Origin of the sequence: Anaeroplasma sp. (assembly GCF_034179385.1) — a bacterium.
Taxonomy (GTDB): Bacteria; Bacillota_I; Bacilli_A; order Acholeplasmatales; family Anaeroplasmataceae; genus Anaeroplasma.
Genome location: NZ_JAXFPY010000119.1, coordinates 1 through 57671, shown reverse-complemented (window position 1 = coordinate 57671; position 57671 = coordinate 1). Strand labels below are relative to the sequence as shown.

Genomic DNA, 57671 nt, shown 5'->3' with positions numbered 1-57671 from the left:
ATAATTGCTTGGTAAAAAAACCAAGCTTTTATTTTAAAAAATTAATATACTTTCCATGAATCCTTATGGTATAATGGATATGAAAGGTATGGTGAAAATTATGGTAAAATATATTGGCGTTAATGATAGAAAAATAGACTTATTTGAAGGTCAATTTGTAGTTCCAGAAGGAATTAGCTATAATAGCTATTTAATTTTAGATGAAAAAATTGCAATTATGGATACAGTGGATATTCATTTTAAGGATGAATTCCTAGCAAAGCTTAAGGATGCACTAGAGGGTCGTATGCCGGATTATTTAGTTGTAGATCATATGGAGCCTGACCATTCGGCATCCATAAAGGCTTTAGTTGAAGAATATCCGAATATAGAGGTTATTGGTAATCAAGCAACATTTAAGATGATTCATCAATTCTTCCCAGGCTTTACCTTCAAGCAAAAGCTTGTGAAAGAAGGAGATGTAGTATCCTTAGGTAAGCATTCCTTAAAATTTGTTTTTGCACCAATGGTACATTGGCCAGAGGTAATGATGAGCTATGATGCCTATGATGAGTGCTTATATAGTGCGGATGCATTTGGTAAATTTGGTGCCTTAGATTTTGATGACCCAGAGGGATGGGCATGTGAGGCAAGAAGATATTACTTTGGTATCGTTGGTAAATTCGGTGTACCGGTACAAAATCTACTTAAGAAGCTTGCGGGCACTCCACTTAAGGTGATTCGTCCACTACATGGACCAGTATTAGATTCGAATTTAGATTATTATATTCATTTATATGATATTTGGAGTAAGTATGAGCCTGAGGCAGATGCAGTTACGATTTGCTATACCTCTGTATATGGTAATACTAAGGAGGCTGCAGAGCTTTTAGCTTCGAATTTAACTAAGGAATATGATATTTTTGACCTTGCAAGAGATGATTTCCATGAGGCAATCGAGGGGGCATTTGAAAACAAATATTTAGTTTTAGCTACAACTACCTACTGTAGTGATATTTTCCCAAAGATGCTTGATTTCTTACATGCACTTAAGGAAAGAGGATATCAAAATAGAACCATTGCCATCATTGAAAATGGCTCGTGGTCACCACAGGTAAAGAAGCTTATTTTAGAATTCATTACCTTGAATTTTAAGAATATCGTATTAATTCCAAGAACCGTTACAATCAGAAGTGCACTAACAGAAGAAAATAGACAAGAAATTGTTGAATTAGCTAAGGAATTAAATAAGTAATAAAAATGGATTTAAGAAAATATAAATTATATATTTTAGACTATGATGGCTGTCTAATTGATTCTATGCCTATGTGGAGGGATTCTGCATCAAGCTATATAAGATATCTAGGATATACTCCTAAGGAGGATTTAGATGAAAGAATTCCTATATTTACAGACCTTTATTGTGCAGAGCTTATAAAGGAAGAATATCATTTGCCTATGACGATAGACGAGATTATGAAGGGTATAGATGAATATGTAGATTATATGTATCCTAAGGTTCCCTTAAAGAAGGGCTCCTTAGATGTTTTATCTAAACTTAAATCCTTAAATAAGATTATTGTCGTATTATCCGCATCAGGAGATCATATCCTAAATTTATCTATGAAAGCCTTAGGCATAAAGGAATATTTTCATGATGTCATATCGGTTTATAACCATGAAACTCTATCTAAGGGTAATGGTAGTGCAATGGAATATGTAAGATTAAAATATAATATCTCTAAGGAAGATATTTTAATGATTGATGATTCCTTGTCAAATGTTATAGGTGCAAAGGAATATGGCATAGATTGCATATCCATCTATGATGAACATAGTTCAAAAAATAAGGAAGAAATGTTAAAAAACAATTCCATAGCCTATATGAAGATGGAGGAGCTTGCGAAAGTGTTATAGGGGATTTCAAAATCCCCTTTTTCTTTTTCTTTCATAGTGAATTCTTGAAAGAAGTATTATATAATATATATAATAGAACATTTTTGAAGGAGGGATCTTTATGCAAATCATTCATACTGCTGACTTGCACTTAGATTCAAGGCTTGAAACAAATTTAGATCCAGTAAAAGCAAAGGAAAGAAAGCGTGAGCTTTTACTATCCTTTGATAATTTAATTAATTATGCAAAGAACAATAATGTTGAAGCTATATTAATTTCTGGAGATTTATTTGACAGACCTAAAATTTCAGCAAAAACAAGAGAATATATTTTAGGAATCATCGAAGACGCACCTATGATTCAATTTTTATTCATCTATGGGAATCATGATTTTAATATGTTCCAAGAGCATCCTATGGGATTACCATCGAATCTTCATATTTTTAAAGACAAGTGGGAAACCATATCCTTTAAAAATGTGGATATAACAGGTATTAGTGGTGAGGGCATTTCACCTGCACTATATGATAATTTATGCTTAAATAGAAGTAAAAAGAATATTGTAATGCTTCATGGAGATATTACAAATCTCAATTCGATTCCACTATCTATGCTAAAGGAAAGAAATATCGATTATTTAGCTTTAGGCCACTTACATAAATACCAAAGGGGTAAGTTAGATGATAGAGGTATTTGGGTATATCCTGGATGCCTTGAGGGTAGAGGCTTTGATGAGGAAGGCCCAAAGGGATTTGTGTTACTCGATATTACAGATTCTTCTATTGAATCTAAATTTATTCCTTTCTCCAAAAGAATATTACATGATATAAAGGTGGATATTACGAATTGTGATTCCTGGGTTGAAATTAGAAGAAATGTAACCTTAAAGCTTACAGATATCCCACAATCTGATATGATTCGAATACGATTAGTTGGTGAATATGATTTATCCTTAATTAAGCAAAATGAGCTTTTAGAGCGATCCTTAAATCAGCAATATTATTTTGCTAGAGTATCGGATGAATCTAGACTTAGAATTAATCCTAAGGAATATGAAAATGATATTTCTCTTAAGGGTGAATTCATAAGAAATGTGCTAGCATCTAAGTTATCGGAAGATGATAAAAATAGAATAATTGAATATGGTATTAAAGCCTTAATGAAGGAGGAAATCTAATATGAAGCTCATTAGTTTATATATAGATAACTTCGGTAAGCTTTCCGATTACTCCTTTGATTTTTCTAAGACCTTAAATTCCTTATATGAGGAAAATGGCTGGGGAAAAACAACTTTAACTGTATTTATTAAATCTATGCTATATGGATTAAATAAAACAGAAAGAACTCTATATTCTCCATGGAAGAATGTATCAAGCTTTGGTGGATATTTGATTTTAGAGGCCAGTGGTAGAAATTACCGTATTGAAAGGCAATTCTCAACCTCAAAATCCACTCTAGATACGATTCGAGTATACGATTTACAAAGTGGATTTCCTATCGATAAATTTGGTTCTAACATTGGTGAGGCTATTCTGAATTTAAATGAAGCTTCCTTTGAAAGAAGTGTATTTATTCCGCAAAAGGATTTAAACGAAGGCTTCAATTCCGATATTGAAGCAAAGCTTGCCAATTTAATTGGTGGTACCGATGATTCTCAATCCTTTGAGGAGGCCATTGAAATCCTATCAAAAAAGGCTAAGGAATTAAAGCTTAATTCGAAAAAGGGTCTTATTGTAGATAAGAAGATGGAGCTTGCTCAAATCGAAGATGAAATTGAGGAAGTCAATAAGAGAATGGAAGGATTACCAATCCTTCAAAATCAAATTTCCCAAATTAATGAGGAAATTCACATCTTAAATGATGAAAAGAAGAATATCAATAATCGTATTTTAAACTTTACGAAGAGCCAGGATAAAAGAGCTAAGCTTGAGGTAGTTGCAAAATATGAAGAGGATATTAAATATACAAAGAAGCTTTTAGAAGAAAACAATTTCGTATTTAACGGTCATGATGTTACCCAAGAAGAGGTTTTAGAATATAGAAGTAAAAACAAAGAATTACAAAGCTTAAGAACACAATATGAGGTTAAAAAGAGCAATAATAGAGCCTCAATGAAAATCGAAAAGCTTGAAAAGGATTTAAATCTAACGGAAATTCCTGATGAGGAAACCCTAGATCATATCACAGATCAAATCATGAAGTATAACAATATTAAAAGTGTTATACAGGCTCATGATACAAGCGTTAAGGAAAGAAAAAAGCCAAAGCTTGGTATTGCATTAACCGTTGTTTCATCCGTTTTAATTATTGTAGGTGTTGCCTTATTTATTGTTGGATTTTTCATGGGAAAAGAGAGTCAGCAGGGCTTCTCTATTGCAGGTATTGCAATTTCCATCTTGGCTATTTTAGGTTATATTGGCGCACTTGCCGCCTTCTTAGTGAATAATAGCCAAAATAATGCTCTTGCGGTAGGTGGACAGGTAAAATCTTACGATTATGAAAAGATTCATCTTGAGGAGGAATTAAGAGAATTCTTCGCAAGATATCATTTATATTCATCGAATTTCACAAACAATATGTTCATTGTTCGTGCGAACATCCAAAGATATAAGGATGCTCAGGATGATTTTAATGATATTTCAAGAGAGAATAAGGATTTAGAAAATAAAATTAAAGAGCTCGAAAATGCAATTCAGCATTTCTTAGGTCAATTTAATTCTTCAGCTACAGCACTAACAACAGAAGAAAAAATTGGTGAGCTCAATACCCATCTAAGAAAGAAAAAGGAAATTGAGGATCAGCTTTCTGAAAAGGAATCCTTACTTAAGACCTTTATTTCCATGAACCAGCTGGATGTTATTGATGATGCAAACTTCTCTATCGAAGAGGAAAATCAAAAGATTGCAGATATTGATTTAAAGATTGATGAATTAAATAGTGAAAAGACAACCCTACTTAATAAATGTGCAGAATACGAAAATGAAATCGCAATGCTTGATGAATATAATTCCGAAAGAGAAAACGTTGAAATTGATATTCGCATTATGGAAGAGGAATATAGATTATTAAATCTATCTATGGATTATTTAACACATTCTCAGAATTGCTTACTTGAAAAATATGTTAAGCCAATGAAGGATTCTGTAAATAAATACATCTCTTTATTACTTAAGGATACAGAGGATTACAGTATTGATGTAAACTTCAATTTCCAATTTATGACAGAGGGTGGATTAAAGGGGATTGATTCTTATTCTAGAGGATACCAAAATATCATTTCCTTATGCATGAGACTTGCCTTAATTGACTGCTTGTATCCACAGGAAAAGCCATTTATCATTCTAGATGATCCATTTGTCAACTTTGATGATGAAAAGCTAGAATTATGTAAAGCCTTAATCAGAACGATTTCCAAGCAATATCAAATCGTTTATTTTGCTTGTCATAAATCAAGAGAAATTCATGTAAAGGCTGAGGATAAAAAGACTATTCCTGATGCCGTTACAAGGCCAATCTTCCAAAAGCCTACTCCAATTCGTGCATCTGTGAAGGAGATGCTTGGAGAGGGTGTATTAAAGGATGAGCCTAAAAAGCCAATTAATGCAGAGCGTCCAAAGAGATTATCTATAGAAGATGAGCTACTTGAGGATTTAACTAGAGTAAAACCACAGGATGTAAGACCAGCTCAGGTAAGAAAGATTGATGCGACAACCATCAAAAAGGATGTCCAACAGGCAACTCCTAAGACGCAAAAGACTATCGTGATTAAAAGACAAGAACCTGAATCTGATGAGCCAAAGGTTAAGCCAAGAACCATAAAAATAAATAAGTAGGTTTGTATGATATTAGATGGTGATATTTTAACCTATTTTGATGAAATGGGTATTGACGTAGAAGAAAGTGTATATGAGGATACATTTTCCTTCATTTTTAAGATTTCTTATGGTTCCTTTGATTTAGATGCGTCCTTCACAATTCATAGATCTATGAATTTATTATCCTTTATGGTCGTTATGGAAAACCCTGAGGTTATAGAATCTATACCCCAAGCTTTAAATGCCTTAAATGCGAATTCCACAATTTTAAAGGCATATTATGACAGGTTAGACGATTCCGTATTTATTAAAGCCTCTACCTTCGTAACAGAGGATAATGTCATTACCTGTATCGATTATATTCTTACCTCAATTAAGGAATTAGATTATGAATATATAGAAAATCTATATAATTCTATCTATAAGGAGGATTATGATACCTCCTTTGATCTAGAGTTTGAAAAAGCACATAAGGATACCTCTATTGAAGAGGATATGGCTGAGCTTATGAGTCTTTTAAGGAAGAAGCGATAAGAAGAACCACTTGGGTGGTTCTTTTCTTAGTGTAATAAATAGCAGAATATATAATATTTTTTGAAGAGGTTATACATATGAAGAATTATACAAAAATTGAAGAAAAATATATTGAAGAAATAAGCTCAAATGTAACCCTATATGAGCATAAGAAAAGTGGTGCAAGAGTATGCACGATTAAAAATGAGGATAACAATAAGGTATTTTCTATTGCCTTTAGAACACCTCCAATAAATAACACAGGCTTAACTCACATTCTTGAGCATTCTGTTTTATGTGGTTCAAAGAAATTCCCTGTGAAGGATCCATTTGTTGAGCTTATAAAAAGCTCATTAAACACATTTATCAATGCCTTTACCTTTGAGGATAAAACAATGTATCCTGTTGCAAGCCAAAATGATAAGGATTTCCATAATTTGATGGATGTATACATGGATGCTGTATTCTTTCCTAGAATCTATGATCATGAGGAAATATTCAAGCAAGAAGGATGGCATTATCATTTAGAGAATATAGAAGATCCTATTACCATTAACGGTGTTGTATATAATGAAATGAAGGGTGCCTTTAGTGACCCTACTCAGGTTTTATATTCCCAAATTGAAGAAGCCCTATTCCCAGATACAGCATATCATTTTGTATCTGGTGGAGACCCAAAATATATCCCTGAATTATCTTACAGTCAGTTTAAGGATTTCCATTCGAAATTCTATCATCCATCCAATTCCTATATTATGATTTATGGTAATTCTGATATGGAAGAAAGAATGGAGTGGCTAGATAGCGAATATTTATCCAAATTTAATAAGATTGATTTTGATACAAGATTGCAATTCCAGCAGCCATTTGATATGCCTAAAAAGCTTGTTTCCTATTATCCCGTAGATAAGGGGACGGATTTATCCAATAAGACCTATTTAAGCTATAATGTTGTTTTCCCTACAACTTTTGACACAAAGCTTATGATTGCTACCTCTATTCTTTTAACTGCATTATTTGATGTACCAGGTGCACCACTTAAGCAAGCCTTGCTGGATGCAAAAATTGGTGTAGATGTATCTTCCTTATTTGACGATGGAGTATTACAGCCTATCCTATCCATTATTGCAGAAAATGCAAATGCATGTGATTTAGATAAATTTGTATCTATTATCGATAGTGAGCTTCAAAAGATACTATCGAATGGATTAGATAAGGAATCCTTAATTGCCTTATTAAATCACGCTGAATTTGCCCAAAGAGAGCGTAATTTCTCCCCAAGAAGCCCACAAGGCTTAGATATCATGATTACGATGATGGGAAGCTTCCTATATGATGATAAGGACCCATTTTCTAAGATTTCTGTATTAAAATATTATAAGGAATTAAAGGAAGATATAAACAAAGGCTATTTTGAGGAAATCATTCAAAAATATCTTTTAAAGAATAACCATAAGGCTTATGTTGCATTAGTTCCAAGTGAGACAGTAAATGATGAAAAGAATCTTGAACTTGAATGCAAGCTTAAGGCTTATAAGGAATCCTTAAGTGAAGATGAACTTTTAGAATTAGTAAAATCTACGAAGGCTTTAGCAGAATACCAAAATAAAGAGGATTCTTTAGAAGCGCTTAATACTCTACCTAAATTATCCTTAGAGGATATTAATCCAAAACCAGAGGCTTATAAGCTTGAGGTAATGGATTCTAAATATAAAGTATTATTTAGTGAATATCCAACAAATGAAATATCTTATGTAAGCTATTATTTTAATATCTCTCACATGAGAAGTGATGAATTAAAATACATAGCCTTATATGCGGATTTATTTAAGCAATTATCTACATCTAAGATGCATTATAAGGATATTAATCAATTCATTCAAAATTCCTTAGGTAGCGTTGTTGCCCAAGTAATGCCTCTTAAGCATTATGAAACCAAAGAAGCATTATTATATTTTTCCATTGGCTTTAGTGCACAAACAAAGAATATCAAGGATGCCTTCAGCTTAGTTTCTGATTTAATGTTTGATGTTAAATTTGATGACGAGAAGAGATTATTTGAATATCTATCTATGCTAAAAAGCAATTTAGAGAATTCCATTATATCAAGAGGCCATGTTATGGCTATGCAAAGAGCCTTATCCTATATTGATGAGAATTCCTATCAAAAGGATATTGTAGGTGGAATCTCTTATGTTGATTTTATTTCGGATTTGGTTTCTAATTTTGAAAATAAGAAGAAGGAAATCATTGAAAATCTATATAGAGTAGAGGATAAGGTCTTCTCTAAAGAAAATCTTATTGTTGGATATACTGGTTCTTTTGAGGATTATAAAACTATACTTCCATATCTTGATGAGACCTATATGAGCCTTAAGGATAGTATTTCTTATCCTAATGAAGTATTCAAGGAAAATGTCTTAAATGAGGCATTTACTGCACCTATCGATGTAAATTATGTTTCTAGAGTAGGTAAATTTAGTGGTAAATTTAATGCCGGTGTAAGTGTACTTCAAAATGCGATGAGTATGGATTATTTATGGATGGAAGTGAGAGTCCATGGTGGAGCCTATGGATGTATGATGAATATCGACCCATCCGGCCTCATTGGATTCACCTCTTATAGAGATCCAAATATTAAATCTACAAATGATGTATATCAAAATGCAGATCAATTTGTTTTAAGCTTTCATCCATCTGATGAGGAATTATTAAAATTTAAAATTGGTACGATTGGTGGAATGGATGCAGTACTTCATAATAAGGCTAAGGCTCAAATTGCAAGAACGAATTATTTAAGAGGCTTGAGTGAAGAAGAAAGATGCAAGAATAGAAAAGAAGTATTATCCATAAAAAAGGATGATTTTAAGGAATTTGCAAGCTGGTTTAGAGAAGCTATGTCTTCTTATAATATTACCGTCATTGGTAATACGAATAAGATTAATGAAAATAAGGATATGTTTAAAACCATTCGGCCATTAAAGAAATAAGAGCAGAAATGCTCTTTTTCTTTATATAAAAAAGAAGCACAAATGTGCTTCCTATTTCACTTCAAGTATCCAATCTCTAGTATCTTCAATCTTACCGGATTGAATTCCTGTGATTTCATCATATAGCATTTGAGAAACCTTACCAATTTCTCCATTGTTTACTACATATTCCTTATCGTTGATGACGAATTTACCAATTGGAGAAATAACAGCTGCAGTACCAGTGCCCCAAGCCTCCTCAAGACGTCCCTCCTTTAGAGCCTCAAGTAATTCATCTACCGTAATACGTCTTTCTGTAACAGGGATGCCCTCATCCTTTAAAATCTGAATGCAGGATTTTCTTGTAATACCAGGAAGAATAGAACCAACTAATGCTGGAGTTACAACCTCACCATCAATTTTGAACATTACGTTCATGGAGCCAACCTCTTCGATGTATTTTCTTTCTACTGCATCAAGCCATAATACCTGAGAATAGCCCTTAAGCTCAGCCTTTTTACCTGCACGAGTAGAAGCAGCGTAGTTGCCACCACACTTTGTGTAGCCTGTACCACCCTTACCGGCAACTCTGACATCATCCTTCTCAATTAAAATAGAAACTGGATTTAATCCTTCCTTATAATAAGATCCAACTGGAGATAGAATTACCATGAAAATGGCATGATGTACACCATGTACACCTAAGGAATGGTCATCACCAATCATAAATGGACGTACATATAGGGATGTACCGGGATCCTGTGGAACCCAATCTCTATCTAAATCAACTAATGTGACAACTGCCTGTACAAAATCCTCAACAGGTAATTCGGGTAGGCATAATCTTTCTGCAGAGGAATTTAATCTCTTTGCGTTTTCATATGGACGGAATAATTGAATTTTACCATCCTTTGTATGATAAGCCTTCATACCTTCAAAAATTTCAGCACCATAGTGTAGTGCACTAGATGCAGGAGACATTGGGATCGGTCCATATGGAACGATTCTTGCATCATGCCATCCAATTCCCTCATCATAGTCCATCATAAACATATGATCTGTAAAATATTTACCAAAGCCTAATGCTCCTGTTGGCTTTGCCTTTGGAGTTTCAATCTTATTAATCTTAATATCTAACATAAATAATTTCTCCTTTTTTAAATACTTAAACTCATTATACGCCTATTTTCTATCTTTTTAAATATAATATTTTGAAATATAAAAAAATGATATATAATATTTGCGAGGTTTAAATGATATGGAAATTATATTTTATAACATTACAGCTTTAGTTATAGGCTGTTTATTAATTTATTATGGTTTATTTTGTTTAATTAAAAAGAATAAAAAGCTTTTTGGTGGGTTAACCCTAGGAGTTTCCGTCTTTTATATTGGATTTGGTATTTGGGGATTCTTTTTAGCTGAATATCAATTTTTAGTGATTTTAGCAATTCTAGCTTTTACTTTAATTGAAATTATATTCTTTGTATTATTTAACAAAAAAGAGCCAGTAAAAAGAAATGGAAACAAAGAGATTAAGCCTATAAAAAAGGAAGATTCCGATTATCTAGAGGAAGAAAAAAAGGAGAATGATTGTTAGTCATTCTCTTTTTCATTTTGCGTTAATTCATCAATTTCTTGACTATAATCCTTTTTAAATTTATCTAGGAATTTGGCTCCACCAAATCCACCTAAGGATAAGATTCCTCCAAAGAATACTTTCCTGAATCCTACCCATCCATTTTGGAAGAAATAAGAGAAGGTATTCTTAGATTCAGTATACTCTATCATATAAGGAATAGAAATAGCTAAGAAGGTAGCAACGGCGATAAATACGAGTGCACCTACGGTAATTTTAAGCCATTTCTTACTTGGGGCTTTAGATAAGAATAAACCTAGTGTTGCAAGAATAGGAATTAATGCAACGACACCAGTAAAATAATCATGTAAATTTATGGTTAATAGAATAGGTAGAATAAGACCTAAGCCAATACCAATTAAGACAAATAGAAGTGCTAAAACATATTTTATATTAAATCCAGTTGTCTTTTTATTTAGCTCTTGAAGCTTAGATAAATATTCATTCCTACATTCCTTATGTATTGGACAATAATGGCTACCAAATAATCCATACTCAGCTTCATGTTTACAAATTGGACATATATGCATTGGTAAATAGCCCATATTCTTTAAGCATTCGATGACATTATTTAATATTTCATTCATCAAATCGATTTTCTTAATTTTGTTTCCCTCAGGAAGCGTAACAATTAGGGTATCTCTCTTATTCCCTAAGGAGGCTTGTGCACAAGCATTACCTAATGCTTCCATTTGTAAGGCTTTAATGGCATCCTTTGTAATCTCTTTGTCTAAGGGAATATAAAAGGATGGTATATTCAATACCATATATTGCCAATCTCTTAAATAAATAGAATATCCTTCCTTGTTTAAAACATATACATTTTTTATTTTTTGAAAGCCAAGCATAGTGGCATAATCATCATATTTCATAATCTATACCTCAAGGTTATTATATCGAAAAAATAACAAATGAAAAGCTTTTTCTTTTATAGAAAGAAAAAAAGGCATTTACATGCCTTGTGATATTAAACTGGCCTGCCGGAAAGGATTCGAACCTTCGACCCACGGCTTAGAAGGCCGTTGCTCTATCCAGCTGAGCTACCAGCAGATGTATAATCGTTTAATATCTTACGTTTTCCGAACGCTCAATTATTATATAACAGGAATGAAATCATTTCAAGTGTTTTTTTAATTTATTTTATTGTTGTTTTCTATTCACTTTCATACCCTATTTGTGATAAAATATCATAGATGATAAGGAGGGGTTAATTATGACAGAACGTGACCATGTACAAGAACTAAAACGAATTTTATCTTCACCGACCTTATCCGATGAAGAAAAGAAGAGCGAATTATTGCAATATCATGAAAATGATATCGCTGATATGCTTGATGATTTAGATGATGCGGAAAGAAGCGAGCTACATAGAATCTTAGGCGATGAGATCTTCGGTGAGGTATTATTATATACAGAAGATATCGAAGATCAAATTACATCTATGGAGCCAGCAGAGGCTGCTGATGTCATTGAAAAGATGGATGCCGATGATGCTATCGATATTCTAGAAGAACTAGATGAGGATGACCGTAAGGAAATCGTTGATTTAATGGAGCCTGAGGCAAAAGAGGATATCCAGGATATCTTAAAATATGATGATGACCAAATTGGTTCTAAGATGACCAATAACTATGTAAGCATCTTAGTTACAAATTCCGTTAAAACTGCAATGAAGAGAGTCGTTGCAGAGGCTGCAGATAACGATAATGTATCCAACATTTATGTTGTTGATATTCAGGATAAATTAGTTGGAGTTATTGAGCTACGTGATTTAATTGTTGCAAGAGAGGGTATTGATTTAGGTACAATCGTAAAGCAAAACTATCCAACCTTTAAAGCAACGGATAAGGTTGAGGATTGCTTAGTTGAAATGAGAGAATATGCCTTACCGTCCTACCCAATTCTAGACGAAAATGGAAAATTAATTGGTGCAATCACCCACGATGACGTTCAAGAGGCAATGGATGAAGAAATGGGTGAGGATTACGCTAAACTCGGAGGTTTAACTCAAGAAGAGGATTTAGATGAATCTCCATTCCAATCGGTAAAGAAGCGTATCCCATGGCTTGCAGTATTACTTATTCTAGACTTACTAATTTCATTTTCAATGACTAGTTTTGAAAATGTAGTTGCCATACTTGCAATTATTGCATTCTTCCAAACTCTAGTATTAGATATGGCAGGTAATGCAGGTACACAATCCTTGTCCGTTACGATTCGTATGATTTCAACAAACGATGTAACAGGAAAAAAGATTGCGAAAACAATATTTAAGGAATTTTGCACAGGTATTTTAAATGGTGCCATTTTAGCAACCATTTCCTTTGGCTTTGTAATGCTTTACCTATTTATATTTAAAAAAGGTGTTGTAAGTGGAAGTGATTATAATGTTATAGAGGCGCTAACTGCATCTGGAATTGTAGGATTTTCCTTACTTATTGCGATGACAGTTTCATCCTTGGTTGGATCTATAATACCTATTATCTTTTATAAGATTAAGATTGACCCTGCGGTTGCATCAGGTCCATTCATTACAACGATAAACGATGTCACTGCATTATTAATTTATTATGGCTTAGCCGCATTATTATTCTTCCAGATACTTGGAGTAGGCGCTTAGGCTAAATTGGAGGATTTATGAATAAACAAGAATTTTTAGAGATGAAGGAAGAATTTGCTCTTATCATCTACAATTATGAAAAATTTTTAAAGGATTGTATCTTATTAGACTATAGATATAATGATCAATTCTTTGATTTGTTACAAAAGATTCGTTACTACGAAGTAGAAAATGGTCTTTTAGCAACATGCTTACAAAACAGAAGTCAAAATCCTGAATTTGATACAAATAAGGTTTTATCTGATTTTAAGGATGGTTATTCTAAGGAATTAGAAAATGCTGTTCAAAAGCATAAGGTTGCTCATAGTGTAGTTTCTCATTTGAATGATAATACTTTAGAAGAAAATAAGGAATTTGAAAAGATTTATCAAGATTTCATTAAAGAAAATCATCCTGTTGTAAAGGCCTTAGTAACAGATGAGGAAAAGGAACTATACGAAAAGCTTAAAATCTTCTATTATGAGAATAACTATAAGGGCTTTATGGAAGCTTACGAATTAAATAAGGATACCTTCAAGGAAGTAGAATATCCTGAGGATTTATTTGCAAAAATTAGCCAGTATTATTATGATATTCGTAAGAATATTGGTGCAGATTTTACAAAAAGACAAAAGGGCTATCCTTTCATAAAAAAGGGTGTATTCCAAGATGATATGACGATTGCAGAAGAGGATGCAAATCTAAAAACAAGCTACAATAAGCTTTTAGGTGATAACAAAAAGCTTCATCAGGATTATATAAAAATGTTTGGTTCTGATATTTCTTTAAATGAATTAGTTAAACAGGCATAGCCTGTTTTTCTTTCTAATGATTTTGGGTGATACTATGATATATGATAGACTCATTCTGTATAAAGATGACAAATATAAGGAATTTCAGTCAAAGCTTATACCAAATATAGATAAGGATACTATTATTGGTGTAAGAACACCAGATATAAAAAGAATAGTAAAGGATGTCTTTGGTACTAAGGATGTGAATAATTTCTTGCGTGATGTTCCTCATAAATACTATGAGGAAAATCTACTGCATATGCTTTTATTGTCTATGATTAAGGATTTCGATTTATGCATTCAGGAATTAAATTTCTTTTTGCCATATGTCGATTGCTGGCCCATATCCGATCAATTTAGTCCAAAGGTATTTCATAAGAATCATGATAAGCTTATTGATATCGTTAAAAACTGGATTCAAAGTGAGCACATTTATACCGCAAGATATGGCATGAGAATTTTAATGAACGAATACTTAGGCGATGATTTTAAAATAGAATATTTAGATCTAATCGCAAACAAAAAGGGTGATGATTATTACCTAAAAATGATGCAGGCATGGTATTTTGCGACAGCCTTAGCTAAAAAATATGAAGAGACTATTCCTTATTTTGAAAATCATTTATTAGATCCTATTGTTTTCAAAAAGGCCATTCAAAAGGCTTTAGAAAGCTATCGTGTATCGGAATTTCATAAAGAATACTTAAAATCCTTAAGAGGTTAATATGGAAGAATTATTTTTGAGTTTAAAAGATGAAGAATGGCCTTTGACAATAATTAATCATGATAGAACCATCGCAAGAGCAATTGTTATCGATGATGAAAAGAATTTCTATTTTGTAAGAGTAAATAGAGATGATGATTTTGGTAAAGCATCCTATATCGAAACCTCTGGTGGTGGAGTAGAGGATATGGAATCTATAGAAGCTGCTATCCATAGAGAATTAGAAGAAGAGATGGGGATATCTGTAGATATATTAGCTAAAATTGGTATTGTATCCGATTATTACAATTGCATTCATCGACATAATATAAATCATTATTTCCTATGTAAAATAAGAAAATTTGGGAATAATCATTTAACAGAAGATGAAAGGAATAAATACCATCTTTTGAGAGTATGCTTAAAATATAAAGATGCAGTTAAGGAATATGAAGATGGAAGAAAAACAAAAATAGGTAGATTAGTCTATAATAGGGAAATGCCCATTTTAAAAAGAGCCTATGATATTATTTTAGAGGGAGACTTTTAAAGTCTCTCTTTTCATATAAAAAAAAGAAGTATCCTATTTTAAGAATACTTCATCAACGGTCTTTAAAAAATTTAATCTAGGTAAATAGCCTTCCTTAATTAAATAGGCTCTTTCCTTAAAAACTTCATAAGGAATGGATTTTCTACCATCCTTTAAGGAATTATCCCAATATTCCTTACAAACCGGAAAGGGAAGTAGATAATATTCATTATAGACACTCCAATAAACAATTAAAAAGCCAATTCCACCATGATGAATTATTTTTTCTAAATGAGATATTTGGTGTGGGTGAATATTTGCAAGAGGGAAGGAGGTCTTATTATGATTTTCCTTTGCTTCAAAATCAATATATCTACCCTTATATATGCCATTATAATCCGTAGTGGATGGGGTTTTATAATAAGCCTCTGTAATGACTGCCTTACTTCTCATAGGGTACTCCACCTTAACAATTTGTACAGGAGTAGGCTTCTTATGAATTACTGCAAAATCATTATTTAAATAATATTCATTCGATTCATTAATTAATTCCTCTAAATCCATACCCAAATTCGCTTTTGCCATATTGGTTGTTTTAGATGAGGACTTTTGTTTGATTTGTCTTTCTGTAGTAGTTGTAATCCTTGTCTTTTTATTTGGAAAATTTAATGCCATTTTTATCACCAAATCCATTGTATCACAAAAAGTATTGGGTAAAAAGTGGCAACATTTGTGAAAAAACAGCGTTGTAAACGTTTCAATCGAAATATAGGAAACGTTTACCGTATTCAAATGATAAAAAGAGTGTTATATACTTGAGATAGTAGGAGGGATTAAAATGGCTACAAAGAAAACAACTTGTGCTGCCGCACAGGTAACAGTAAAGATTACAGTAAATGCAAATGCAGATAAGGTTTATGTAGTAGGTAATACAGAAAACCTTGGTTCTTGGGATGCTAAGAAAGCCGTAGCTTTAAAGGCTGTTGATGGCAAGTTCGAAGTTTCTAAGAAGTTCGATGCAAATGCTGTTGTTGAGTTCAAGGTTTTAGCTGCTAAGGATTGGGAAGCTGTTGAGAAGGGAATCTGGAACGAAGATCTAGAAAACCATACATTCACAGCTACTAAGGGCTTGGCTGTAGAAATTGGCGTTGACCACTTCGCTAAGTAATCTGAATCGAGACAAGATGAAGGGCACTTCGGTGCCTTTTGTTTTCGAATAATGCTATTGTTTAATCCAAAAAAACGATGTATAATAAAACCAATAAGATACGATTCTTAAAAATGAAGAATGGAGGAGCCCTAATTAACAAACAAAGGCAGTATTTTTTATTATGAGTAAGATTAATTTTATTGCTCTTGGTGGAGTTCAAGAGGATGGCAAAAATTTATATGTTATCGAAGTCAATAATATGATTTTTGTTATGGATTGTGGTATGAAATATCCAAACCAGGATTCCTATGGTGTGGATATTATTGTTAACGATTTAACCTATTTATCAGAAAATAAGGGTAGAATTCAAGGATTATTCCTATCTCATGCCCATATGGACCACATTGGAGGAGTAATCCATTTATTAAAGGAAAAGCCAGATTTAAGAATCTATGGCTCTAAATACACGATGGCAGTTTTAGGTGATATTTTGAAGGACGACAAAAATGTCGATTATTCTAAAGCCTCTTTAGAGGTGGTAACTTCAAAAACGGCACTTAAGTTTCAGGATGTCACAATTCGTTTCTTTGAGGTAAGCCACAATTTACCCGAAAGCTATGGTATAGCACTTAAGAGTGATGATGGATATATCATCTATACAAGTAATTACAATTTTGACCAGAATTCGCATATGGATTATGCGCATATGTTTCGATCTTTAGCTGTATTTGCAAAAGAAGGAGTATTAGCTTTATTAACAGAATCCTTAGGTGCGAATAATGAGCAATCCCGTGGTACAATTTTAGAGTTTAAAACAAGAATTAAAAATGTATTTAATCAAAGCAATGACCGCTTAATATTTTCCTTATTCTCAAGTGATATCTTAAGAATTCAGCAAATTTGTGACATTGCCATAGGCTATGGTAGAAAGATTGCCATCATCGGAAGAAAAACACAAAAAATGGTAGCACAGGCCATCGATTTGGGATATTTAAATATCCCAGAGGAGAACTTTGCTAATTTAAAATTCATCGATGAGAAGAATGGAATTACTAACGAGGATAAGAATTTAGTTATCCTAGTCACAGGGAATCGTCATGAACCATTCTTTATGCTACAAAGAATGGCAAAGGGTGTCGATCGTTTAATTCATTTAACGAAAAAAGATACAGTTATTGTTTTAACACCACCTACTCTAGGTACAGAAAAGATGGCATCCAAGACCTTAGATATCATTTATCATATTACATCTAGGGTATTAGAATTCAATTCAACCTTATTACCTCAAATTAATGCGAATAGAGAGGAAATAAAGGAAATGATTAATATTTTAGAACCAAAATATATCATTCCTGTCATCGGTGAATATCGTCATCAATATGCCTTAAGAATTGTTGCCGAATGTATTGGATATAAAGATAGTGAAATATTAATTCCAGATCAAGGAGATATCCTATCCTTCTCTGATGGAAAATACATTGGTGTTACAGGCGATGTGCCTGTTGCTGAGGTATTGATTGATGGTAAGGCATTTAAGGATGTTGGTGAGGTTGTTATGCGTGACCGTGAGCTTTTAGCTCAGGATGGTGTCATTTTAATTACAGCGAATATTAATCCAAGAACGAAAACAATCCTTTTAGGTCCTGAGGTAGTTACGAAAGGCTTTACCTATACAAAGGATAGTGAATCCTTAATTTCTAAAATTAAAGAATTATTCTATTTAGTTTCAGAAAAATATCTATGCTCTAGATTTATTAACTGGAGTGAATACAAAACAGGCTTAAAGAATGAAATTTCTCATTACATTTATAAGGAAACCAAGAGAAGTCCAATCATCATCCCTGTTTTAATTTCAACCGATTTAGATATGGTAAATAGAACAATAGAAGAAGAAAAAAACGAGAATTAATTTTCTCGTTTTTTATCTTCTAGCTTATCTAAAAATTCTAAATATTCCTTAATGGATCTTTCATAGGATGAGGTATCCTTAGGCTTGTAATATTTTTTACCAAGTAATGCATCAGGCATATATTGCTGATGACAATAATCATGATAATAATCATGAGGATATTTATATTCGTATTTTCCACTTTTTAATTCTTTGTTTAAAATATGTGGAGGTATTTTCATAGAAGAAAGCTTTTCTAAATCCTTTAGTGCATCATTTATCGCAAGATAGGTAGAATTTGATTTTGGGCTTGTCGCTAAATCGACAATAGCGAAGGCTAAGGGAAGCCTTGCTTCTGGTAATCCTAAGGATAATGCTGCTTCGCATGCAGCATATACTCTAGGCCCAACATTTGGGTTACCTAAGCCAATATCTTCATATGCACTACATAATAATCTTCTTGTAATAAAGACTAAATCTTCCGTTTGTAAAAGCCTTGCTAGATAGTGAAGTGCTGCATCTGGATCACTACCTCGAATGGATTTAATCATAGCACTTGCACAATCGTAATAGTATTCTCCCTCTTCATCCATTTGAAGAGCTTTTTTACCTATAAGATTTGAAACATTTTCTAAAGTTAAATCCTCAGTCTCTAACATATTCGCAATCTCAAGCATATTGAGTGCACTTCTTATTTCTGATGAGGATACGGTTGCGATATATTCTAGTATATCGGCACTCATTTCCTTTAATCCTTCATCCTTAATCGTCTTTTTAAGAAGTAAAATGACATCACTCTTTTTGATTTCATTCATTCTATAAATATGACATCTACTACGTACGGCAGGATTTATGCTTCTATATGGATTTTCTGTTGTAAGACCTATGATGGTTAATTGACCAGATTCAACATAGGGAAGTAAGAAGTCCTGTACATCCTTTTTCATTCTATGAATTTCATCGATAACACATATAGTAGATTCATAGAATTTCGTTGCGTCTGCAATTTCCTTGAGCTTTGCTTTTGAATCAATAGAAGCATTAAAGGAAAAGCTAGATAATGGATAATAGGATTCTATAATTTGGGCTATGGATGTTTTACCACAGCCTGCAGGGCCATATAAAATCATAGAAAATAAAGATTTATTTTCTAACATTTTTGTAATTACACCCTTTGGTCCAACCAAATGGTCTTGTCCAACAATATCATGAAATGATTTTGGGCGGATTCTATAAGCTAATGGTTTCATCCTTTTCACCTCTTGAATCATTTTATCATATTTATAAAAAATATGCCATAAATAGCCTTGAAAATGCTTTAAATTTTGGGTAAAAACTTTAAGAATATAAAATATTATGTTATAATATTATATATTTTTGAATTTGGAGGTAAAATTCAAATGAATTTAAAAGATACTATTGTTACTATTCCTGATTTCCCTAAAAAAGGAATTATGTTTAGAGATATTACAACTCTACTTGAAAATGGAGAAGCATTTGCATACACCACAGAGGAAATTGCAAAATTTGCAGAGGAGATTGGTGCAACCATAATCGTTGGGCCTGAGGCTAGAGGATTCTTATTTGGTGCACCTGTTGCAGCAAAGCTAAAGCTTGGTTTTGTACCTGTAAGAAAGCCTGGTAAGCTTCCTAGAGCTCAAATTACAGAAGAATATTCCTTAGAATATGGAACGAATACATTATGTATTCATGAGGATGCATTAAGTAAGGATGACAAGGTATTAATCGTAGATGATTTACTTGCTACAGGTGGTACTGCATTAGCTGCAGCACACCTATGTGAGAAGACAGGGGCAGAGGTTGTTGGATTAGCCTTTGTCATTGATTTAGTTGATTTGAAGGGTAAGGAGTTACTTAAGGATTATAAAGTAAAAACCTTAGTTGAATTTGAAGGAGAATAATCCATTATAAGCAAATGAAGGAGGTGGATTTATGGTTACAGCAACAACATATGAAGAGCTTGAAAAGATTTTTTCAAAATATATTCGTAAGCCTGAATCTAAAGCGTTAATAAGAAAAGCATGGAATGTTGCCGAAAGCCTACATAACGGGCAATTAAGAAAATCAGGTGAACCATATATCATCCATCCTTTAAATGTTGCTTGTATTTTAGCTGAACTACATGTAGGTCCTGCAACGATATGTGCGGGTTTATTACATGATGTAGTTGAGGATACTCAAGCAACAAAGGAAGGTATTGCAAGAGAATTTGGTGATGATGTAGCTGAAATTGTTGATGGTGTTACCAAGGTTGGACAAATTAAATTTGTAAGCCTTGAGCAAAAGCAAGTAGAAAATCATCAGCATATGCTTTTAGCTATGGCAAAGGATATAAGAGTAATTGTCGTAAAGCTTGCCGATCGATTACATAATATTCGTACACTCAATGCCTTACCACCAGAAAAGCAAAGAAGAATCGCAAGAGAAACTCTTGAGATTTATGCACCACTTGCGCATAAGATAGGTATGTTCCGTATAAAGGCAGAGCTTGAGGATACCTCCCTTAGATACGTAGATAATGAAATGTACAATAAGATTCTTACACAAATTAAAAATGATTCCTCCGCTCGTATGTCTAATGTAGATCATACGATTGATGAAATCAAAAGAATCTTAGGTGAAAATGGATTAACGGATTACCAAATCAAGGGTAGAATTAAGAATATTTATTCTATTTATAAGAAAATGGTAAACCAAAAGAAGGACTTTAAGGATATTTATGATATCTTAGCCATCCGTGTAATTGTAAAAACGGTTGGCGAATGCTATCAGGTATTAGGCTTAATTCATGCCAATTATACTCCAGTACCAAAGAGATTTAAGGATTATATTGCCGTACCAAAGCCAAATATGTATCAATCCTTACATACGACAGTAATTTCTAATGATGGATTTACCTTTGAGGTACAAATTCGTACAGAGGAAATGGACCGTATTGCAGAATATGGTATCGCCGCTCACTGGGCATATAAAGAAAATGCGGAATATTCTAAGGAGCGTGAGCAATTTGAAATTGCCCAAACCTTAAAATGGTATGGTGATCTACTTAAGTTTTCGGAAGAGGAAAATGCACAGAATGCATCTGCAGAGGAATACGTAGAAACTGTAAAAGAGGATTTACTTAATACTACCGTTTATGTTTATACTCCAACGGGTGAGGTTGTCGATTTACCTAAGGGTGCAACCCCACTAGATTTTGCATATAAGATTCATACGAATATTGGCAATAAAACCGTTGGTGCCATGGTAAATAATCATATTGTACCACTGGATTATGAGCTTAAAACGGGAGATATTATCTCGATTAAGACGAATAAGAATTCCTTTGGTCCATCAGAAAACTGGCTTAAAATTGCGAAAACAACACACGCAAGACATAAGATTAAGAGCTTCTTGAATAAGCAAAATCACGATATTTTGCTTGGACAAGGTAAGCAAATGGTCGATGAGGAATTTAAAAGCCAAAGAATTACAAATTACGATTTAGATAATGAATTTGCACTTAAATTCCAAAAGAATAATATTAGCTCTCTTGATGATATGTATTTAGAGGTTGCTAAGAATAATTTATCTGCAAAGACCGTCGTATCGAAATACTTAGGTTCGAGTGATCCATCAAAGCTAACGGAAGAAGCATTAAGCCGTCAGATTGAGCGTAGCCAAAGAATTTTAACAACGAATAGTGAAACTGGTGTTGTCGTCGAAGGTCTAACGAACCCACAGCTAAAGCTTGGTTCTTGCTGCAACCCAATCCCAGGAGATGAAATTTTAGGTTATGTCACTAAGGGTAATGGAATTGTTGTTCATAATTTATGCTGTAAAAATATTAACAGCTTCCAAAAGGAAAGATTAATTCCTTTAGCTTGGGCTACGAATATTGATAGAAAATATCCTGTTTCGATAAAGATTGAAGCGACAGCGAATATGAATCTACTTGTAGAAATTATGAATACAGTATCCGCATCTGGCATGTCCATTTTGGCCATTAACGCAAACCAAAATGCGAATTTAGAGGCCATAGTTAAGCTTAAGGTTATGACGGATAATTTATTATCCTTAGAGAAAATGATTGTTAACCTTAAGAAGATTAAATATATTTATAACATTGAAAGAGATAACCATTAATGAGAGTAGTAGTTCAAAGAGTTAAATATTCTTCCTGCACAATTGATGGAGTAGTTACTGGAAAATGTGATAAGGGCTTTATGTTACTTATTGGCTTTAAAACAACAGATACTCTAAGAGAACTTGAAAAATGTGCAAAAAAGGTTTCAGGATTAAGAATATTTGAAGACGAAAATGGAAAAATGAATCAATCACTTAAGGATGTTTCTGGTACAATTCTTGCTATAAGTCAGTTTACACTTTATGCAGATTGTAAGCATGGAAATCGTCCTGGATTTTCGGATGCTATGGAATTCCATAAAGCGAGTGAATATTACGATTTATTTGTAAAAATGCTTAGAGATATGGATTTCCATGTTGAAGTTGGTATCTTTGGAGCTGACATGAAAATTGAACTTTTGAATGATGGACCTGTAACTATATTATTAGATACAGATAATCTATAATAGGGGGAAATTATGACATCATATGTTTTTAACCAAGAAAGCTATTCTGATTTAAGTAGCTTAGCTAAAGCATATATTGATAATTTTGATTTAGGTATGGATGATATCTATACGAATACAAAGGAACTAATTCAATTCATTAAAAGTAGAATTAGTGATAAAGGAAAAGTTAAGAAATATATCAACATTTTAGCAGAAACAAAATATAAAAGTAACGCATTAACCTTTATGATCTTTGAAATGACGGATCATAAGGAAATTATAATTGCTGGAGTAAAAATGGATTTATTAACCTATTTACAGGCATTAAGGGAAAACCCAGATCCAGCAAATAATATTTTATTTGCCTTCTTAGAGGATGGAGGTATTACGAAAACCTTCCGTGCATCCGGTGCTGACCCAAAGCTATGTCAGCATTCTCGTGCGATTGAAAGAAATTTTAGAAATCCATTTACTTATAAATACTTAGTAGCCTACTATGGCTATGAAACAAAGGAATCCTTAGATGGTAAGGTTCGAATCATTGCCATTAATGGTGAGGAATGCTTTAGAAGATTTTCTAATCTTGCAAGAAGTGAAGCCTTCTTGATTTCCTTAGCGCATAAGGCAGGCTTTACCGATGTAATTGAGGCAGTAAATGATGAAAATCCAACCTTTGTTTCCCTAAAGCTTTTGAATAAGATAAAGGAAACAGATGAGGATTATTTAAGAAGAATCGTAGATGGCTCATTTTTCTTTTGGATGGTAGATAATTTTGATAAATATGATTATAAGCCAAAGGCTTTAAAAATTTACAAGAGATTTGTTGAAATCAAAAAGGAATATGATGGCTATAAGGATCAAATTGCTGCAAGAAAGATTTCTTCTATATCCTTTGATAATTATATTGGTATAGCGAAAAGATTATATGAGAATTATTTATATTTCATCACTGCATATAAGAATGATTTCATCTCTGTTAAAAAGAAATATGACAAAGAAAAATATGATTTAAATAAGCCTTATGCTAAAACCTATATCTGTCAGGATTATATGCAAGGAAAGGTTGTTAAGCTTTATACTTCACATGAGGAGATTGAACAAAAGGTTAATCCTTTAACTGGTGAGGTTATTGAAGAGGTAAGAAACGAAGATGCCTTGGATGATGTATCGAAGGATGCACCTGAATTCATTCTCCCTGAGGATAAGAAAAAGGAATATGATATCAAAAAGCAAAGAAAGAATTTACTTGGCCAATATGGCTTTGCGAATGCCTCTATTATCATGGGATTACTTATGGTAATTCCAATGCTTCTTATGGTTTTCGTATTTAAATTCTTATCTAACGGTAGTGGTAAGAAGGCTACTTTAGCAAACAATTTTGGTATTTTATTAAATTCCTATAGCCTATATATTGCCCTAGGTGTAGTTGTTCTACTTATCCTTGCTTCAGGCTTATCTATGATTACGAATAAGAAGAGCCAATATGCTTTAAAGAAATATGATAATTTAGTAAATAATATTAATCCAAAGGATTTCTATCCTGAGGAGAAAATATTATATCAGCAGGAAAAGGAAGCCTTAAAGAAGCAATCCTTTAAATCCTTCAATTTCCCTGCCTTCTTTATTCAAATTTATTTAGGTGTTTTAGTCGCTTTTCTATCCTTAGTTCTTATTGCATCATTATCTATTTTTATTCCATTCTTAGGAAACTATAGCAATAGAATTGGACAAGTGGAAGTTACAATTGTATTATCCTTTGGATTACTTTTAGGAATTATCTTTGGAATGCTATTTCAAAAAAAGAATAGTATTATGAGCATTTTATTTGCTTTTGTTGTACTTATTTTATGTACAACTCTAGTTATTGCTATGTAATGAGGTAAATTTATGAATGTATATATGGTGAGCCTCGGCTGTGCTAAAAACCAGGTAGACTCTGAAATGATTTTAGGAGCAATGAAGGATTCTATAACCTTAGTTTCATCTCCTATAGATGCAAATTTAATATTGATTAATACTTGTTGCTTTATAGAGCCTGCAAGAAAGGAAGCTATTGATACGATTCTTCAAATGGCAGATTATAAAAAGAATGGAGCTAAGCTTATTGTTTTAGGATGCCTACCGCAAAGATACAAGGATGAACTCATTAAGCTTTTGCCCGAGGTAGATCGCTTTGTAACCATTGATGAATATAGAAATATAGCTAAAATTATTGAAGGTGTAATAGAGTCCGATTATAAGATAAAGGGCGAATATTCTCCATTAAATCGTATATATTCCACTCCAAGCTATATGAGATATATTAAAATTTCAGAGGGCTGTCAAAACCATTGTGCCTTTTGTGCAATTCCTTTAATTCGTGGTACCTTAAGAAGTAGAACCATGGAATCCATTATAGAGGAAGTAAAAAAAGAGGTAGCAAGTGGTGTATATGAGATTAATTTAATTTCTCAGGATACGACGAAATATGGCTATGATTTATATGATAAGAAGCTTATGATTGTGCCACTCTTAGAGGAATTATGCAAAATTGAGGGTGATTTTAAGATTCGTTTATTATATTTATATCCAGATATTGTTACCGATGAGCTAATTGAATTTATTAAAACACATGACAAGGTTATGCCTTATTTTGATATTCCAATTCAGCATTCTGAGGACCATATTTTAAAGAAGATGGTAAGAAGAGGTATGAAGGATTACCTATTCAATCTATTTAAAAAGATTAAAACAGAAATACCTAATGCTATTCTTCGTACTACCTTAATTGTTGGATTCCCTTACGAGGAGGAAATAGATATTGATCATTTAATCGAATTTATGAATGAGGTTCAATTTGATCGTCTTGGTGCATTTACCTTCTCCTTAGAGGAGGGAACAGCTGCAGAAAAATATCCGAATGTTATTCCTTTTGATGTGAAACAAAAGCGTTATGAAAGAGTAATGGAGGCTCAATCTAAGATTGCTTTAGAAAAGAATAAGGCAATGATTGGCAAGGTTATAGAGGATGCCTTTATTATTGGTTATGATGAGGAATCCTTTATGTATGTTGCAAGAAGCTATCAATATGCCCCTGATGAGGTGGATGGTGCAATCTTTGTTGCAGCACATTATGAGCTTTCGCTTGGACAAAGGGTTAAGGTAAAAATTATGGATTGTGATGAATATACCTTAACCGGTGAGCAATGTGAATAATATATTTTTATTTGACATTGATGGTACATTATCGATTAATGGTATCATACCAGAGTCTGCAAAGGAAATTATAAAAAAAATTAGAGAAAAAGGTGATTTGGTATTACTTTCTACAGGTAGATGTAAATTCCAATTGAAACCTATTGAAGAAGTTATAACAACCGATGGAGCCATCATGAATAATGGTGGCTATATTGTTGTAAAGGATAAGGTAATTGCGAAGCATCCTATATCTAAGGATGCTATAAAAAGATTATTTGATATGGGATTTAAAACAACCCTATTAAATGAGAAATATTATGCAAGAATCGATTGTGATAAAATCTATAAGGAATTTTCAGATTATTTTAAGGTTCCAGAAGCAACCCTATATCCAAAGGATATATTAGAGGATGATATATATTCTTTGGGGGTATATAGCTATCATGCAGATACATTTCCAAAGGAATTATTTCCTGAAATCGATTTTGTGCGTGTTGCACCCTTAGGCTTTGATGCTATTGCCCACGGTATATCTAAGGGTAGTGCGGTATTAGATTTAAGAAAAATCTATAAGGATGCAAGAATTATCGCATTTGGCGATAATTATAATGATTTAGAAATGCTTAAGGAAGCGGATATATCGATTGTAGTACCTACTGCCCCAAAGGAAGTACAGGAGGTAGCTTCCTTTGTAACAAAAAATCCTTTAGAGGATGGAATCGCTTATGCGATTAAGGAGTTTTTAAAATATGAAGATTAATGTTGTATTATATCATCCAGAAATTCCACAAAATACAGGAAATATTATGAGAAGCTGTGTTGGATTTCATGCAAAGCTTCATTTAATTCGTCCACTAGGCTTTAAGCTTGATGAGGCAAGAATGAGAAGAGCGGCCTTAGATTATTTTGATTATTTGGAATATGAGGCATATGACGATTGGGATGATTTTAAAAGTAAAAATAAGGGTAAATTTTATTATTTAACTCGCTATGGTCATAAATCTCCCTCTACAATAAATTTTAAAGAGGATGCAAAGGATTCGGATATCTATTTAGTCTTTGGTGCGGAATCAACAGGAATTGCTTATGATATCCTAAAGGACAATTTAAAGGATTGCTATAGAATTCCTACAACAGATAAAATAAGAAGTTTAAATTTATCAAATTGCGCTGCCATTATGCTATTCTTAGCAAGCGAGGCAATCAATGATGAATCTATTGTTGTAACACATGAACCAGATACTATGAAGGGTGAAAACTTCATTGATGATTTAGATTTAAAGGAATTAGATATCGTTCATAGAGAATATGATCATAAAGGAGAATAATATGGTTTTAACAGGTGATAATTTTAAAGAATTCATTACGAGTGATTCTCTTACTTTAGTTGATTTTTGGGCACCATGGTGCGCTCCTTGTAGAATGCTTCTTCCAATTCTAGAGGAAATTGAAAATGAGAGTGATGTAAGTTTAGGAAAGGTAAATGTCGATGAAGAAGAGGCAATAGCCTTAGCCTTTGGAATTCAAAATATTCCAACCCTTATGGTATTTAAAAATGGTAAAATCTTAGGTAAAAAGGTGGGCTTCTTACCTAAAAAGGCAATTATGGATTGGTTAAATAGCTTAAAATAGAATGCGAAAATTCGCATTCTTTTTTTCTCAATTATTGCTTAATGCTTTCATATGATCTATGTGGTATTATATCTTTATGGATAAATTAGAAATACTTAAAAAATATTATGGCTATAGTAAATTAAAGAAGGAGCAAGCAACGATTATCGATGCTGTATTAAACAATAAGGATATTATAGGATTACTTCCAACAGGCTATGGTAAATCTGTTACATTCCAGATTCCTGCATTATTGCTCGATGGAATAACGATAGTAATTACACCTCTAATTGCATTAATGCAAGATCAGGTAAGGAATCTAAAGGATAAGATGATTCCTGCAGCATATATTAATTCCTTATTAGATAAAGAGGAAGTAGATAATGTCTATAAAAAGCTTAGAAGAGGAGATATTAAAATATTATATGTTTCAGCAGAAAGGCTAGAAACAAAAAGATTCTTAGATGAAATTATAAATATAGATATATCTATGATCGTTGCAGATGAAGCTCATACACTCCTTTGGAGTGAGGATTTTAGAAAAGCATTAGGACACATTCCTTCCTTCATTCATAAGCTTAAAAAAAGGCCTAAAATGATGGCCTTAACTGCAACGGCAACAAAAACAACAGTGGATAAAATAAAGGTATTACTTGAATTAAAAAATCCTATTTTAGTTGCCGGAGATTGTGATAGAAAAAATATATTCTATAAGATACAAAAGACGCATGATAAGGATAGAGAGTTATATTTTTATATTAAATCACATTTAAATCTTCATGGTATCATTTATTGCTTGACGATAAAGAATGTGTTACATGTATATGAATTCCTAAAGGAAAAGGGCTTTAAGGTAGGATACTATCATGGAGAGATGGAATCTATAGATAAGAAAAAAATACAAAATATGTATACGAATCATGAAATTGATATTATTGTATCCACCAATGCCTTTGGCATGGGAATAGATATACCAGATATAAGGTATGTCATAGAATATGACCTCCCCTCCTCCATCGAAGATTTTAGCCAGCAATCTGGTCGCGCATCAAGAGATGGTAAATATGCAGAAAGTATAGTTTTATTCAATTTAAAGGATATAGAAACTATAGAATATTTTATAGACCATATGGATAATAAAGAAAAGAGTAGCAAGGAGATGAAACAAATTAAAAAGGATAGATATCAAAAATTAGATTCTATGGTTAAATTATGTATTGGATCTAGTTGTATTCATAAGGCAGTATCTGAATATTTTGGGATACCACATAAGGGGAATTGTAATATGTGCTCCAATTGTGTTAAGAGCAAATATACTTGTTAATCATGCATTTTTGAATTTTCTTCCTTTTCTAAAATGTATTATAGAACAAATAACAAAAGAATATAAATTTCAAAAAAAGCTGTCATATTTTCAGATAGTTAACTGAAAAGTAATGACAGCTTTATATTATTCTATGCTTGTTCCTGGTGCTAAATCCATAAATAATGGAATAACAATAGGCTTTCTATCTGTTTTTAAATAGATTTCCTTTTCTAAGAATTCAGTTAGCTTTTGCTTTAGCATACCTAAAATGACTACATTCGAATTTGCCATTTCATCTAGTATGAATTTTTTTGCAGCTTCAACGAAAGCTTTGGTTAATGCTTCTGAATCCTTCATGTAAATAAAGCCTCTAGAAACTACCTGCGGTTCGATTGGAATAATCTTTTTCTTGGTGTCGATGGTAATAACTAAAGAGAACATACCATCCTCAGATAGCATTCTACGCTCTCTTATAATATCCTTTGAAATATCACCAATGCCTTCACCATCGATATATACATCACCTGCCGTAACATGGCCCGCATTTCTTGCAGAATGATCGTTAATTGCAAGTACATCACCATTTTCTAAAATGAAGGTATTGTTTGGATCAACACCACATTCAATAGCTAAATCGGCATGTACTCTTTGCATTCTGTATTCGCCATGAATTGGCATGAAATATTTCGGCTTTAATAAATTAAGCATAAGCTTAAGCTCAACTTGAGATGCATGTCCTGTAGTATGTGTATCGGTAATAGGAGAATGTGTAATTACATTTGCTCCTTTACGGAATAATTGGTTGATGGTTTTATTTACGCCCTCTTGATTTCCAGGTATTGGATTGGAAGAGAAGATGATCGTATCATTTGGCATTAGCTTTATGACTCTATGAGAGCCATTGGCAATTCTCGATAATGCGGCCAAAGGCTCCCCTTGAGATCCTGTACATAATAAGCATATTTCGGATGCTTTATAATGATCAATCTCTTCAGGAGCTATAATTGTACCCTTTGGTGCTTTAATATAACCTACCTGTTGTCCTACCTCTATGGTTTTTTCCATAGACCTACCAAAGACGGCAACCTTACGGTTTGTAAGTACACAGGCTTCAATGACCTGTTGTACTCTAAACATATTCGATGCGAAGGTTGCAACAATAATTCTATCTGTAACCTGCTTAAATAATTCTTTAATAGAAGAACCAATTTTCTTTTCGGATTCTGTAACACCTGGTCTTAAGGAATTCGTTGAATCGGATAATAAGCATAAAACACCCTCTTGGCCTAATAAGGCAAGCTTATCATATTCTGCAGCAGGACCAACGGGAGTCAAATCGATTTTGAAGTCTCCAGTATGTACAATGGTACCAAGATCTGTTTTGAAGCATATAGCAAAGGAATCTGGAATGGAGTGATTCAATCTTATAAAGGATACAGTAACACCCTTAAATTCATAAACGAAATGACTCTTAAATTCTACAATTTGAGTAGAACCTAATAATTCTGGATACTCCTCAAGCTTATTTTCAATTAAATCTATAGTAACACCTGCAGCAAATATCTTAGGTATTTTAACCTTTTTAAGTAGGAATGGTATACCACCAATATGGTCTTCATGACCATGTGTAATAAATAATCCTACGATTCTTTGTTGATTTTGTACTAAATATGTATAATCAGGGATAACATAATCTACGCCTAGTAGATGAGAATCTGGAAATAGGATTCCTGAATCTACGATAAATAATTGTCCTAAATAGTCGATGACATACATGTTTTTACCGACTTCACCTAAACCACCAAGCGCAAAAATAGCTATCTCCTTGCGGTTGTATAACTTGTCCATATAAACCTCCTATGAAATTCGAATTCGGAAAAAGTTATATATATTATAACCTATATGAAAACAAGTTTCAAAGCTATTTCATAATTTATTATGAATATAAAGCATTTTCATAGATAATTTATAAAATATATGCTATAATTCAAAGGTATTTGAAAAGAGGAATTAAAGTTATGAAAGCAAGTAGAATGTTAATTTCCACACTTAAGGAAGCCCCAAATGAGGCAAAAATAGATTCACATATTTTACTCCTTCGTGCTGGAATGATTAAAAACGAGGTAGCTGGTGTTTATAACTATCTACCTATGGGACTTAGAGTCTTAAATAAAATTCAAGCAATCATCAAGGATGAAATGGATAAAGCAGGCAGCCAAGAGATTTTATGTAGTGCACTACAGCCAAAGGAATTATGGGTAGAATCTGGTAGATGGATGAAATATGGCCCTGAGCTTATGAGACTTAAGGATCGTCATGATAGAGAGTTCTGCTTAGGACCAACGCATGAGGAAATCTTCACATCTATTGCAAGAGATTTAATTAAATCTCCTAAGCAATTACCTGTTATTTTATATCAAATTCAAACAAAATATAGAGATGAATTCCGTCCTAGATTTGGTTTAATTCGTTCTAGAGAATTCATTATGAAGGATGCCTATTCCTTCGACAAGGATGAGGCTGGATTAGAAGAATCCTATAAGCTTATGTATGATACATATTCTAAGATTTTTACAAGATTCCATCTAAATTTCCAACCCGTTTTAGCGGATACAGGAAATATTGGTGGTAATGGCTCTCACCAATTTATGGCATTATCGGATATTGGTGAATCTACCATTATTTATTGTGATGAAAATCATTATGCTGCAGACCAGGAAAAGGCTACAACTATGCTTGATGGCTATAAGGGAGATGAAGAAGCTCCTATCGAAAAGGTATATACACCAAATCACGCAACCATCGAGGAATTAGTGGATTTCTTAAAGATTGATGCTAAGAATTTAGCTAAGACTATGGTTTACCATGACTTTATGAATGAAAAGTTCATTGTCGCAATGGTAAGAGCCGATAAGGATATTAATGAAATTAAGCTTGTGAATGAATCCGGCTCTAATGAAAACTATTTAAAGCTTGCAACAGATGAGGAATTAGCTTCCTTAGGTATAGTTAAGGGCTTTATTGGACCTGTTGGCCTACCATGTAATTTAGACATTTATGTAGATGAAGAATTAAAGGATATGGATTCCTTCTATGTAGGTGCTAATGCAAAAGATTACCATTTAAAGAATGTAAAATTCGGTAGAGATTTTACAGGTAAGGTATGTGATTTACGATTAGCTAAGGATGGCCTAAGATGTCCAATTTGTGGTAAGCCACTAAAGAGCGCAAGAGGTATTGAGGTTGGTCAGGTATTTAAGCTTCAAACGAAATATTCAAAGGCAATGGGCTGTACCTATGTAAATGAGAAGGGCGAAAACGTACCAATGGTTATGGGCTGCTACGGCATTGGAGTTACAAGAACCTTCCAATCGATTGTTGAGCAATACCATGATGAATTTGGTATTAAGTGGCCACTAAATGTTGCGCCATATCATGCAGTAGTATTACCTGTTAAATATTCACTTCCAGAACAAATGGAATTATCAGATAAGCTTCATGAAATGCTTGAGTCAAACGGTGTTGAGGTTGTCTTAGATGATAGAAACCAAGGCTTAGGCTTTAAGGCTAAGGATTGGGAGCTTATTGGTGTACCTTATCAAATTATTGTTGGAAAAAGAGCATCAGAGGGCATTGTTGAACTTAAGAATAGAGATACATTAGCTAAAGAAGAAATGCCTTATTTAGATGCAGTAGCTAAAATTGTTGAAGCTGTAAAGGCGATTTAACATTTCTATAACTATGGATGCAAGATTTAGCTCAAGAAAGGCTAGATGACATTGAGATATAGAAATATTAAATCCCTTAGGATAATAAAAGGTGAAACATGAGTGATTTAGCAAAATTAAAGGAAATCATTGAAAAAAGTAAAAAAATAGTTATATTTTCAGGAGCAGGATTATCTACAAATTCAGGTATACCTGATTTTAGAAGTGCGGATGGCTTATATAATCAAAAAACCAAAAGTAATATAAGACCTGAAGAAATTATTTCCCATTCCTTCTTTATGTCGAATCCTTTTGAGTTTTACCAATTCTATTTTTCAAAAATGGTTTATTTAGATGCTAAGCCTAATATAGCCCATAAATATTTTGCAAAGCTAGAAGAGGAAGGAAAGGTCTTAGCGGTAGTAACCCAAAATATTGATAACCTGCACCAAGAGGCAGGCTCAAAGAGGGTTTATGAGCTTCATGGATCTATCATGAGAAATTATTGCATGAAGTGCCATAAATTCTATTCCCTAAAGGATATATTTCATGAGTCATATGAGGTTCCAAGGTGTAGCTGTGGTGGCATCATAAAGCCGGATGTTGTACTTTATGAGGAAGGGCTTAATGATGAGGTTGTAGCAAATGCCTTATATGCGATTCGTGAGGCAGATACCATTATTGTTACTGGTACATCTTTAACAGTATATCCTGCTGCAGGCTTCCTAAGATATTTTAGGGGTGAGAATCTTATTTTATTGAATAAGAGTGAAACACCATATGATTCTTTGGCGAATATTGCTATACATGATGATATAAAAAATGTAATTGAATATCTAGAAAAATAATATAACCCCTGGTTTTGCCAGGGGTTATCCTTATTTATTGAGAAGAATATGTTTAATTCCTATAGAGATATGTTCACTTAAATCTAAATAGGAATTATCGCCTTCTGTGTTAAAATCGTATTTTAAGATTTCTGTTCTTAGTGAATCAAAGCGTGTACATAAATGGTAGAAGAGGTCATCCTCCTTTGAATCTGTAGCATTTCCTCCTCTATATAGATATATACTCTTTTTACATGTGAAATTATTCTTTAAATCTTCGTTGATTTTATCATCACATAGCTTTAATGTAGGATTTAATAGACAAGCTCCCTTATATTCCTTATATTTATATACCATGGAAAGGGCAGCGATTGCACCTTCATTTATACCAAATAAATAGACTTGATCCTCTAGTATACGAAATCTTTGTTTTAAAATTGGTAAAACAATATGTGTTATATATTCAAAATAAATATAGGATAATACGGTATCTACATCCTTATTATCTCCGTTATAATATGGATTTAATTCGCTCATTCTCCATTCCTTAATTGCTGGGGAATGTAAGAATACAAGTATGGTATCCTCTTTGATATCGTATGTGATTTTATCTGTATCAAAAACCTTAGTATCTTCTCCAATATAGTTATAAAATAATTCTCCATCAAAAAAGATAACTATTGGATATTTTCTTTCGATTTGATCGTAATTATCTGGATATTTTACGTGAATTTTTAAATTTCTTCTAAGCTCCCTTGCGGTTATTTTAAATGCCTCAACCATAATATAAATCACCTAAATTCATTATACTATAAGAATTCAAAAATTATGAAAAAATGTAAAGTTTTTAAATTTTTGGCACTTTACTGTTGACAGTGCCAAAAAATAGAATTATAATTACTTATGAACAGTTTGGAGGTAGTAAAAAAATGAAAACGACAAAGAAATTTAAAACAGAAACAAAACGTCTATTAGACATGATGATTAATTCGATTTATACACACAAGGAGATTTTCTTAAGAGAATTAGTATCGAATGCATCCGATGCTATCGATAAAAGACATTATATGTCTTTAACCGATACTTCAATTCCACAAGAGGATTACCAAATTTTGGTGGAAGCAGATGAGGAAAAAAAGACCATAACCATTAAGGATAATGGTGTTGGTATGACCTTAGAGGAGCTTGAAAATAATTTAGGTACTATCGCAAAATCAGGCTCTAAGGAATTCATGGAAGCAGTTGAAAAGGAAAATACACCAGAAGTCGATATCATTGGTCAATTTGGTGTAGGTTTCTATAGTGCATTTATGGTTGCAAACAAGGTAACTGTATTAACAAAATCGATTAAGGATAATACATCTCATCTATTTACATCAGAGGGTGTTGAATCCTATACCATCGAAGATGGAAATAAGGAGGATTATGGTACTGTAATTACTCTATATTTAAAGGATGATACGGAAGATGATAAATATAGTGATTATTTAGAGGAATATAAGGTTAAGGAATTAATTAAGAAATATTCCGATTATGTAAGATACCCTATTAAGACTTGGGTAACTAAGCTTGACCCTGCAACAGATGAGGAAAAGAAGGATCCTAATTTTAAGCCAAAAACACATAAGGAGCTTGAAACAGTGAATTCTATGCTTCCTATTTGGAAGAAAAATAAGAGTGAGGTTACCGATGAGGAATTAAATAATTTCTATAAATCTAAATTTATGGATTGGCAGGATCCTATCACATCCATTCATGTAAATGTTGAAGGTATGCTAACCTATAATGCTCTATTATTCATTCCAAAGAAGCCATTCTATGAAATGTATAATGATAAGGATGATAAGGGACTACAGTTATATACAAAGGGTGTATTTATCCTAGAAAAGTGTAAGGAATTAATCCCAGATTACCTAAGATTTGTAAAGGGCTTAGTAGATAGTGCAGATTTACCACTAAATATTTCTCGTGAAACCTTACAGGAGGATAGAGCCATCAAGAAGATTGCAGCGAATGTAGAGAAGAAGATTTTAGCTGAATTATCTCGTATGGTTAAAAACGATAGAGAAAAATATGAGGAATTCTATAAGGATTGGGGTAGACATTTAAAATTTGGTCTATATGAAAATTATGGTGAGCGTAAGGATTCCTTAAAGGATTTAATTTTGCTTAGAAGCTTTAATGAGGATAAGCTTGTTACATTTAATGAATATGTAGAAAAGATGCCTGAATCACAAAAGGAAATTTATTATGCAATTGGAAATGATAAGGCATCCGTAGAAAAGCTACCACAAATGGATTTAGTTAAATCTAAGGGCTATGATGTATTCATTCTATCTGAGGATATCGATGAATTCATGATTAATGTATTAAAGAGCTATAATGAAAAGCCATTTAAGTCTATCAATAAGGATGAGCTTGATTTAATCGATGAAGAGGAAAAGAAAAAGATTGATGAGTTAAAAGAAGAAAAGAAGGAGTTCTTAAGTGAGGTTAAGGAATCCATACCTTCTGTTAAGGAAGTAATCCTTTCTAAGAAGCTTGTTGATGCACCATGCTGCGTATCCTCAACCGGTGAATTATCCTTTGAGATGGAGCGTGTCTTAAAGCAGCAAAATCAAGAGGTTAAGGCGGAAAGAGTATTTGAGCTTAATCCAAATCATCCAATGTTTGCTAAACTTGAGGCTTTATATAAGGTAAATAAGGATGAGGCATCTCGTATGACTAAGCTATTATATACAGAAGCATTACTACAAGAAGGTATTCTACCAGATGATCCAAAGGACTTTGCTGAGGATTTAAATCAACTTCTAATGAAGTAGACAAAAGTAAATATGTGTCTATAAAATTTTGGAAGGAATGAGCAATCATTTCTTCCATTTTTCTTATATCCATTGTAAAATAAATCTAGGTGATTGCGATGAATAAGATAGAATTTCAATTAAACAATGGTAAATATAGGATACATGGAATGAAATATATTCCAAATAATCCTAAAAATATACCAATTATTATGTCTCATGGCTTTTTATCGAATTCAAAAAGATTAAAAAGATATGCCATATTTTTAGCAGAAATGGGCTATACGGTTTATACTTATGATTTTTGTGGTGGACATTTATTTGGTAAAAGTGAAGGTCCAAGAGAATATTTAACCATAGAAAATGAATTAAACGATCTTCAAACGGTAATAAATAGCGTAGAAGAAAGTAAGCAAGAGCTTATGCTCTTTGGTGAATCCTTAGGTGGATTTATATCTTTCATTTATGCAGCAAGAAATCCTGCGGTAGTTGCAAAAGTATTATCCATCTACCCAGCTCTATCCATCCCAGATGACGCAAGACGCGGTAAAATGCTTTTAATTTCCTTTGACCCAAATCATATAAGAGAAACATGGAAATGTAAATTTGGCTTTAAATTTAACCCATCCTTCGCAGAGGGATGTATAAGGTTAGATACCGATAAAATCATAAAAGAGGTTTTATGTCCTGTATGTATTGTCCATGGAGGAAAGGATAAGATTGTATCGGCTACACATTTAAGAAAAACCTTAGAGAATTTATCTTCTGATTCCTTTGTTTATTTTATAAAAAAGGCAGGTCATGGCTTTAAAAGAAAGGAGCAAGATATCGCACTTGCTCATTTTAAGGATTTTTTAACAAATAAAAGATAGTAAAAAGGCTGTTAAGAAACTAAAAATCTTAACAGCCTTTTTTCTTCTTCTTATTGCTGATCCATAAATGGACCTTGATAATTTGTATTTACTATATGAGAATCAGCTATTGGTGTTGAGCTTTCAACCATAGGAATGGAATCTAATCCTTCATTTTCGTCTTTCATTTCATTTCTATAGGTTGCCTTTAATATAACAGGTGTTACAAAGGATGTAAGAAGAATTAGGATTAAAATGAATGGCTGAATGGATGCTGAAATAATTCCAGCATCGATACCCTTTTGTGCACAAATTAAGCACACCTCAGCTCTACACATCATACCAACACCACATCTTAAGGAATCTTTCCATGAGTATTTACACATTTTAGCTCCAGCTCCACAGCCAATGAGCTTACCTGTAATACCTGCAAGTAAGAATAATATACCAAAGACGGGAAATTGCCATGTGGCAAATGGATTTGAGGTTTGGTCCGTAAAGCTTTGCATAGAAGTTATTCCAACCTTAGCAAAGAACACTGGTGTAAATAATAGATAGGATGTAATATCTGTTCTTCTTTCAATATATTGTGTTTCCTTGAAGTCCGATAATACTAATCCTGCAAAGAATGCACCGGTAATATCTGCGATTCCGAACCATTTTTCAGCTGCGAATGCAAAGAAGAATGCAAGTGCAATGGCAAAGATTGGAATACGTCTATGATGATCATATTTTTTTGCAAGTTTTTTAAATATGAAACGAACCAAAAATCCAAGACCAATAGCAAAAATAAAGAATAAAATGGTTTTAACGATTACCATAACAATTTCTAGGGTGACATTTGTATCGGCTTGTGCCCCAGTCATTGCCTTATCTAAGGATAAGATAATAGATAATATAATGACACCGATGATATCATCTAATATGGCTGCAGACATAATGGCTGTACCAATCTTAGAATTTAGTTTTCCAAGCTCCTTTAATGTTGCAACAGTAACGGATACTGAGGTTGCTGTTAATACAACACCATAAAATAGATTTTGAAATAATGTTTTTGTGTTCGATAAATCTGTTCCTAAAAGTAATGCAGCTAAGAAACCTAATCCCATTGGAACGATGACTCCAAGCATAGTAATGACTAAGGAGGCAACTCCGGTTTGCTTAATTTGCTTTAGATCGGTTTCCATACCGGCACTAAACATAATTAGGATTACACCTATTTCGGCTACAATTTGTATTCCAATCATCGAATTGTTTGTCATAACATATTCATGATTTGGAATGAATACAATTGATCCTAATAAAACGCCAGTTAGAAGCATTCCGATAACCTGAGGTAATCCAATCTTTCTAGAACCTATAGATAATAGCTTAGATAGAAAGATAATTACACCAAGTGGAAGTAGAACTTCAAATAAAGTAGATGCTTGAAAATCCATTTTCTTCAACTCTTTTCTATTTGCTTATTTTGATACAAATCTAATTGTATCACTAAAAATCAAAATAATTATTTTAAAACGCTTTCGAATTAAGAAATAAGAGATATCTTTATTTTTTGCTTCCTTTTTTGTAAAATATTCTTGAGGGATGGTGATGATTATGAATATGATAGAAAAGAAAATTGATGGTGAAGTAATCTATGATGGCAAAATCATTAGAGTAGAAAGAGATAGAGTACTATGCCCTAATGGTAGGAATTCTTATAGAGAGGTTGTAAGGCATAATGGAGGCGCTGCAATACTTTGTATTACAAAGGATGATAGAGTCTTGCTTGAAAGGCAGTTCCGTTACCCATATAATGAGGTAATCTATGAAATACCTGCGGGTAAGCTTGAAAAGGGGGAAGACCCATATCAAGCAGCATTAAGAGAATTTGAAGAAGAAACAGGGAATAAGGCAGAATCCTTAGAGCATTTAATAGATATTTATCCTACCTGTGGATATTCTTCAGAGGTTATTTACCTTTATTTAGCTAAGGATTATGTAAAATCAAATACTAATTTTGATGTAGATGAGGTTATTGAAACAGAATATATTCCCCTAAGCGATGTCTTAGATATGATCAATTCAGGTAAGATTAAGGATGCAAAAACCATTTGTGCATTAAGCACATATTTAATCAGGTATAAGAAATAATTTACAAAAACAGGATAGATTTTTAAAAAAATCGTATTATTAATATTTTTTCGTTAAAATAATAACGCATAAATTAAAATTTATGGTACAATGATATAGATAAGATTTTGTTTTGATTATGGAGGAGAATATGGACGTGAATACTGTATTGATATTAGCCTATGTAGATGACTATTTTAAAGCAAATAAAATTGCAGCAGAACTATCCAAGAAGAATTTTACAGTCCGAATGGAATTCCCAGACTCTTTTGATTTTGATTCCAAAATTAGAGCAAGCCTTTTGCGTGCGGATGCTGTAATTTATATTATTAGTAGTCAGGTACTTGCATCCGATAAGTATTATGAGCTACATGGTATTGTTCAAGAAAATCAAAGAATGCCAAAGCCTGAGGTTTATGTTGCATTAAATAATAGCATTGATGATTTATTTTTAGATATATATAAGCACGATGAATATTCCGATGATATTTTACTTCGTGCAGATGATTATAGAATGGAACTTGAACAAAAGAATGTTATTTGCCAATCTTCACATTTCATTGATGATATTGAAAAACTTTTAAAATCTTTAAAGGAAGAAACTATAGACGAGATGGCAATTGAGCCAGAAAAAGAGGAAGAGAATCCTCTTGAAGAGGTTTTTGAAGAACCAGTTGAGGAAGCGGTAGAAGAGACATCTGATGAAGAGGTTTTTGAAGAACCAGTTGAGGAAGCAGTAGAAGAGACACCTGCTTTAGTAGAGGCTACATCGGAAGTAAAAGAGGCAGAGCCAAAGGTAATCGATATGGATGCCTTTAATGAGGCAATTAAGGAATATGGGAAAGACAACTATTTAGATTCCTTTAAGCTATTCTTAAAGACTAAGGATTTACCTTTAGCTGAATACTATTTAGGTTATCATTATTTGAATGGTCTTGGCGTAGATAAGGATGAGGAATTAGGTGTTGAATATTATCTAAAGAGTGTGAATGATGGCTGTGATAAGGCTTATAGTGCCTTAGGTGATGCATATTATTATGGCTTTGGTGTAGCTAAGGATGACTTAATTGCAGCAAAATATTATAAGAGTGCAGCCGCAAGAGGAGATAATGATGCATTATTCCATCTTGCCAATTGCTATTATTATGGAAAAGGTGAGGTTCAAAATCATAGAAAGGCTCTAGAAATTTACCAAACACTTGCGGATGAGGATAACATCGAAGCATGCTATCATGCAGGATGTATGTATTTCTTAGGTAAAGGATGTAAGCAATCCTATAAGAATGCATATTATCTATTACAAAAGGCTGCAGCAGCGGGTCATCCAAAGGCAATGAACGATTTAGGTACACTATATCGTTATGGCTTATATATTGAGCCAAATATTAAAATTGCTATTGATTGGTTTAATAAGGCTGCAAAGGCAGGCCGTGGTGCTGCATATAAAAATATAGGTGATTTATATTATTTTGGTGTTGGCTATAAGCAGGATAAGATAAGAGCTGTTCAAAATTATAAAAAGGGTGCAAGCTTAGGCTGTGCAGATGCAATTTATATTATTGGACTTATGGAAGAGCAGGGGGATGATATTGAATTATCCTACGATAAATCCTTCCAGCACTTTAGACAGGCTGCAGAGCTTGGTCATGCTGCTGCACAATTTGAGGTTGGTAATTGCTATTACTTTGGACAAGGTACAAAGAAGAGCGATATGGATGCCTTCTATTGGTATAAGGAATCTGCAAAGGGTGGATGCCCTGAGGGTCAATATGCCCTAGCAGTTGCATACCACAATGGTAAGGGTGTTGCCCAAAATTCAAAGAATGCATTCCATTGGTATAAGGTTGCTGCAGAAAAAGGAAATATTGAGGCATTAAATGCTTTAGGTGATTGCTACATGAATGCGGATGGTACAGAGGCCAATGAAAAGCTTGGCTTTGATGCATATATGAAGGCGGCCCAGGGCAAGCATGTTGCTGCAATGTGTAATGTAGGTAAATGCTATTATTTCGGTAATGGTGTAACTAAGGATTATTCTTTGGCTGTAAAATGGTATATGCAGGCTGCTCAGAAGAATGATCCTGAAGCACAGGTACTATTAGGTAATTGCTATTACTATGGTACAGGCTTTAATCAAAACTACCTAGAAGCATTAAAGTGGTATCGTAAAGCATCAAAACAAGAAAATGGACAAGCCTACTATATGATTGGTAGATGCTATGAGAATGGTCAGGGCGTTAAAAAATCCATTCAGCTAGCAAAGGAAAACTATCAAGAGGGTGCGGATTATGGAGATTTTATGGCAGAATATGCTCTTGGTGAATATTATCTAGAGGGTGCTGAGATGGATGAAGAGAAGTCCTTTGAATATTTTGAGGATGCTCATATCCATGGATTTAAAATGGCAACATTAAAGGTTGCCGAATGCTACTACCTAGGTAGGGGTGTTGTACAGGATAAGGATTATTCCTTTGAGCTTGCAAAGAAGCTTTATGATGACGGATATGAGGAAGCTCAAGAATTCTTACAAAAATATTTCTAAAAAAATATGAGGGATTGGTGAAATCCCTCATTCTTTTATAATAGGACCCTTTTGTTCCTTTTTTAATAAATCTAAATGATATATGGAATCTAAGATTTTTGATATTTTCAATTCTATATCTAATGCATTATTTATACCCTCTTTAATATTTGTATAAATAGGGACATCCTTCTTTATATGATTTAAATATTCCTTACCCTTATTTGAATATCCTAATACTCTTAAATAATTTGGTGGTGAGATTTTGTTCATCTCATCTTTTTTTATATTGAATAGAATATACATTAGCATTCTTTTCATTCTGGTTTTTGTATATTTTTTATTGGATAAATATTCTATAAAGGAATCTAAGGAGTCATAATCCTTTATATTCTTAAGCTTATATTCTATACCCTCATCAACAAAGAAGATATTCTTTAAATCTTCTACATTTGTGGATAATATTTTATATTTTAAATAAGGAAATAGCATATTTTCATCTAAGATGTATTCCCTATCTTGGTAGATGAAGCTTGGAACATATTTTTCCATTTCATCTAAATTGGCACGAATTGCAGTTGCAGATTGTATAGAGCCACCCGTTATATCCTTATCCTTATATTTTGAATTCAATCGTTTTATCGTTTTTAAAAGTATATTATAATGGTGATCTTGAATGGCTTTATAGTAGAAGTAGCCTAAGGTGTCATTAGAATCTAGATCCATTAATTGGTTAGAGCTTTCCTTCATGGAAGTATCCTTATTCCTATTTTCTATATTATTCTTATATATAGATTCATATAAGGATATTTCATTATTTTCACTTCCGATGATGATTTCATTTACCTTTGCTAGGTTTAAAATAGCTAAAGCATTACTAGCAAAAATATCCGCTCTTTGCATAGAATAGGCTAAAGGCAATTCAATTACAATATCGATTCCTGCTTGTAATGCTTCCTTAGCCTTAATGAATTTATTATAAATAGATAAATCTCCACGCATAGTTAATGCTCCAGATAATACTAATATTTTAATATCTGGCTTTTCTTTATTTATTTCTTCTAAATGATACATATGACCATTATGCATGGGATTATATTCAGCAATAATACCTACGATTTTCATTTCCATCACCTAAGGTAATTATATTACAAGATTTTCTTTTTTTAAACTTAAAAAAATATGGTATACTTATGGTGTTTGTGAGGTATATATATGAATTGGAATTTAAAAATTATTTATGAAAATGAGAATCTATTAGAAGAGGATATAAAGAAGTTCGATTTACTTGTTAAGAATTTATCTTTATTAAAGGGTACATTAGGCACAAAGGATGGCTTTATGAAATATACAAGACTATATAGTGAGGCTATGTGCTTATTATCTAAGATTTTTGTATACGCATCTATGAAGAATGATTTAAATCAAAAGGATATGGAATCTGGAAGATTAAGATCTAGGATATATGGTAAATATAGTGAATTCTTAGAAAATGTATCCTATATTGAGCCTGAATTATTAAGTGTTGGAGAGGATGATGTACTAAAGTTTTGCCAAGATTGTCCATCCTATAAGCATTTAATGGAGGATTTATTTAGAAGAAATAAACATATATTAAAGGAAAATGAAGAAGTATTAATGGCATACTATAGTGATGCAACAAATGGCTATAGAGAATTATATAGTAAGCTTACTATTGTAGATAATACAAATGTATCTGTTACTTTAGCAGATGGAAAAAAGGTAGAAGTGAATAAATCCAATATGACCTACTATTTGTCTATTTTAGAGGATCCATCGGATAGAACTAAGGTATTTAATGCAATCTATAAATTCTATAATGACCATAAAGCAACTCTTGCTGGAATTTATGAAGGTATCGTTAAAAGTGAATATGCAAATATGAAGGCAAGAGGCTATAAGAGTATGGTTGAGGCTAAGCTCGATTCTGAAAATATTCCCGTATCGGTTTATGAATCCTTAATGAAGACTACAAGAGAAAATACTTCACCATTAAAAAGATATTATTCTATCCGAAAGAAATATTTTAAGCTAGATAAGATTAGAACCTATGATCGATTCTTACAATTTAGAAAGAGCAATATGGAATATAGCTATCCTAAGGTTAAGGAAATGGTATTAGATGCAATGAATTTCATGGGTAGTGAATATAAGAGTGTAGCAGAGTTATGTCTTTCTTCTGGAAGAGTAGATGTAGATATTAAGGATGGAAAAAGAAATGGAGCATATTCCACTTCTACATATCCTGAGGGTGCATTCATTTTATTAAATCATAATGGGGATTTATCTTCTGCATTTACTGTTGCACATGAATGTGGACATTCCATTCACTCTACCTATACGAATAGAAGCCAGGATTATATTAATTCAGAATATTCTATTTTCGTAGCTGAGGTAGCATCTACTTTTAATGAGCATATGTTCTTAGATTATTTAATGAATAAGGTAGAGGATAAGAACGAAAAAATTGTATTGCTACAGCAGGCTATCGATAATATTTGTGCAACCTATTATAGACAAACTCTATTCGCAACCTTTGAATATGAAGCACACAAGCTTATAGAGGAGGGACACTCTATTGACGATAGAGCCTTATCGGATATTATGAAATCCTTATATAAGGATTATTATGATATTAACTTAGATGAAGAAGAATATAAATCCTTAGTATGGGCTTATATTCCTCATTTCTTTAATTCACCATTTTATGTATATCAATATGCAACCTCCTTTAGTGCTTCTATGAAGCTATATGATGATATTAAAAATAAAAAGGAAGGTGCATATGATCGCTATATAAATCTTTTAAAATCAGGTGCATCGAATTACCCTGTTTTGCTATTGAAGGAGGCAGGATGTGATTTAACAAAGGAGGATGCATTTATGGCTGTTGTTAAAAGATTAGATAGCTTACTGGATGTCTTAGAGGATTTGTTAAAATAACAAACGCTTCCATAAGATTTCTTTATCATTTTAACCTTGAATGTATGTATAGTTTATGATATGATAATGTCAATAAGCTTTAAGATAGTCCAGAGAGGCTAACAAGATATAGGTTAATATTAAGGGATTACTTTATGTTGATTAATAGTTGTCTAGTCTTTTTGGGTTAGACAACTATTTTTTTGAGGTGAAATCATGAGAGGTTTACTTACATTAAAAGATTTATCAACAGATAAAATTAAAGAGCTTATCCGCTATGCAGAAAAGCTAAAGAAGGGTTTCCGTATTCAATATCCTGATAAGAAGATAGTGACTATGTTTTTTGAAAACTCAACAAGAACACATTATTCCTTCCAGGTAGCATTAATGAATTTAGGAATTTCCGTTATTGATTTCGATACGAAGGAATCTTCGATTAATAAGGGTGAAAGCCTTTATGATACAGTAAGAACATTTGAAGCACTTGGTGTAGATGGAGTTATTATTCGTCACTCTAAGGATGATTATTATAAAGACCTTGAGACAATTCGTATTCCTATATTTAATGGTGGAGATGGTAAGGCGAACCATCCAACACAGTCTTTATTAGACTTAATGACCATTCATGAGGAATTTGGAAAGTTTGAAGGTCTTAAATGCTGTATAATGGGTGATATTTCTCATTCGAGAGTTGCACACTCGAATATCGAGATCATGCAAAGGCTTGGTATGGAGGTATACATTTCAGGTCCAGAGGAATTTAATGATCATAGTGCGAAATGGATTCCTGTCGATCAAGCATGTAAGACCATGGATGTTATCATGCTTCTTAGAATTCAGTTTGAGCGTCACCAAGAAAAAATGGGTATGAGCAAGGAAGAATACCACCAAAGATATGGTATGACAGAAGAAAGAATGAAAATGATGAAGGATCATGCAATCATTATGCATCCAGCTCCAATCAATAGAGGAGTTGAGATTGCAGATAGTGTTGCAGAATGCGAAAAATCTAGAATCTATAAGCAAATGACCAATGGAGTTTATATCCGTATGGCAGTCATTTCCGATGCATTGGATGGTAATTTATGATATTAATTAAGAACGGTTTAATCATTGAAGATAACAAATTAATAAAAAAGGATATTCTCATCCATAAGGAAGAGATTCTAGATATATCCGATGAAATAGATATGGATTGTGAGGTCATCGATTGTACAGGCCTTCTCGTTATGCCTGGTGCGATTGATGTGCATGTTCATTTTAGAGAGCCTGGCTTTACAGATAAGGAAACCATCAAAACGGGTTGTTTATCTGCAGCTAAGGGTGGAGTTACAACGGTAATGCCAATGCCCAATTTAAACCCTTGTCCAGATTGCTACCAAAATTTGAAGCTTGAGCTTGATTTAATCTCCCGTGATGCCTGTGTACACTGTTATCCCTATGGTGCTGTATCTAGAGGAGAAAACCAGCTTGAGGCCTCTAAGGTTGAAGAAATACATGATTTGGTTTATGCCATTTCGGATGATGGTAAGGGAGTAAATAATGCATCCTTATTAGAGGATGTTATGCGCATGGCTAAGAAATATGATTTAGTGATTGCATCTCACGCTGAAGATAGTGTAGATGGCTATTTACCAAAAGGTGAATATGTAGCGGTAAGGAGAGAAATTGAGCTTGCAAAGAAAATAGGCTGTAGATATCATTTCTGTCATATGTCTACAAAAGAATCCTTTGAGGCAATAAGAAAGGCAAGAAGTGAAGGGTATACAAATATTACCTGTGAGGTTACACCACATCATTTAGTTTTAAATGAGGAAATGATTCAGGATGGTAATTATAAGATGAATCCTCCACTAAGAAGTGAAGAGAATCGTCTAGCTACCATCGAAGCACTCATCGATGGTACAGCACAAATGATTGCCTGTGACCATGCACCTCATACAGAAGAGGAAAAGAAAAGAGAATATAATAAATGTCCAAATGGTATTATAGGCCTTGAAACTATGATACCGATCATATATACAGAATTTGTAAAAAATGGTAAAATATCCCTAAATCGATTCTTAGACCTTATGGTCTATAATCCAATTTCGGTATTCCATTTACCAAAAAGGGATTTAAAGAAGGGATATGTTGCAGATCTTGCTATCTTAGATATTGAAAATCCTCATACCTATACAAAGGATGAAATATTATCTAAGGGCAAAAATAGTCCATTTATCGGAAAAACATATTATGGTTTTCCTAAATATACATTTGTAAATGGTAAATTAGTTTATAAGCGCTAAGGAGAAATTATTATGAACAATAGAAAGCTAGTTTTAGAAAACGGAATGGTTTTTGAGGGCGAGGGCTTTGGTTCTTTTAAGGAGAAGCTTGCAGAAATCGTATTTAATACATCTGTCATTGGCTACCAAGAAATATTATCTGACCCATCCTACTGTGGACAGATTGTATGTATGACCTACCCTCTCATTGGTAATTATGGTTTAGCAGACGATGATTACGAATCTAAAAATATATATATGTCCGGATTTGTCGTACATGAATATAACGACCTACCTTCAAATTTCCGTTTCACAAGAACCCTAGGAGAAGTAATGGAAGAGGCAGGAGCTTGTGGTATTAGTGGTGTAGATACAAGAGAAATCGTTAGATTGATTCGTGATAATGGCTCTATGAAGGCTTTAATTTGTGATATTGATAAGCCATACGAGGAATGTATGGAAATGATTAAAAATTATGAATATCCAAAGAATCAGGTACAAACCGTTTCAACAAAGAAGGTTTGGTATTCTAGAACTCCAAACCCAAAGAATACTGTTGTTTGTGTCGATTGTGGAGTAAAGCTAAATATTATTCGTAAGCTTAATCAGGCTGGATGTAATGTTGTTGTCGTTCCATATAATACAACGAAGGAAGAAATATTAAGATATAAGCCAGATGGATTATTCCTATCGAATGGTCCTGGAGATCCAGAAAATGTAACTCCAGTTATTCATCTTATAAAAGAGATGAAGGGTGTAGTACCTATTTTAGGTATTTGCCTTGGACATCAAATGATTGGTCTTGCCTATGGCGCAAAGACCTATAAAATGAAATTCGGTCATAGAGGTGGAAACCACCCGGTTAAGAATTTAGATACCGATAAGGTTGAGATAACCTCTCAAAACCATTCCTTTGCTATCGATATAAAATCCTTAGAAGGAACAGGCTTAAGATTAACTCACATTAATTTATTAGATAATGAAGCAGAGGGTATGATGGATGATAAGAATGGCGTAATCGCTGTACAGTATCACCCAGAATCTGCTGCAGGTCCTGAGGATAGTGAATATATCTTCAATCGCTTCATGGATCTTATGAAAAAGGGAGGGGATTTCAATGCCAAGAAGAACAGATATTAAAAAGGTAATGGTTATTGGTTCAGGCCCAATCGTCATTGGTCAGGGTGCTGAATTCGATTATGCAGGAACACAGGCCTGTCTTGCATTAAAGGAAGAGGGCTATGAGGTAGTACTTGTAAATTCAAATCCTGCAACCATTATGACAGATACAAAAATCGCAGATAAGGTTTATATGGAACCTCTTGATTTGGAAAATGTAGCAAAAATTATCCGTTATGAGCGTCCGGATGGATTGATTTGCTCTATCGGTGGACAAACCGGCTTAAACTTAGGTATGCAGCTTGCAAGAAAGGGTATTTTAGATGAATGTCAGGTAGAATTACTTGGTACCTCTGCAAGTGCTATTGAAAAGGCTGAGGATAGAGAATTATTTAAAGAGCTATGTGAAGAAATTGGAGAACCAATTTTGGAATCCATTACAGCAACAAATCTAGATGAGGTAGTTTCTGCAGCAAATAAGATTGGCTACCCAATCATTTTAAGGCCAGCCTTCACCCTAGGTGGTACTGGTGGTGGATTTGCGGATAATGAAGAGGAATTAATTCCTCTTGCAAAGAATGCACTAAAATTATCTCCTGTATCTCAGGTTTTAGTTGAAAAGTCCATTAAGGGCTTTAAGGAAATTGAGTATGAGGTATTAAGAGATAAGAACGATACCGCAATTGTTGTATGTAATATGGAAAATGTAGACCCTGTTGGTATTCATACAGGAGATTCTATCGTTGTTGCTCCATCACAAACCTTAACAAATAAGGAATATCAAATGCTTAGAAACTCTTCCTTAAAGATTATTCGTGCACTTGGTATTGAGGGTGGATGTAATGTACAGTTCTCTTTAGATCCATATTCCTTCCAATATTATGTAATTGAGGTAAACCCTAGAGTTTCCCGTTCCTCTGCACTTGCATCTAAGGCGTCTGGTTATCCTATTGCTAGAGTTTCTGCAAAGATTGCCTGCGGCTTAAGATTAGATGAAATTCGCATTGCCAATACCTTGGCATCCTTTGAGCCTACACTAGATTATGTAGTTACAAAGATTCCAAGATTCCCATTCGATAAATTTGCATCTGCCAACAGAAGCCTATCTACTCAGATGAAGGCTACAGGCGAGGTAATGAGTATCGGTAGAAATATCGAAGAATCCTTACTAAAGGCAATTCGTTCTTTGGAAAACAAGGTAGACCATATTGAGCTTCAATCCTTAAAGCAATTATCCTTAGATTCTATTTTAGATTTAATTAAATTACATACAGATGAAAGAATATACGCTATTGGAGAAGCATTCCGTAAGGGTGCAACCATTGATGATATTTATTTCATTACACAGATTGATAGATATTTCCTAGAAAAATATTATCATATCGTAGAATTAGAGGATTCTATTAAGGCTAAGCCATTTGATTTAGATACTATGAAAATGGCAAAGAAATACGGCTTTAGTGATTCTTATTTAGCAAGAGCTTGGAATTCTACATACCAAGAGGTATATAAATATAGAAAAGAGAATAACATTTATCCCGTTTATAAGATGATTGATACATGTGCATCTGAATTTAAAAGCTATATTCCATATTTCTATTCTACATATGAGCATGAAAATGAATCAATCAGAAGCAATAAGAAGAAAATTGTTGTATTAGGCTCTGGTCCAATTCGTATTGGTCAGGGTGTAGAATTTGACTACACTACCGTTCATGCGATTTGGGGTATTCAAGAGGCTGGATATGAAGCTATTATTATCAATAATAACCCAGAAACAGTATCTACAGATTATACGGTTTCCGATAAATTATATTTTGAACCATTAACATTTGAGGATGTTATGAATATTATTGATTTTGAAAAGCCTGAGGGAGTTATTGTTGCCCTAGGTGGTCAAACAGCTATCAATTTAGCAGATAAGCTTGATCAGGCAGGCGTTAAAATCTTTGGTTCAAGTGCTAAGGCAATTGATACGGCTGAGGATAGAGATTTATTTGAAATTGCAATGCAGGAAATCGATATTCCAATGCCAAAGGGCTATGGAGTATTCTCTGTTGATGAGGCTATAAAGGCTGCAAATGAAATTGGTTATCCCGTTTTAGTTCGTCCATCCTTCGTATTAGGTGGAAGAATGATGCATATTGTATATGATGAAAGTGTATTAAGAAGTAAGGTAGCTGAGGCTGTTGCGTTCGATAATGAGCATCCTATCTTAGTTGATAAGTATGTTTCTGGTCAGGAATGCGAAGTAGATGCAGTATGCGATGGAGAGGATGTATTCATCCCAGGTATTATGGAGCATATTGAGCGTACAGGTGTACACTCTGGTGATTCCATGAGTGTTTATCCTCCATATTCCTTAAATGAAGAGGTAAAGAAAACGATTATTGATTATACCTGCCGTATTGGTAGAAAGCTAAATATGGTTGGTTTATATAACATTCAGTTTATTGTAGATAAGAATAATCATGTCTCTATTATTGAGGTTAACCCAAGATCAAGTAGAACGGTACCATTCCTAGCAAAGTCTACCGGTGTACCTATTGCAAATATTGCAACAAAGGTAATGCTTGGCGCTAAGCTTAAGGACTTAGGCTATGTTGGACTTGCAGAAAAGAGAAAGAGATGGTATGTAAAAACTCCAACATTCTCCTTCACAAAGCTTGCAGGGCTCGATGTTGTATTATCTCCTGAGATGAAATCTACAGGTGAGGCTATCGGTTATGATTATTCCTTAAATCGTGCACTTTATAAATCCCTTAAGGCATCTGGTACAAGAGTTGCAAACTATGGTACAATTTTAGCTACTGTATCGGATCAGGATAAGGAAGCAGCATTACCACTAATTAAGAGATTCTACAATTTAGGATTTAATATTGAAGCAACCTCAGGTACTGCAAGATTCTTAAAGCAGCATGATATTAAAACAAGAGTAAGAAAGAAGCTATCTCAGGGTTCTGAAGAAATCTTAGATTCTATTAAGAAGGGCTATGTAACCTATGTCATCAATACAGCAACAGAGGGTGTAAATACAAATGAGGATGGTAAGATCATTCGTAGAGCTGCCATCGATAATAATGTAGCTGTATTCACATGCTTAGATACAGTAAGAGTATTACTTGATGTATTAGAAGAAATAACTATGGGAGTTTCTGTAATCGATAAGGAGGATTAATCCTATGAAAAATGTAATTCTTAAAATTGCTGGAAATGTCAAGGTAGGTAAGGATTTATACCTAATGCGACTTGAAGGCGATACGAAGGAAATAAAAAATCCTGGAGAATTTATTAATATATTACTTCCAGGACATTACCTAAGAAGACCTATTTCCGTTTGTGATTTTGATACAGATCATGTAGATATCCTATTTAAGGTTTTAGGTCATGGTACAAAGGAAATGGCAGAGTATAGTGTTGGTAAAACTCTAGATTGCTTAATTGGACTAGGTAATGGCTTTACACTATATGAAGATAAAAAGCCATTACTTATTGGTGGTGGAATTGGAATTGCCCCACTCATTGGACTTGCAAAAAAATTCAATGAAATGGGAATTAAGCCACAGCTTGTATATGGTGCAAGAAGTAAAGAGGATTTCGTTATGCTTGATGTCTTAAATGAATTATGTGATGTTACTTTAGCAACAGATGATGGTTCCTTAGGATATCATGGCAATGTTTGTGATTGCATCAAGGAAAATAAAATTGAATTTGATTATTATTATTCCTGTGGACCATATAAAATGCTTGAGGCTGTAGCGAAAAGCTTTCCATCAGGCGTAGTATCTATGGAAGCAAGAATGGGCTGTGGATTTGGTGCTTGTATGGGTTGTTCTATAAAGACAACAAATGGACCAAAAAGAGTATGTAAGGAAGGCCCTGTTTTCGTTGGTAAGGAGGTTGAATTTTAATGAACCTTAAGATCAATTTTTTAGGTAAGGAATTCAAAAATCCTATTGTTCCAGCATCGGGCTGCTTCGGATTTGGTTATGAATTTGCTGATTTATATGACATTAATATATTAGGATCTATATCCTGTAAGGGTACTACATTAAATCCAAGATATGGTAATCCATTACCAAGAATTGCAGAATGTCCCTCTGGTTTAATTAATTCCATTGGGCTTCAAAACCCTGGTGTAGATAAGGTAATTCATGAAGAATTCGTAAAATTATCTAAGGTATATAACGATAAGGTTATTGCGAATGTAGGTGGGCACTCTATCTTGGAATATACAGAAACCGTAAAGAAATTAAATAATTGTGATCAAGTTTTCGCAATTGAATTAAATATTTCCTGCCCTAATGTTTCTGGTGGAGGTATGGCCTTTGGTGTTGACCCTGATACTGCATATAATTTAGTAATGGAGGTAAGAAAGGTATGTAAAAAGCCTTTGATTGTAAAATTATCTCCAAATGTTACAAGCATCATCGATATGGCAAAGGCAGTTGAGGCTGCAGGTGCGGATGCAATCAGTTTAATTAATACTATGGTAGGTATGCGAATTAACCTTAAGACAGGACAACCTATCATTTCTGTAAAGAAGGGTGGATATTCAGGACCTGGTATTTTCCCTGTTGCCGTAAGAATGGTATATGAGGTATCTCATGCAGTAACAATTCCAGTTATTGGAATGGGTGGCGTTACAAATGCATACGATGTACTTGAAATGATGTATGCTGGTGCAAGCTTAGTCATGGTTGGCGCACAAAATTTAGTCGACCCTTATGCATGCAAAAAAATTATTGAAGAGCTTCCTTTAGTAATGGAAGAATATGGAATTGAAAGTTTAGAAGAGATTATTGGAAAGGCAAAATAATATGAGAGACGTAATTATAGCTTGTGATTTTAAAAATCAAGAAGATTTATTTAAATTTTTAGAGCCATTCAAGGGTGAAAATCCTTATTTAAAAATTGGAATGGAATTATTTTATAAGGAAGGACCTGAGCTTGTAAAGAAGCTACATAGAATGGGCTTTAAGATTTTCTTGGATTTAAAGCTTCATGATATTCCAAATACAGTAGAAAAGGCCATGAGAAACCTTGGTGAGCTTGGCGTTGAAATCACAAATGTTCATGCAGAAGGTGGAATTAAAATGATGGAGGCTGCAAGAAGAGGTCTTGATGCAACAGAAGCAGGTAAAAAGACACAGTTAATTGCAGTAACTATGCTAACATCCATTAGCCAAGAGGTACTTGAAAATGAATTATTAATTAAAGAAAAATTAGAGGATGTTGTTAAGACTTATGCGAAAAACGCTAAGGCTGCAGGCTTACAGGGTGTAGTATGTAGTGCACTTGAGGCTCCAATCATTAAGGAATTAGGCTTAATTAGTGTCACTCCAGGTATTCGCTTTGCTGATGATTCCGTCAACGATCAAAAGAGAGTTGCAACACCAGCCTATGCAAAGGAGCTTGGTTCAACATATATTGTTGTAGGAAGAAGTATAACTGCTCAAGAGGATCCTCTTAGTGCATATAAAAGATGTGTAAAGGAGTTTTGTTAAAATGGACGAGAAAAAGCTAGCAGAAGAGGTTGCAAAAAATTTATTAAAGATTAAGGCAGTATTTTTAAAGCCAAATGACCCTTTCACTTGGGCATCTGGAATTAAATCTCCAATCTACTGTGATAATCGATTATCCTTATCTTACCCAGAGGTAAGAAGAGTTGTAGAAAATGGTCTTGCTGAGGTAATTCAGCATTATTACCCAGATGTTGAGGTAATTGAGGGTACATCCACTGCAGGTATTGCACATGCTGCAATCGTATCTGAAATTTTAGGCTTACCTATGGGCTATGTAAGAGGTGGAGCTAAGGACCATGGTAGAGGAAACCAAATTGAAGGTATCGTACCTGCGGGGAAAAAGGTTGTTGTCGTTGAAGATTTAATTTCTACTGCAGGATCTTCCCTAGAGGTTGTTGAAGTATTGAAAGAAGCCGGTGCTAATGTATTAGGTATTGTTTCTATCTTTACTTATGGATTGCAAAAGGGTATAGATAGATTAAATGCTGCAAATTGTGAAAATCATTCCTTATCTAATTTTGAAACCCTAGTTGAGGTTGCTGCTAAGGAGAATTATATTTCTGAAGCAGATATTAAAAAGGTATTAAAATTCCAAAAGAATCCATCTGATGCATCTTGGATGGAGGAATAATAATTTAGTATGCAGGACACAAGTCCTGCATTTTGTCTTTTTCATACTATAAATTTTATGGAATATGTAGTATAATTTACATGACCGAAAATTGGGTGATACTATGCTTGAAACAAATCGATTAATGATAAGAAAGATGACAAAGGAGGATACGCCCTTTGTACTTTCTATATTAAACACAGATTATGCAAATAAATATAATGCTACAGAAAATGTGAATGAGGCTACTCTATGGAAAATGATTGAACAAACCATTTCCTATGTCATTATATTAAAAAATATAAAGGAACCTATAGGTATCATTGGTGTTGAAAGAGATTATCTAAGATATAATATGAAATCTGTTTCTATGACCTATTTTATCCATAAGGATTATAGTGGATATGGATATATGACGGAAGCATTAAAGGAAGTTATATATGATATATTTACAAGATTAGATAGAAAAATCATTTCACTTAGAATATCGAAGGAAAATGAAAAAAGTATTAATCTTGCAAAAAGGCTATCCTTCCATTATGATGGAATGATTCGGATGGGTACAAGAAAAGAAGATGGTACCATTTATGATGATTTATTATATTCTCTTACAAAACGCGATTTTGAAGAGAATATAGAAATCTAAGATTGAATGTTTCATTTAAATATTATATAATTTCAAAATTGAAAGCTATGGTGATACTATGTTTGATTTAGAAAACATAAAAGATCCATCCTTTTTAAAAGCCCTAAGTGTGAAAGAGCTTAAGATATTAGCACAAGAGATTAGAGACTTTTTAATTGAAAATATCTCTAAAACTGGAGGACATTTATCCTCAAACTTAGGTGTTGTAGAATTGACAATTGCCCTATACTATGTCTTTGATCCTAAGGAAGTAGATATTTTATTTGATGTAGGACATCAATGCTACACACATAAAATTCTTACCGGTAGAGCAAAGGAATTTAAGAATTTAAGGCAATTTGGTGGATTAAGCGGGTATATAAACCGTGAAGAATCTGAATATGATATATGGGAATCTGGTCATTCCTCAACATCTATTTCTGCGATGAGTGGAATTATGCTTGCATCAGATAAAAGATGCGTTAGTGTAATTGGTGATTCATCCATTATGAATGGTGTTGCAATGGAGGGCTTAAATTTCTTAGGCCAAATTAAGGGTAAAAACCCAATCATCATTTTAAATGATAATAAAATGGGTATTACGAAATCTGTAGGAGCTCTAACGCGTGCTCTAACAAGGCTTAGAGGATCTAAAATTCACGTTGGTCTTAAGAGGATTTCGACTAAAATATTCCCAAATTGGCTCCATGTATTTTGCCATAAAATAAAAAGATCCATCAAAGCATTTATCCAAAAGGATAATATATTTGAGGATTTAGGCTTTGATTATTATGGACCATATGATGGTAATGATTTAGTACCATTAATTAAAGCGTTAAAAAGAATAAAAATTAGAAAAGAACCTATTTTATTACATGTATTAACGAAAAAGGGTAAAGGATATTCCCCTAGTGAGGCAGATACTACAGGTAACTTCCATGGAGTTGAGCCTTTTGATATTAAAACAGGAGAACCAATTTTTATAGATAATACACAGATTAGCTATTCTAAGATTGTTGCCGACTATTTAGTTGAAAAACGAAAAATAAAGGAATTTAAGGTGATTACACCAGCAACAAAGGCTGGTGCAAAGCTTGAATTATTCCAAAAGAATTATCCAAATGATTTTTATGATGTAGGTATCGCAGAGGAGCATGCTGCAGTCATGGGCGCAGGTATGGCTATTGCAAATAAGGATGTTGTCGTACTTATGTATTCTACCTTTGCTCAAAGAGCTTATGATGAAATCCTAAATGATATCGCAAGACAGGATTTAAAGGTTATCTTTGGAATTGACCGTGCCGGTATTGTTGGTGAGGATGGTATTACACATCAGGGAATTTATGATGTATCTATGTTCTTAGCTATGCCAAATATTATTGTGACAATGCCTATGGATGATATGGAGGCTATTGGTTTATTCAATTATGCCTTTAATCAAAAGCATCCATTTGTTATACGTTATCCAAGATGTAAAGAACTAAAAAGAGATTTAAATTATTCCTATTTATGTGATTTATCCTGGCCAACTCTAAGAGTTGGAAGAAAAGGTATTATTATTTCCTATGGCCCTGATGTTTTAAGGTTAAAAAGAATTGTTGATGAAAACAATTTTGATTTAACTGTAATCAATGCAAGATCCTTAAAGCCTATGGATATTGATGCTTTAGAGGATGCTTTAGCATCAAACTTACCAATTTTAGTTTTTGAACAAAATATATCATCCGGTACTCTTTATTCTAAAATATTAGAATATAAAGAAGAACATGGATATACCAATCATGTATTCTTCCATGGCTTTAAGCCTGGGGTTGAAATTACCTTTGGTAGCTTAGATGAGGTATATAAAAACTATAGATGGGATGATAAATCCTTTATAGATGTAATTAAGGAGAAGCTATTATGATAAGACTTGCTTTAATGGATGATTTTGATTCTATAATTACATGCTTAAATGATGCAAAGGAATTCTTAAAAAGCCAAGGCTCATCCCAATGGAATGGACCTAAGGGAAGCCCTAGTGAGGAAACATTTAAAAATGATATTTTAAAAAGGCAATGCTATGTTTGCATAAGAAATGGCATCGTTTGTGGTGTTGCTACATTTATGGGCCATGAAAAGGAATACGATAAACCTCTTGGGGAATGGCTTACAAAGGAAATGAATTACACAACGATTCATAGAATCGCTGTAAAAAAGGAATATAGAAGCCAAGGTGTTGCAACAGAGCTTATGCATTTTGCAGAGGAATTCACTAAAAATACAGGAAGAAAATCGATAAGAATTGATACACATCCTGAGAATTTAATTATGCAAACTATGCTTAAAACCTTAGGATATTCCTACTGTGGATATGTTATATATTCCTATATTTATCCAGAACCTAAGAGATTAATATATGAAAAAATGATTTAGGAATTTTGGCAATAATTTGCCAATTTTCTTTTTTTCTTCCCTTAGTATTTCCATTATTTGATATTCAGGTTATAATTAAATAAATGTAACGAGGAGTGAATAAAATGTCAGTAACTCTAAATCAAGGCTTGAAGCCATACCAAGAATCTATTACTCAAGAAATAGACTCATTAAAAACTATAGTAAACCTATGTCCATCTGCC

Annotated in this window: 49 protein-coding genes and 1 tRNA gene (1 of these 50 running past the window's edge); 41 read left to right on the top strand and 9 right to left on the bottom strand. The window is 33.2% G+C overall.

What is annotated here, in order from left to right:
- The 7 genes from SPJ17_RS08155 to SPJ17_RS08125 all read left to right on the top strand — a co-directional run.
- On the top strand, positions 1-4 hold the 3' portion of the coding sequence (locus SPJ17_RS08155) for a tRNA 2-thiocytidine biosynthesis TtcA family protein (protein ID WP_321094595.1). It extends 833 nt beyond the left edge of the window; 4 of the gene's 837 nt are visible here — the last part of the coding sequence; the start codon falls outside the window, past its left edge; its stop codon occupies positions 2-4.
- 96 nt (positions 5-100) lie between these two features.
- Positions 101-1234: a hypothetical protein gene (locus SPJ17_RS08150; protein ID WP_321094593.1), complete on the top strand. Its 1134-nt coding sequence runs from the start codon at positions 101-103 to the stop codon at positions 1232-1234.
- A gap of 5 nt (positions 1235-1239) precedes the next feature.
- Positions 1240-1896 (top strand): HAD family hydrolase, encoded by a 657-nt coding sequence (locus SPJ17_RS08145; RefSeq protein WP_321094591.1) that lies wholly within the window; start codon positions 1240-1242, stop codon positions 1894-1896.
- Between the two features lie 100 nt (positions 1897-1996).
- Positions 1997-3052: a metallophosphoesterase gene (locus SPJ17_RS08140; RefSeq protein WP_321094589.1), complete on the top strand. Its 1056-nt coding sequence runs from the start codon at positions 1997-1999 to the stop codon at positions 3050-3052.
- 1 nt (position 3053) lies between these two features.
- Positions 3054-5708 carry an AAA family ATPase gene (locus SPJ17_RS08135; protein WP_321094588.1) on the top strand — a complete coding sequence of 885 codons (2655 nt, stop codon included), beginning with the start codon at positions 3054-3056 and terminating at the stop codon, positions 5706-5708.
- 6 nt (positions 5709-5714) lie between these two features.
- On the top strand, positions 5715-6224 hold the full coding sequence (locus tag SPJ17_RS08130) for a YbjN domain-containing protein (RefSeq protein WP_321094586.1): 510 nt from the start codon (positions 5715-5717) through the stop codon (positions 6222-6224).
- A gap of 77 nt (positions 6225-6301) precedes the next feature.
- Positions 6302-9193: an insulinase family protein gene (locus SPJ17_RS08125; protein ID WP_321094585.1), complete on the top strand. Its 2892-nt coding sequence runs from the start codon at positions 6302-6304 to the stop codon at positions 9191-9193.
- Between the two features lie 51 nt (positions 9194-9244).
- Here SPJ17_RS08125 and SPJ17_RS08120 read toward each other — a convergent pair whose 3' ends face one another.
- Positions 9245-10312, bottom strand: coding sequence for a branched-chain amino acid aminotransferase (locus tag SPJ17_RS08120; protein WP_321094584.1), 1068 nt, complete (start codon positions 10310-10312; stop codon positions 9245-9247).
- Between the two features lie 118 nt (positions 10313-10430).
- Here SPJ17_RS08120 and SPJ17_RS08115 point away from each other — a divergent pair, with 118 nt between their 5' ends.
- Positions 10431-10772 (top strand): hypothetical protein, encoded by a 342-nt coding sequence (locus SPJ17_RS08115; RefSeq protein WP_321094583.1) that lies wholly within the window; start codon positions 10431-10433, stop codon positions 10770-10772.
- Here SPJ17_RS08115 and SPJ17_RS08110 read toward each other — a convergent pair.
- Positions 10769-11683: a hypothetical protein gene (locus tag SPJ17_RS08110; protein ID WP_321094581.1), complete on the bottom strand. Its 915-nt coding sequence runs from the start codon at positions 11681-11683 to the stop codon at positions 10769-10771. The two genes, SPJ17_RS08115 and SPJ17_RS08110, sit on opposite strands and share 4 nt — an antisense overlap.
- 101 nt (positions 11684-11784) lie before the next feature.
- Positions 11785-11861: transfer RNA gene (locus tag SPJ17_RS08105), tRNA-Arg, on the bottom strand.
- A 163-nt stretch (positions 11862-12024) separates the two neighbouring features.
- Here SPJ17_RS08105 and mgtE point away from each other — a divergent pair.
- Genes mgtE through SPJ17_RS08085 form a run of 4 tightly spaced genes read left to right on the top strand, consistent with a single transcriptional unit; the run spans position 12025 to position 15457 of the window.
- On the top strand, positions 12025-13431 hold the full coding sequence (gene mgtE, locus SPJ17_RS08100) for a magnesium transporter (protein ID WP_321094579.1): 1407 nt from the start codon (positions 12025-12027) through the stop codon (positions 13429-13431).
- Between the two features lie 17 nt (positions 13432-13448).
- The gene (locus SPJ17_RS08095; protein WP_321094577.1) at positions 13449-14222 is read left to right on the top strand and encodes a hypothetical protein; all 774 of its coding nucleotides are present in this window, start codon (positions 13449-13451) and stop codon (positions 14220-14222) included.
- Positions 14223-14256: 34 nt separating this feature from the next.
- Positions 14257-14928 carry a DNA alkylation repair protein gene (locus SPJ17_RS08090; RefSeq protein WP_321094575.1) on the top strand — a complete coding sequence of 224 codons (672 nt, stop codon included), beginning with the start codon at positions 14257-14259 and terminating at the stop codon, positions 14926-14928.
- A 1-nt stretch (position 14929) separates the two neighbouring features.
- Positions 14930-15457: an NUDIX hydrolase gene (locus tag SPJ17_RS08085; RefSeq protein WP_321094573.1), complete on the top strand. Its 528-nt coding sequence runs from the start codon at positions 14930-14932 to the stop codon at positions 15455-15457.
- 33 nt (positions 15458-15490) lie between these two features.
- Here SPJ17_RS08085 and recU read toward each other — a convergent pair whose 3' ends face one another.
- Positions 15491-16111, bottom strand: a complete 621-nt coding sequence (gene recU, locus SPJ17_RS08080; RefSeq protein WP_321094571.1) for a Holliday junction resolvase RecU — start codon at positions 16109-16111, stop codon at positions 15491-15493.
- Between the two features lie 163 nt (positions 16112-16274).
- Here recU and SPJ17_RS08075 point away from each other — a divergent pair, with 163 nt between their 5' ends.
- Both SPJ17_RS08075 and SPJ17_RS08070 read left to right on the top strand, forming a co-directional pair.
- Positions 16275-16604 (top strand): CBM20 domain-containing protein, encoded by a 330-nt coding sequence (locus tag SPJ17_RS08075; protein WP_321094569.1) that lies wholly within the window; start codon positions 16275-16277, stop codon positions 16602-16604.
- Between the two features lie 163 nt (positions 16605-16767).
- Entirely contained in the window at positions 16768-18495 is a 1728-nt protein-coding gene (locus SPJ17_RS08070) for a ribonuclease J (protein ID WP_321094567.1), read from the top strand.
- Here the strand turns inward: SPJ17_RS08070 and SPJ17_RS08065 are convergent.
- Positions 18492-19724 carry a replication-associated recombination protein A gene (locus SPJ17_RS08065; protein WP_321094565.1) on the bottom strand — a complete coding sequence of 411 codons (1233 nt, stop codon included), beginning with the start codon at positions 19722-19724 and terminating at the stop codon, positions 18492-18494. The two genes, SPJ17_RS08070 and SPJ17_RS08065, sit on opposite strands and share 4 nt — an antisense overlap.
- A 150-nt stretch (positions 19725-19874) precedes the next feature.
- Here SPJ17_RS08065 and SPJ17_RS08060 point away from each other — a divergent pair, with 150 nt between their 5' ends.
- The 9 genes from SPJ17_RS08060 (at position 19875) to SPJ17_RS08020 (ending at position 29160) form a co-directional block, all read left to right on the top strand.
- The gene (locus tag SPJ17_RS08060; protein WP_321094562.1) at positions 19875-20396 is read left to right on the top strand and encodes an adenine phosphoribosyltransferase; all 522 of its coding nucleotides are present in this window, start codon (positions 19875-19877) and stop codon (positions 20394-20396) included.
- Between the two features lie 31 nt (positions 20397-20427).
- A complete protein-coding gene (locus SPJ17_RS08055; protein WP_321094560.1) occupies positions 20428-22620 on the top strand; it encodes a bifunctional (p)ppGpp synthetase/guanosine-3',5'-bis(diphosphate) 3'-pyrophosphohydrolase in 2193 nt (730 codons plus the stop codon).
- Positions 22620-23066 (top strand): D-aminoacyl-tRNA deacylase, encoded by a 447-nt coding sequence (dtd, locus tag SPJ17_RS08050; RefSeq protein WP_321094558.1) that lies wholly within the window; start codon positions 22620-22622, stop codon positions 23064-23066. Before SPJ17_RS08055 ends, dtd begins: the two co-directional genes overlap by 1 nt.
- 12 nt (positions 23067-23078) lie before the next feature.
- Positions 23079-24923, top strand: a complete 1845-nt coding sequence (locus SPJ17_RS08045) for a hypothetical protein (RefSeq protein WP_321094556.1) — start codon at positions 23079-23081, stop codon at positions 24921-24923.
- A 12-nt stretch (positions 24924-24935) separates the two neighbouring features.
- The gene (gene rimO, locus SPJ17_RS08040) at positions 24936-26243 is read left to right on the top strand and encodes a 30S ribosomal protein S12 methylthiotransferase RimO (protein WP_321094555.1); all 1308 of its coding nucleotides are present in this window, start codon (positions 24936-24938) and stop codon (positions 26241-26243) included.
- Positions 26236-26985 carry an HAD hydrolase family protein gene (locus SPJ17_RS08035; RefSeq protein ID WP_321094554.1) on the top strand — a complete coding sequence of 250 codons (750 nt, stop codon included), beginning with the start codon at positions 26236-26238 and terminating at the stop codon, positions 26983-26985. The genes rimO and SPJ17_RS08035 overlap by 8 nt, the downstream gene beginning before the upstream one ends.
- Entirely contained in the window at positions 26975-27553 is a 579-nt protein-coding gene (locus SPJ17_RS08030) for a tRNA (cytidine(34)-2'-O)-methyltransferase (protein WP_321094553.1), read from the top strand. Before SPJ17_RS08035 ends, SPJ17_RS08030 begins: the two co-directional genes overlap by 11 nt.
- 1 nt (position 27554) lies before the next feature.
- Positions 27555-27857: a thioredoxin gene (gene trxA, locus SPJ17_RS08025; RefSeq protein ID WP_321094552.1), complete on the top strand. Its 303-nt coding sequence runs from the start codon at positions 27555-27557 to the stop codon at positions 27855-27857.
- A 76-nt stretch (positions 27858-27933) separates the two neighbouring features.
- Entirely contained in the window at positions 27934-29160 is a 1227-nt protein-coding gene (locus SPJ17_RS08020; protein ID WP_321094550.1) for a RecQ family ATP-dependent DNA helicase, read from the top strand.
- Between the two features lie 126 nt (positions 29161-29286).
- Here SPJ17_RS08020 and SPJ17_RS08015 read toward each other — a convergent pair whose 3' ends face one another.
- The gene (locus SPJ17_RS08015) at positions 29287-30990 is read right to left on the bottom strand and encodes a ribonuclease J (protein WP_321094548.1); all 1704 of its coding nucleotides are present in this window, start codon (positions 30988-30990) and stop codon (positions 29287-29289) included.
- Positions 30991-31160: 170 nt separating this feature from the next.
- On the opposite strand from SPJ17_RS08015, the gene SPJ17_RS08010 reads away from it, so the two are divergent.
- Entirely contained in the window at positions 31161-32870 is a 1710-nt protein-coding gene (locus tag SPJ17_RS08010; protein WP_321094546.1) for a proline--tRNA ligase, read from the top strand.
- Between the two features lie 98 nt (positions 32871-32968).
- Entirely contained in the window at positions 32969-33697 is a 729-nt protein-coding gene (locus tag SPJ17_RS08005; protein WP_321094544.1) for an NAD-dependent protein deacylase, read from the top strand.
- Between the two features lie 30 nt (positions 33698-33727).
- Here SPJ17_RS08005 and SPJ17_RS08000 read toward each other — a convergent pair whose 3' ends face one another.
- Positions 33728-34459, bottom strand: coding sequence for an alpha/beta hydrolase-fold protein (locus SPJ17_RS08000; protein ID WP_321094541.1), 732 nt, complete (start codon positions 34457-34459; stop codon positions 33728-33730).
- A gap of 146 nt (positions 34460-34605) precedes the next feature.
- Here SPJ17_RS08000 and htpG point away from each other — a divergent pair, with 146 nt between their 5' ends.
- Both htpG and SPJ17_RS07990 read left to right on the top strand, forming a co-directional pair.
- Complete coding sequence (gene htpG, locus SPJ17_RS07995; RefSeq protein WP_321094537.1) at positions 34606-36498, top strand: molecular chaperone HtpG; 1893 nt, start codon at positions 34606-34608, stop codon at positions 36496-36498.
- Positions 36499-36596: 98 nt separating this feature from the next.
- A complete protein-coding gene (locus SPJ17_RS07990) occupies positions 36597-37349 on the top strand; it encodes an alpha/beta fold hydrolase (RefSeq protein WP_321094535.1) in 753 nt (250 codons plus the stop codon).
- Positions 37350-37399: 50 nt separating this feature from the next.
- On the opposite strand, the gene SPJ17_RS07985 is transcribed toward SPJ17_RS07990, so the two are convergent.
- On the bottom strand, positions 37400-38767 hold the full coding sequence (locus tag SPJ17_RS07985; protein ID WP_321094533.1) for a cation:proton antiporter: 1368 nt from the start codon (positions 38765-38767) through the stop codon (positions 37400-37402).
- Between the two features lie 160 nt (positions 38768-38927).
- On the opposite strand from SPJ17_RS07985, the gene SPJ17_RS07980 reads away from it, so the two are divergent.
- Both SPJ17_RS07980 and SPJ17_RS07975 read left to right on the top strand, forming a co-directional pair.
- Positions 38928-39464, top strand: coding sequence for an NUDIX hydrolase (locus tag SPJ17_RS07980; protein WP_321094531.1), 537 nt, complete (start codon positions 38928-38930; stop codon positions 39462-39464).
- Between the two features lie 130 nt (positions 39465-39594).
- On the top strand, positions 39595-41985 hold the full coding sequence (locus tag SPJ17_RS07975; RefSeq protein WP_321094529.1) for a tetratricopeptide repeat protein: 2391 nt from the start codon (positions 39595-39597) through the stop codon (positions 41983-41985).
- Between the two features lie 27 nt (positions 41986-42012).
- Here SPJ17_RS07975 and SPJ17_RS07970 read toward each other — a convergent pair whose 3' ends face one another.
- Entirely contained in the window at positions 42013-43089 is a 1077-nt protein-coding gene (locus tag SPJ17_RS07970) for a nucleotidyltransferase family protein (RefSeq protein ID WP_321094527.1), read from the bottom strand.
- A 90-nt stretch (positions 43090-43179) separates the two neighbouring features.
- Between SPJ17_RS07970 and pepF the strand changes: the two genes are divergently transcribed.
- From pepF to SPJ17_RS07910, 12 genes are all read left to right on the top strand, one after another.
- Positions 43180-44928, top strand: a complete 1749-nt coding sequence (gene pepF / locus SPJ17_RS07965; protein ID WP_321094525.1) for an oligoendopeptidase F — start codon at positions 43180-43182, stop codon at positions 44926-44928.
- Between the two features lie 195 nt (positions 44929-45123).
- Complete coding sequence (locus tag SPJ17_RS07960; protein WP_321094523.1) at positions 45124-45996, top strand: aspartate carbamoyltransferase catalytic subunit; 873 nt, start codon at positions 45124-45126, stop codon at positions 45994-45996.
- On the top strand, positions 45993-47195 hold the full coding sequence (locus tag SPJ17_RS07955; RefSeq protein ID WP_321094521.1) for a dihydroorotase: 1203 nt from the start codon (positions 45993-45995) through the stop codon (positions 47193-47195). The genes SPJ17_RS07960 and SPJ17_RS07955 overlap by 4 nt, the downstream gene beginning before the upstream one ends.
- Before the next feature lie 12 nt (positions 47196-47207).
- Positions 47208-48314 carry a glutamine-hydrolyzing carbamoyl-phosphate synthase small subunit gene (gene carA / locus SPJ17_RS07950; RefSeq protein WP_321094519.1) on the top strand — a complete coding sequence of 369 codons (1107 nt, stop codon included), beginning with the start codon at positions 47208-47210 and terminating at the stop codon, positions 48312-48314.
- The gene (carB, locus tag SPJ17_RS07945; protein WP_321094517.1) at positions 48292-51471 is read left to right on the top strand and encodes a carbamoyl-phosphate synthase large subunit; all 3180 of its coding nucleotides are present in this window, start codon (positions 48292-48294) and stop codon (positions 51469-51471) included. The genes carA and carB overlap by 23 nt, the downstream gene beginning before the upstream one ends.
- A gap of 4 nt (positions 51472-51475) precedes the next feature.
- Positions 51476-52204, top strand: coding sequence for a dihydroorotate dehydrogenase electron transfer subunit (locus tag SPJ17_RS07940; protein ID WP_321094515.1), 729 nt, complete (start codon positions 51476-51478; stop codon positions 52202-52204).
- Positions 52204-53112, top strand: coding sequence for a dihydroorotate dehydrogenase (locus tag SPJ17_RS07935; protein WP_321094513.1), 909 nt, complete (start codon positions 52204-52206; stop codon positions 53110-53112). The genes SPJ17_RS07940 and SPJ17_RS07935 overlap by 1 nt, the downstream gene beginning before the upstream one ends.
- A gap of 1 nt (position 53113) precedes the next feature.
- Complete coding sequence (gene pyrF, locus SPJ17_RS07930) at positions 53114-53800, top strand: orotidine-5'-phosphate decarboxylase (protein ID WP_321094511.1); 687 nt, start codon at positions 53114-53116, stop codon at positions 53798-53800.
- Between the two features lies 1 nt (position 53801).
- Complete coding sequence (gene pyrE, locus SPJ17_RS07925) at positions 53802-54449, top strand: orotate phosphoribosyltransferase (protein ID WP_321094509.1); 648 nt, start codon at positions 53802-53804, stop codon at positions 54447-54449.
- Positions 54450-54552: 103 nt separating this feature from the next.
- On the top strand, positions 54553-55074 hold the full coding sequence (locus tag SPJ17_RS07920) for a GNAT family protein (protein ID WP_321094507.1): 522 nt from the start codon (positions 54553-54555) through the stop codon (positions 55072-55074).
- A 58-nt stretch (positions 55075-55132) separates the two neighbouring features.
- On the top strand, positions 55133-56959 hold the full coding sequence (dxs, locus tag SPJ17_RS07915; protein WP_321094505.1) for a 1-deoxy-D-xylulose-5-phosphate synthase: 1827 nt from the start codon (positions 55133-55135) through the stop codon (positions 56957-56959).
- Entirely contained in the window at positions 56956-57468 is a 513-nt protein-coding gene (locus SPJ17_RS07910) for a GNAT family N-acetyltransferase (protein WP_321094504.1), read from the top strand. The genes dxs and SPJ17_RS07910 overlap by 4 nt, the downstream gene beginning before the upstream one ends.
- Positions 57469-57671 lie beyond the last annotated feature (203 nt).

What these genes read in the sequence shown, in the direction of transcription:
- SPJ17_RS08125 (WP_321094585.1), top strand. Translation starts at nt 6,302, where the DNA reads ATGAAGAATTATACAAAAATTGAAGAAAAATATATTGAAGAAATAAGC.
- SPJ17_RS07975 (WP_321094529.1), top strand. Translation starts at nt 39,595, where the DNA reads ATGGACGTGAATACTGTATTGATATTAGCCTATGTAGATGACTATTTT.
- pyrF (WP_321094511.1), top strand. Translation starts at nt 53,114, where the DNA reads ATGAGAGACGTAATTATAGCTTGTGATTTTAAAAATCAAGAAGATTTA.
- SPJ17_RS08095 (WP_321094577.1), top strand. Translation starts at nt 13,449, where the DNA reads ATGAATAAACAAGAATTTTTAGAGATGAAGGAAGAATTTGCTCTTATC.
- SPJ17_RS08030 (WP_321094553.1), top strand. Translation starts at nt 26,975, where the DNA reads ATGAAGATTAATGTTGTATTATATCATCCAGAAATTCCACAAAATACA.
- trxA (WP_321094552.1), top strand. Translation starts at nt 27,555, where the DNA reads ATGGTTTTAACAGGTGATAATTTTAAAGAATTCATTACGAGTGATTCT.
- dtd (WP_321094558.1), top strand. Translation starts at nt 22,620, where the DNA reads ATGAGAGTAGTAGTTCAAAGAGTTAAATATTCTTCCTGCACAATTGAT.
- SPJ17_RS08090 (WP_321094575.1), top strand. Translation starts at nt 14,257, where the DNA reads ATGATATATGATAGACTCATTCTGTATAAAGATGACAAATATAAGGAA.
- rimO (WP_321094555.1), top strand. Translation starts at nt 24,936, where the DNA reads ATGAATGTATATATGGTGAGCCTCGGCTGTGCTAAAAACCAGGTAGAC.
- SPJ17_RS08000 (WP_321094541.1), bottom strand. Translation starts at nt 34,459, where the DNA reads ATGGTTGAGGCATTTAAAATAACCGCAAGGGAGCTTAGAAGAAATTTA.
- SPJ17_RS07985 (WP_321094533.1), bottom strand. Translation starts at nt 38,767, where the DNA reads ATGGATTTTCAAGCATCTACTTTATTTGAAGTTCTACTTCCACTTGGT.
- SPJ17_RS07980 (WP_321094531.1), top strand. Translation starts at nt 38,928, where the DNA reads ATGAATATGATAGAAAAGAAAATTGATGGTGAAGTAATCTATGATGGC.
- recU (WP_321094571.1), bottom strand. Translation starts at nt 16,111, where the DNA reads ATGGCATTAAATTTTCCAAATAAAAAGACAAGGATTACAACTACTACA.
- SPJ17_RS07935 (WP_321094513.1), top strand. Translation starts at nt 52,204, where the DNA reads ATGAACCTTAAGATCAATTTTTTAGGTAAGGAATTCAAAAATCCTATT.
- SPJ17_RS08010 (WP_321094546.1), top strand. Translation starts at nt 31,161, where the DNA reads ATGAAAGCAAGTAGAATGTTAATTTCCACACTTAAGGAAGCCCCAAAT.
- SPJ17_RS08065 (WP_321094565.1), bottom strand. Translation starts at nt 19,724, where the DNA reads ATGAAACCATTAGCTTATAGAATCCGCCCAAAATCATTTCATGATATT.
- SPJ17_RS08115 (WP_321094583.1), top strand. Translation starts at nt 10,431, where the DNA reads ATGGAAATTATATTTTATAACATTACAGCTTTAGTTATAGGCTGTTTA.
- SPJ17_RS08135 (WP_321094588.1), top strand. Translation starts at nt 3,054, where the DNA reads ATGAAGCTCATTAGTTTATATATAGATAACTTCGGTAAGCTTTCCGAT.
- SPJ17_RS08120 (WP_321094584.1), bottom strand. Translation starts at nt 10,312, where the DNA reads ATGTTAGATATTAAGATTAATAAGATTGAAACTCCAAAGGCAAAGCCA.
- SPJ17_RS07955 (WP_321094521.1), top strand. Translation starts at nt 45,993, where the DNA reads ATGATATTAATTAAGAACGGTTTAATCATTGAAGATAACAAATTAATA.
- pepF (WP_321094525.1), top strand. Translation starts at nt 43,180, where the DNA reads ATGAATTGGAATTTAAAAATTATTTATGAAAATGAGAATCTATTAGAA.
- pyrE (WP_321094509.1), top strand. Translation starts at nt 53,802, where the DNA reads ATGGACGAGAAAAAGCTAGCAGAAGAGGTTGCAAAAAATTTATTAAAG.
- SPJ17_RS08070 (WP_321094567.1), top strand. Translation starts at nt 16,768, where the DNA reads ATGAGTAAGATTAATTTTATTGCTCTTGGTGGAGTTCAAGAGGATGGC.
- SPJ17_RS08130 (WP_321094586.1), top strand. Translation starts at nt 5,715, where the DNA reads ATGATATTAGATGGTGATATTTTAACCTATTTTGATGAAATGGGTATT.
- SPJ17_RS07990 (WP_321094535.1), top strand. Translation starts at nt 36,597, where the DNA reads ATGAATAAGATAGAATTTCAATTAAACAATGGTAAATATAGGATACAT.
- dxs (WP_321094505.1), top strand. Translation starts at nt 55,133, where the DNA reads ATGTTTGATTTAGAAAACATAAAAGATCCATCCTTTTTAAAAGCCCTA.
- SPJ17_RS08140 (WP_321094589.1), top strand. Translation starts at nt 1,997, where the DNA reads ATGCAAATCATTCATACTGCTGACTTGCACTTAGATTCAAGGCTTGAA.
- SPJ17_RS08045 (WP_321094556.1), top strand. Translation starts at nt 23,079, where the DNA reads ATGACATCATATGTTTTTAACCAAGAAAGCTATTCTGATTTAAGTAGC.
- SPJ17_RS07920 (WP_321094507.1), top strand. Translation starts at nt 54,553, where the DNA reads ATGCTTGAAACAAATCGATTAATGATAAGAAAGATGACAAAGGAGGAT.
- SPJ17_RS08110 (WP_321094581.1), bottom strand. Translation starts at nt 11,683, where the DNA reads ATGAAATATGATGATTATGCCACTATGCTTGGCTTTCAAAAAATAAAA.
- SPJ17_RS08020 (WP_321094550.1), top strand. Translation starts at nt 27,934, where the DNA reads ATGGATAAATTAGAAATACTTAAAAAATATTATGGCTATAGTAAATTA.
- carA (WP_321094519.1), top strand. Translation starts at nt 47,208, where the DNA reads ATGAACAATAGAAAGCTAGTTTTAGAAAACGGAATGGTTTTTGAGGGC.
- SPJ17_RS07970 (WP_321094527.1), bottom strand. Translation starts at nt 43,089, where the DNA reads ATGAAAATCGTAGGTATTATTGCTGAATATAATCCCATGCATAATGGT.
- SPJ17_RS08060 (WP_321094562.1), top strand. Translation starts at nt 19,875, where the DNA reads ATGAATTTAAAAGATACTATTGTTACTATTCCTGATTTCCCTAAAAAA.
- SPJ17_RS08015 (WP_321094548.1), bottom strand. Translation starts at nt 30,990, where the DNA reads ATGGACAAGTTATACAACCGCAAGGAGATAGCTATTTTTGCGCTTGGT.
- SPJ17_RS08085 (WP_321094573.1), top strand. Translation starts at nt 14,930, where the DNA reads ATGGAAGAATTATTTTTGAGTTTAAAAGATGAAGAATGGCCTTTGACA.
- SPJ17_RS08075 (WP_321094569.1), top strand. Translation starts at nt 16,275, where the DNA reads ATGGCTACAAAGAAAACAACTTGTGCTGCCGCACAGGTAACAGTAAAG.
- htpG (WP_321094537.1), top strand. Translation starts at nt 34,606, where the DNA reads ATGAAAACGACAAAGAAATTTAAAACAGAAACAAAACGTCTATTAGAC.
- SPJ17_RS08005 (WP_321094544.1), top strand. Translation starts at nt 32,969, where the DNA reads ATGAGTGATTTAGCAAAATTAAAGGAAATCATTGAAAAAAGTAAAAAA.
- SPJ17_RS08055 (WP_321094560.1), top strand. Translation starts at nt 20,428, where the DNA reads ATGGTTACAGCAACAACATATGAAGAGCTTGAAAAGATTTTTTCAAAA.
- carB (WP_321094517.1), top strand. Translation starts at nt 48,292, where the DNA reads ATGCCAAGAAGAACAGATATTAAAAAGGTAATGGTTATTGGTTCAGGC.
- SPJ17_RS07910 (WP_321094504.1), top strand. Translation starts at nt 56,956, where the DNA reads ATGATAAGACTTGCTTTAATGGATGATTTTGATTCTATAATTACATGC.
- SPJ17_RS07960 (WP_321094523.1), top strand. Translation starts at nt 45,124, where the DNA reads ATGAGAGGTTTACTTACATTAAAAGATTTATCAACAGATAAAATTAAA.
- mgtE (WP_321094579.1), top strand. Translation starts at nt 12,025, where the DNA reads ATGACAGAACGTGACCATGTACAAGAACTAAAACGAATTTTATCTTCA.
- SPJ17_RS08145 (WP_321094591.1), top strand. Translation starts at nt 1,240, where the DNA reads ATGGATTTAAGAAAATATAAATTATATATTTTAGACTATGATGGCTGT.
- SPJ17_RS08150 (WP_321094593.1), top strand. Translation starts at nt 101, where the DNA reads ATGGTAAAATATATTGGCGTTAATGATAGAAAAATAGACTTATTTGAA.
- SPJ17_RS07940 (WP_321094515.1), top strand. Translation starts at nt 51,476, where the DNA reads ATGAAAAATGTAATTCTTAAAATTGCTGGAAATGTCAAGGTAGGTAAG.